This is a genomic window from Desulfovibrio simplex (assembly GCF_055387835.1).
Genome location: NZ_AP042377.1, coordinates 570,344 through 628,014 on the forward strand (window position 1 = coordinate 570,344; position 57,671 = coordinate 628,014).

Genomic DNA, 57,671 nt, shown 5'->3' on the forward strand with positions numbered 1-57,671 from the left:
GTCTGCCGAAATAGGGCCAGGTTGTCACCAGAACGTCCACGCCCGTGGCCGCATACTCCGCAGCGTTTTCACCCGTAATGCCTCCGGCGGCCAGAATGAGAATATCCGGCCGTGTGCCACGTAAAGCGCCCACCGTGGCGGCCAGATCCGCGCAGGAGAATTTTTCGCACTGAACGATGTCTATTCCGGCGGAGGCAATAAGCAGGGCGTCCTCAAGGCTGTCCACTTCGGCGGAGAGTTTTTTTTCGGGCATGCTGGCGCGCAGGTCCTGCACGCGGCGGGCAAAAAACTCCATCGGCGCTTGCCGCCCGTCATTGGCGAAAAACTGCAGATGCTGTGAAAAAACCAAAATGGAGTCTGAAAGATTCTGGCGGTGGATAACGGCTCCGCCGTTCATTGCCGCCTCAAGGCACAGGGCTTTGGCGGCGGGAAAACTTTTGCGCGTTACGGCCACCCGTACGCCAGGACGCACGGCGGCGGCGCGCTCCACCATAAAGGCGCAACGCCGCGCAATGCCCGACATGTATTCCATAAGCGCCTGGCTTGCCTTCCAGCCCCGGTGCAGGCCCGCGGCGCTTCCCCTGGCCTCAAGAAACACCTGATCCGCCTCGGCGACGTCGCCGTTGTTGATCAGTCGTGTCACAGAAAGGCCGCAGCGCAGCAGCATCTGTTCGGCTTCTTCCACGCCGCTGACAACGCCTTTCTGGCGGGGGCTGAAAAACATGGCTCCGGCATGCGCCCCGATGCCCAGCATTTCGACTGTCAGGTCCGGGCCGGGGCAATCATCGGCCAGCAGGCCGTCAAACCACGAAGAAGATTTGGGAATATGCATGAGGTCTGCCTTTTGTTGTGAGATCGTCGGGCCGTAGCGAGGGGGTAACGCGATTTTTTTGTGGAAATACTCGGCGGTTGCGTGATCTGGCCGTGCCGTGTAGGCGCGCGGTGCATCAGCACTGTCATGCGCCGCGCACTCGCGCTGTCACGTGCAATAACCTTGGCGAATATGTATTCGTAAAGGCAGGCTGCTTTACAGGAGCAATAAGCCCCGCTCGGTACGCGAATTCTTGCCACTGGTCATGACCACCATGCCGCAAAAGTTCGCGTTTTGCCAGTGGGCTGCACCCTGCGTCTGACGCGGTGGTGTTCAGATATGCTCTCTGCGATTCCGGCTGCCGCCGCACCCTGCGCGGACTCAGGGCCGGTCCATGCGGGGCTCAGGGTTGGCCTGGGCGGGGCCCAGGTCTTGCCCTGTGCCGGGGGCAGGCCTTACCCCTGTTTCATCTCCGCGATAAGCTGGTTGAGGGCCTGCGCCTGCCGCGCCAGTTCGGCCACAGCCTGCGCGGCTTCACTCATGGCCTGGGCCGTCTGGTTGGACATGTCGTTCACCTGCGTTATGGACTGGTTGATTTCTTCGCTGGCCGCGGACTGTTCTTCACTGGCCGTAGCGATCGCGCCCACCTGATCCGCCGTGGCTTCAACATTGGTGACAATCTGCCGCAAGGCGTCACCGGACTGGTTGGCAAAGAGGGTGGCCGTCTCCACCTCGTGCAGGGCCTTGTCCATGGCGGAAACGCTCTGGGAAACGCTTTGCTGGATGGCGGCAATGGCGCCGCCCACGTCGTTGGTTGAGGTCATGGTTTTTTCGGCCAGTTTGCGCACTTCATCGGCCACCACGGCAAAGCCCCGTCCGGCGTCACCGGCACGGGCCGCTTCGATGGCGGCGTTAAGCGCCAGCAGGTTGGTCTGGTCGGCTATGTCTGAAATGACATTCATGATGCGGTTGATGGCCTGCGCGTGTTCGTTGAGCTTTGCCATGTCTGCCTTAAGCTCAAGCGAAACCTTGTGTACCTGATCTATGCTTTGCAGGGCGCTTTGTACGATTTTTGCCCCGGCCTCGGCATTGGCCCTGGTTTCGGCAGAAACGGACGCGGCGGAGGAGGCGTTACGGGCAACCTCCTGTACTGTGGCGTTCATTTCATTCATGGCTGTGGCGGCTTCGCCCAGACGCTGGGCGGACCCCACCGCAGTGTGATCGGACTGCTCGATCTGGGCAGAAAGCTGACTGGATGCGGAGAAAATGATGGAAACCACCCCTTCCAGATGTTCGGCAGCGGCAAGCATTCCCTCGCGCCTGGCACGCTCGGCGCGTTGCGCCGCCTCTTCGGCCTGTGCGGTGGCTTGCTGCGCCGTGGCGGCGGCCTGTTCGGCGGCAAGCGTTTTTTGTTCGCTTTCTTCAAGCAGGCTTTTTATGTTGCCAACCATGTGCTCCATGCCCTGGCCAAGAACACTGAATTCGTCCTTGCGGCTTTGAGAACGCGTAAGAAGGAGGTTTTCTTCAGTATTCGTCTCCAGCCGTCCTCCTGCCACAGCCTCCGCCATGCGGGAAAAGCCGCGTGCCATGAGCGCTATGCCGCGCGCTGAAGTAATGATCATGAGCCCGACAATCAACACACAGCCCCCTGCCAGCAGCAGGGCATTGGTGAACAACTGCTGCACCGGCGCCAGAGCTTCGCTGCGGTCGAGTTCAAGGCCGATAATCCACTTTTCTTCAGGCAACTGCTGAAAATAGATGATTTTGGCCTCGCCATTGGCATCGGTGTAGGTGACACGGCCGTGTTTTGCGCCGATCATCTCCCGCACATGCGCCAGTGTGCCGTCTTCGCGGGTGCGCACCTTGGGGTCAGGGTGCATGATCATTTTGCCGTTCATGTCATAGATAAAGGCAAAACCCTTTTCTCCCACCTTGACGAGGTTGGTCGTTTCGTTCGCAAGATTGGCGTCGTCAATGCCCACGGTAACAACGCCCACGATCTTGCCTTCGCGCTTGACCGGAAGGGCAATAACCGTTGTGGCTTGTCCTGTGGTAAGGCTGACCACATCCGAGATGCTGGTGTTGCCCTTCAATGCTTCGGGAAAATAGGGGCGCTTGGAAAAATCCGTTCCGACGGACTTGCTGGGGCCGTTCTGCCCGCTGACATGGTGGGCGATCACCTTCCCGTCCGGAGCTATAAGCGCACTGTAGACGATATTACCGCTGACGCCGGTGAATTCGCTCAAGGCGGTATCCACCGCTGCGGCCTGCGGCGAGGAAAGGGCATCGGGTGCGCCAGTATTGTAGAGATTTATGTACTGCGTAATTCTGTTGTTCTGCGATACTATGGCAAGGGAGTCTCTCAATCCCATAATAACGGCGTGTATGCCTGACGCCTGTGTCTGCAACACCATTGTCATGTCAGTTTCAATCTGCGTACGCAGTATTTTTTCTGACATTTTGTAGCTCATGCCAGCAAGCAGCACCAGACCAAGAATCGCCGGAACAAGGATGAAAAGGATCATTTTGGCCATCAAACTGCGTCTCATGAGTCCTCTCCTTATAATAAGCGTCAATAACATCCTGCTGCGGGCAGTAGAGCATTTTAACTTTGAAAAAGTGTAAATGCTCTAACGCTGCACGAAAGTGCAGCGCGCCACAACGTGGCGTGGATTCAGCCGAGCTTTAGCCTTTGCGACGAAGGCTTCAGCCGTTGCGACGCAGGAAGCTACGGATAAAGACAGCCTGAGTAGCTACACAGTTCACTCCATACAATCGCTGTCGCCATTCGTAAGGCTCGCAGACTCGCCAACGACTGCCGCGAAGCTACGGATGCTTCAAGCGTTGTAACGCAGGCTTAAAGCGTTGTGACGCAGGCTTAAAGCGTTGTGACGCAGGAAACTACGCTTGAAGACAGCATGCGTAACGACACGGTTTGTCCCTTACAATCGCTGTCGCCATCCGTAAGCCCTGCGGGCAACGGCTGCCGCGAAACTACGCTTGAAGACAGCATGCGTAACGACACGGTTTGTCCCTTACAATCGCTGTCGCCATCCGTAAGCCCTGCGGGCAACGGCTGCCGCGAAACTACGCTTGAAGACAGCATGCGTAACGACACGGTTTGTCCCTTACAATCGCTGTCGCCATCCGTAAGCCCTGCGGGCAACGGCTGCCGCGAAACTACACTTGAAGACAGCATGCGTAACGACACGGCTTGTCCCTTACAATCGCTGTCGCCATCCGTAGCGATGCTGTCCTGCCCCGTAAGACGGTTCCGTCAACGGTTCAGGCAAGCACTGCGGGCGCGTTAGCCGTTGCAGCGTCAGCGGCTTACGGATAACGACAGCGACTCTTTGAGTAAGATTTTTGCGTAACTCATTGCCGTCTTTATCCGTAGCTTCCTGCGTCACAACGGCTAAAGCAACGGCTGCCGCAAAGACAGCATTGGTTAATTGAGCGGACAGCCTACTGATGGCTGTCGCTATCCGTAAGCGGTAAAGACCCGCTAACGGCTGAACACTTTGAAATGTGAAGCATTTCAAAGTTAATCTACTCTAGAACGCAGGCGACAAATGGCAGGCTCCACATATCTCATAAATATGCAAACAACTATTCGTCAGTCCATATACTTTGATTGCCTGAAGTTTTTTATTATGGCAAGCGCGGGAAAAAAATTATGCTTCTGCCAGAGTGTAGTGAGTATGGTATCTTACTTGTTTTTTTCAGTTTATGAAACGTGATGCTGATATTTTTCGTTGCCCGGTCCGGCATGTGTCCCGCTTGGCGGATGGCTGCATGCCGTGAATATGATCAGCGCGCGGGCCGTCACCTGCCCGCGATGAGGCGGCTTGGGGGCACGATAACAGATTACCTCACTGAGTGTAAGTATTTTCAATGTGAATGCACAGCGATTAGGGCATTTTAACTTTGAAAAAGTGTAAATGCTCTAACACTGCACGAAAGTGCAGCGCGCCACAACGTGGCGTGGATTCAGCCGAGCTTTAGCCGTTGCGACGAAGGCTTTATCCGTAGCTTCATGCATCGCAACGGCTGAAGCCTGCGTCACAACGGCTAAAGCAACGGCTGCCGCAAAGACAGCATTGATTAGCCGTAAGCGGTAAAGACCCGCTAACGGCTACCGCAAAGCGCATTTTTCGGCTGAATGAACACTTTGAAATGTGAAGCATTTCAAAGTTAATCTACTCTAGGGCATGCGGGAGGGGCCTGAAGCCGCGTGTGGCTTTTGGGCGGCCGGCACACGCGACAGCCCCTGGGCACGTTCAAACGTGCGGTACGGTCAGGCCCGCCCCGGAGGAAGAAAAACCAAATACTGGAAAGGGCCGTGCGGGAAGGGATGCCTTGTGGAACGTGGCGCTGTGAATGGCAAGCCGCCCGTTCACACTGCGGTGAAAGGGCGGCTTTTATACGCGTCAGTGGGGCGGTTGCGCTATTGCTCGTCGCGGTCGCCCAGAAAGCCGCGCGGCTTTTTGGCGTACCGGGCTGGCGGCTGGCGGCGTGAACCGGCAGCGCCGGGTTTGCGGGGGCGGGGCGTTCCCGGCCTGCCGCTGTCCATTTTTGCCGTCACGCGCGTTCCAGCGATGAACACGCCCTTGTTGAGTACGGTCATCACATCTTCCGCCAGATCCGAGGCGATTTCCACAAGGCTGAAGCCTTTCTGAATGCTGATGGCGCCAATGTTGCGGCTTGAAATGCCTGTTTCGCCAGTGATGGCGCCAACCAGTTCGCGGGGGCTGGCCTTGTGCATATGACCGACATTGATGTGGATCTTTGTCATGGGGCCGTCATTTTCGCGCCGTTGCGATCTTGTGTCGGGTCTGTCCCCATCACGCCTGCCGGACGGCTCGTTTGACGAACGCCGGGGGATCATGGCCAGGGGGTCCTGCTCAAGGGACTTGTCCTGATCGCCAAAATCCCTTTGCATCAGAAGTTTGAGCAGAGCCGCGGAGATGTCGCGGTTGGTGACTTCGCCATCGGGAAACTGCGAGGACAAAAATTCTTCCACCAGCACCAGCCAGCGTTCAAGCGTGCCGCTTTCAACAGTCTGCCGCACTTCATCCAGCAGCCGGGAGGTACGGATGCTGTCCACATCGCGCAGGCTCGGCAGGCGGCCCTCGGTGATGCGGGCCTTGGTGCAGCGTATGATGTCGCGCATCTTGTAGTGTTCGCGCATGGTCACAAAGGTGAAGGCGCTGCCCACACGGCCAGCACGGCCTGTGCGGCCGATGCGGTGTACGTATTTTTCCACATCGTGGGGGATGTCGTAGTTGACCACGGCATCCACATCGTCCACGTCAAGGCCGCGCGCCGCCACGTCCGTAGCCACAAGCACGTCCAGGCCGTCAGTGCGGAAGCGCTGCATCACCCGGTCACGCTGCGACTGGGCAAGGTTGCCGTGCAGGCCGTCTGCCTGATAGCCACGCTGCTGCAGATGCAGGGTGACCTCGTCAACGCTGCGCTTGGTGGAACAGAAGACAAGGGCCTTGCGAAAGCCCTGCGAGTCAAGCAGGCGGCAGAGCGCGTCCATTTTCTGGTGAGGCCGCACCTCGTAATAGACCTGCTCAATGGCGGGAACCGTAAGCATTTTCTGCGCGACGGTGAGCATTTCAGGGTCACGCAAAAAGCGCTTGCACAGCTCGCGGATGGGGGCGGGCACCGTGGCCGAAAACAGCACGCGCTGGCAGTCGGCCGGGGTCTGCTCAAGGATGGCCTCAATATCTTCACGAAAGCCCATGTCCAGCATTTCGTCGGCTTCGTCCAGCACGGCCACGCGGATGGATTCCAGATTCAGGGTGCCGCGCTTCATGTGGTCCATAACGCGGCCCGGCGTGCCCACCACGACCTGCACGCCCTTGGCCAGGGCGCGAAGTTGCCGTTCAATGGGCTGGCCGCCATAAATGGGCAGAATGGCGACGCCGCGCTTGCGGGCGGCGAGCTTGTTCAATTCTTCCGACACCTGGATGGCCAGTTCGCGCGTGGGGCAAAGCACCAGAGCCTGCACGTTTTTGCCGGACGTCAGTTTTTCGAGAATGGGCAGGCCAAAGGCCGCCGTTTTACCGGTGCCTGTCTGTGCCTGACCAAGCGCGTCCCGGCCTGCAAGCAGGGAGGGAATGGCCAGTATCTGTATGGGGGAGGGCTCTTCAAAGCCCAGATCTTCAACGGCTTTCAATAATTCGCGGGATAAACCCAGATCTTCAAACGATGCGGTCATGCTGTTCCTGAGATAAGATTTTAACGGAAGAAAATTTCGTGGGAAAAAAATATAGCCTCATCCGGGGCAATACACAATGAGTATCATACGGGCGAATATACGTTTTTCTGCCCCGGTGCGCATAAAAAAATCTGAAGTAGGCCATAATCAACGCTTTCTGGCTGTTTGCATTTGTTCCGTGAGAGAGTATAATCTTGAAAATGGCTGAATATAGGGGTCTGCTCCGGCAGCCGACTTACGGCCTTTAACAGGAAGGACGGTCTTTATGGGCGCATTGAGTATACAGCATTTGCTGGTCGTGCTGGTAGTGGTAATGTTATTGTTTGGTTCAAAAAAATTGCCAGAAATTGGCGGCGGGCTTGGCAGGGCTATCAAAAATTTCAAGAAGGCGACCACAGAGCCGGACGAAATTGACATAACCGCTCGCAATAACGGAAACGATCACAATAAATCGGCCTGACGGGCCGGATCAGAACGGTGTTTAACCGGTTTTATGCATGCCCCGGGCCAAGGCCCGGGGCTTTTGCGTACCCAATGCTGTATGCTCACGTAAAACCCCGGCCAACACCGGGGTTTTACGTGAGCATTTACACTTTTTCAAAGTTAAATTGCTCTAAAACGCGGGGATAAGCTTTGCGTCAGTGACCTTGAGATTCTTGAGCAGGGTTTGTCCTGCGCTCAGGTCAGGACCGACGATGGAGGTCACGGCAAAGGTCTTGCCGTTGGAGCCGAAGTACGAGACGCCCTTGGCCCCGTCCTGGTCAAAGGTCGACACGTAGAAGCCGTTTTCCTCCCTGGGGGCGCTGGCGGCGATGCCGCCGCTCTTCATGCCTTTGATGGTCTGTTCGGCCACATCCTTGGCGCTCATGGGGGCGTCGACCACCGTAATGGTCACGGCGGTGCCGTCTGTGGTGTTCTGGAACAAGGCCACGCTGGAACCCGGCTGGCTGATGATTTCACTGGGCTGCGTCCAGTCATCGGGGAGCGTGATGGAAAAATGGGGAGTTTTCACCTCGTTGGCCAGGGCCAGGGTGGCGCAGAGGGTAAGGGCAGCGGTGAGAACAAGGCCGAGAATGTTTTTCATATAAGAATTCTCCTGGGTCGTACAGGTGCTTTTACGCAACTGTGGGTTTTATTTGGTATGTTGTGGGATGCCAGGTGCGGAGTAGGGCATTTTACCTTTGAAAAAGGTTATAGGCTCCAATGCTGCACAGGAATGCAGCGCACCGCGACGTAGGGTGAACTCTGCCGAAGATCATGCTTTTCGGCAATAAAAATTGAAATATGAAGTATTTCACCGGTAATCTGGTCTGAAGCCCTTGCTCGACTGCAAAATTATTTGTCAGGGCTGTAATTCATGATGGCCTGCTATCCGCGTCCGCGGCACTGTATCTGCGGCACTGTCGGCAGGGAAATGTTCCGGGGCGTAGTATTGGGTGGGTTTGCGCGGGGCAGACGCCGTGTATCTTTTTGCCGTCTTCGGGTGGGCATGCCGTATGCGAAAGCTGATGCGTTGCGTCCAACCAAAAACGGGGGCATGCGCAAGCGTGCCCCCGTTTTTCAGATAGTCTCAAGAGGGTCAGCCTTTAAAGTTTTTGGCTGCAAATTGCCAGTTAACCAGTTTTTCCAAGAAAGCTTCAATAAACTTGGGGCGGGCGTTCCGATAGTCAATATAATAAGCATGCTCCCACACATCAATGGTCATAACAGGGGTGTCGCCGGTGCGCAGCGGGTTGCCCGCGGCCCCCAGGTTCTGGATTTCAAGCGCGCCGCTGGCTTTTTTAACAAGATAGGTCCAGCCCGAGCCAAAATTGCCGGCAGCTTTGACCGAAAACTCTTCCTTGAATTTTTCGAAGCTTCCCCATTGTGCGGCAATGGCATCAGCCAGGGCGCCTTCGGGCTTTCCGCCGCCATTGGGCTTCATACAGCTCCAGAAAAACGTGTGATTCCACACTTGCGCGGCATTGTTGTAAATGGGCGAATCTGGGGCTTTTTTGATAATCTCTTCCAGCGGCATGTCCTTATAGTCGGTGCCTTCCTGAAGATTATTCAGATTCGTTACATAGGCCCTGTGGTGTTTGCCATAGTGATATTCCAGTGTTTCCTGTGAGATGGCGGGCTCAAGGGCGTTCATGGCATAGGGAAGTTCGGGCAGAATTCTTTCCATAGTTCACTCCGTATGGGTGTTTTCATGTTGAAAAACAGACAGACCGATGCCTCCTCCCCAAAAAAGTGTTCATGCCAAGCATAGCAGTTGATAATAGATAGTTCAACATTGTTTGCCACAGGAGCAATAATTTGCTGAAAAAAATTATGAAAATCGTCAAGTTATTGGAGTGCTGTCACTATTGGCATCGCGGGAGGCACGGTCGTGCCCCTCGCAGTAACTCAAGCAGGGTCTTCTGTCACAAATGGATACCCTGTGGGTAGTAAAGGTCAATAAAACAGCCCTGTCTTCTGAGCCGGCATATGTCTTACGATGCCATATGAAGAGCCATCAAGAGTTTCAGGGGGTAGAGGGGCGTCTGCCCCGCATGCTTCGAGGAAGAATATGGGATGCAGTGTTTGTTTTATGGGTTCTGGGACGAACGCTGCATTTTTGTCCATCATGTCGCAAAAGCAATTGCCCTTTCCTGCTGAAAAGCAGGGCGGCCCCCTGAATGGCGCCAAAAATAATTTTGCGGCCCGTATGTTTTTATGCAGTATTTGCGGGGGCGTTGATGAAGAAACATGCGCCGTTCAACGTGACTGCGAGCAGGATTCTGTGGAGACGGTGTGATCAGCGCAACTGAAATACAAATTATGCTATGGTAAAATATCATATTTTTTATTGTATTTAAATACTGTTTCATGATATGGTACAGTATGATACACTCTTTGTAGAAAAAACAGTTTTAATAAATAAAGCACATTGCGTGTATTTATATATTGTCTAGTTTTTTGCGCCAGGATTACCACGCGAAAAACTCGTGCTGTAAACTTATGGCCTAATCCTTTAAAAGAATCGACCGATTTGAAAAGCAATACTTTCTTCAGGGTGCAGATATGAAAATTTCGCATAAGCTTTTGTGCATCAGTTGTGTTCCTTTGTTGGCCTTTCTGGTTTTAAGCGTCATGTACGCTCGCATCTGGAGTAATGAAAGGACCGCCATTGTTGAAATCAGGAACAACATTGACCTGTATATTCCAATTTCGCGTCTCATCCACGAATTGCAGAAAGAGCGCGGTCTGACCAGCGCCTTTAAAGCTGGCGCGAGCAGAAGCGACATGGACAGGCAGCGCAAGGAAGTGGACGCCATCCTGGGCAGGTTGCCCGCAGTCATCAGTGCCGCCCCCTTGAGTCCCGAGCAGGTGCAAAATTTCAACGCCACGCTCAAAGAGGTGGCGGCCGTACGCCAGAAAGTGGAGCAGGGCGGCAATCCTGCGGACCTGCTGGCGGCCTATACCGGACTCATCGCCCGTCTGCTGGAACATGAGAAAACCGTTGCCAATCTGCGCAATTTTCTCGGCATCGACAAAATATTCACCTCGGTGGAACTTCTGGAAAGCGCCAAAGAAAGCGCTGGCCGGTTGCGTGCCGCTCTTTCTGGCGTACTCACCGCAGACAAGGGCATAACGCTGGAAGCCTTCCAGCGGCTGGTGGCGCTCAAGGCCCAGATGGATGCCAATATTTTTTCCAAGACAATGGTTCTGGTGCCCGAAGGGCGGAAAATTCTGGACGCCATGCAAAACTCCCAACCCTGGCAGGACACCGACAAGGCCTTTTATGCCGTGCTGGCCCATTACGGAGAAGGCAATTTTGGCGTTTCCGGCGAGGTGTTCTTCAAGAACATGACGTCGATCATTGATGTCATGGCCGGCGTACGCGATATAGAATTCGCCGCCCTGGAAAAGAACATGAACCAGACCTATGCGCGGGCCTCCGCCACGCTCACCCGCCTGTACATTGTCATGGGCGGAGCGGTGCTGCTGATCCTGATTATGGTTGTTCTGGTCATACGTTCTATCAATGGGCCCATCAGGACCCTCATCAACTATGCCAACGAGGTTGCCTCCGGCAGGCTGGACGTTCCGCAGCTCACGGGCATGCGACACGAACTGGGGGCCTTGTGCACGGCCCTCAATATAATGATCGCCAATCTGGAAAAGATGCTGCGCCAGTCCGAGCAGGCCAGCCAGATCGCCCGTGAAGAATCGCAAAAAGCCCATGTGGCCATGGAGCAGGCCGAGGAGGCCAAACTCAGGGCCGAGCGGGCCAAGGCCGAAGGCATGCTGGCGGCGGCGGCCCAGCTTGAGGGCGTGGTGAAAGCCATGGGTGAAACAACGCGGACGCTTGAGGGACACGTGCTCCGGGCCGAACGCGGAGCGGGCCAGCAGGCCTCGCATATTACGGAAACCGCAACCGCCATGGAAGAAATGAACGCCACTGTACTGGAAGTGGCCAGAAACGCGGGACAGGCCTCCGACGCTTCCGGCGCCACCCGTGAAAAGGCGGGCAGTGGCGCCTCCGTTGTTCATGAGGCCATTAGCGGCATGGAAACCGTGCGCCGGCAATCGCTCAAACTGCGGCAGAACATGGCGCAACTGGATGATGACGCCAAGGGCATTACCCAGATTATGGGCGTCATTTCCGACATCGCGGACCAGACCAATCTGCTCGCCCTGAACGCCGCCATTGAAGCGGCCCGCGCTGGTGACGCCGGACGGGGTTTTGCCGTTGTGGCCGACGAGGTGCGCAAGCTGGCCGAAAAAACCATGGCCTCCACCACGGAAGTGGGCCGGACAATCGCGGCTATCCAGGCCTCGGCCAGAGAAAGCACCAGTCAGGTGGACGAGGCTGTCGTCTCTGTTGAAGAGGCGACCCGCCTGGTCAACCTGTCAGGCACAGCCTTGCAGGAAATCGTCAGCATGGCCGACGTCACGGCTGATCAGGTGCACGCCATTGCAACGGCCGCCGAGGAACAGTCGGCCACGTCCGAGGAAATTAACCGCTCGCTGACGAATATCAACGGCATCTCCGGCGAGGTGGTCAACATCATGCACGAATCTGCCAAGGCCGTGCAGGAGGTTTCCACCCAGGCCGATGTGCTCAATCGCCTGATGGAAGAAATGAAAAAGTCAAGTTCTGTATAATGCTGTAAAGTATGGGGAATAACCTGCACTGCGTCGTGTGGACGCACAGGAAGATTTGGCAGCTTGAGTCTGGCTGGCCGCACTGCAGCCGCCAGTGATCACCGCATCTCCGGGACTGGCTGAAGGCCCCAGGATTGCTGTTTTTCGCCGCCGCGCGGTGCCGTGTTGCCAGAGGCATGGCTGATGGGCTTTGCGCGGATCGCGGGCTTGTCGGCCAAGGGCTGAAGCCACGCCTTGCTGGTAAACGTTTTTGATTTTGGCCTATCTTCGGTCCCTGGCGGTTCTGGATCCGGCGGGCCCGGAAAAGGCCGCACGCTGGCGAAAGTACCTGTTGCATCAAAAGCGCATGGGCTTCAGCCTGGGAATATGGCCGGCCATTATCTGATCCGTTCAAATCCGCTGCAGGCAGAAAGGGCGCTTTAAAGCGCCCTTTCTTTGTCTATGGCCGAGGATGAAATAGACTCGTCTTGTTCTGATTTACTTTGAAAATCAAACTGTTGTCGTTTTGCTACCCCTGTTGGGACAAATAGTCCGTCACTTCCTTGAAGGCTGCCTTGCCGCCCAGCAGCACGCCTCCATATCCCCCACCCGGTGAGCCCCAGGCGCTGGCAAGATACACGCCCGGCACCTTTGTTTTGTTGGGCAAACGGGTCATGAAGGAGTTGTCGACACTCTGGTTGTAACCATAGAGCGCACCACCAGGATTGAGCGTGAAGCGGTAATTGGTCAATGGCGTGGAACTCTCACTCATGATAATCATGCTGGAAAGACCGGGAATGGCCAGTTTTTCGGCCTGCGCGATAAGCAGGTTGGTCAGTTCCTGTTTCTTTTTGTCATAGGCGGGGCTGTTGCCCGCAAGATAATCCGCTTCCATCTCTTTCCATACGTCGTGTGAGCAACTGGCCACTATGCTCAGGCTCGTGCAGCCCTCGGGGGAAAATCCCCGCTCAAGATTGTCGTACACCATGAGCGAAAAGCCCGACTTGTCAAAATGGGCCTGCATGGCTTCTTGGTAATTGGCGTCCAAATCCAGGCTGGCGTAGTAGGAAACTTCGGGATACGGGAACTGTTTGGTTATGTCCCGGTCAAGTCCAAGCCACACAATGACGCTGCCGGGACTGAAGGAATAGGTATTCAGCTTGTCGCTGTCTTCTTTGGCAACGCTTCCCTGCGGCAGAAGTTTGTCGAAAACCTGCGGCGCGCTGGCGTTGCAGACCACGGCCTTTGCCTTGAATTCCCGCCCGTCGCTGGTTTTGACTCCTGTCGCTTTGCCATTGGCAAGCACTATGGATTCCACCCTGGCTCCATAGCGCACCTCGCCGCCGGCAGCCGTGACAACTCCGGCCAGAGCGTTTGACAATGTTTGCGACGTGCCCTTGATATAGGAGCCACCACTTTCAATATAGTCGCCCGTGGGTTCCAGATAATAGAAAGCCGAGAGGCGCGACGGCGGCAGGCCGTAGTAGCTGCAGCTTTGCCCCAGAAGAGCCTTGAGCCGGGGGTCATGTATGTGGGCGTCCAGCAACTGCCCCACCGTTTTGTCCCTGATGTCCCACAAAGTGGGGAACAATTGCGGAAAGCGCGCCTCGTCCGACGCGGACAGCCCTTTGCCCAGTGCCGCGGATTCATCCATGACCCGCTGCCACATCCCAAAGTAGTCAGTCAGCCCTTGGCGCTCAGCCGGAAACATGTCCGCCATCTGCCGTTCAAACCCTTTGAGGCCGCATTTTGCGGGAATATCCACCGACAGACCAGGAAAACGTGAAGACCATGCGTGCGGATGGGCGATCAACTCCAGCTTATCCCATATGCCGAGGTCTTCCAGCAACGCCCTGGTATCTCCAGATGCGAGCACGGAAGAATGCAGAGAAACCTCGCACAAAAAATCACCTTTGTCCGAGCCGCGCAGAAAAGACGTGGCATAGCCCCCGGGCACATCATACTGTTCAAGCAACAGCACCTTGAATCCATTTTTCGCCAGGTAGCCGGCGCAGGCCAGTCCTCCCAATCCCGCTCCCACGACAATGACATCGTAGACTCCATCCTCCGTTTTTGGGGCTGCTCCGGCGAATTTCCATCCTACCAATGAGCTAGCAGCTGCAATGGCGGATAATTGAAGGAAAAATCTTCTGTCCATAAAAACTCCTAGCATAATATTGGTATGATTTTATGGTATAAGAAATGCGCAGCATGTCAACGATCAGAAATATGTAAATATATTATAAAAATAGCATGTTATGGGATGTATTCGCCCCAAATAAAGGCATCTGCTTCTGATATGGCGAGCTTTTGTGCCTCATATAAATATTATTCTATCATTATCGTCGGACACGTGCTGAAATTGCAGATATTATGGGTACTTATTGCTGTGGAATGGAAATTCAATACTAAAGTAAGCCATTGAAAAATTGGTGTTCATGACATCGGTGTACAAGAATACAACAAAGTATATTCATCTGGATTTTTTGGAGTAAACCGAAAATGAAAGACCCTGGATCTGTCACGGACTTGCAGAATGCGGTTACAAGAGAGCGATAAGCCAGGGGACGTTTGGGCACAAAGGAAGAGCGAGAAGCGGGCGGGGATCAGTGGTCTGGTGATGATATCCGGTAAAAAGCAAAAATAAATACCCCTTTGGAGCTGCGCTTTAAAGGGGTATTGGTTTTCTTGGGCGGATCGCGGGTTAAACGGGATAAAACCACGAGAACAGGCTGTCTTGCAGGCGTTGACCGGTCATCAGCCTCGGACTGCAGAATAGGTGTTTGGCGGAGACGTATAGGGGTCGAACCTACCACAGACCGTAAAGCCTGCCACCGGTTTTGAAGACCGGGCGCCACACCGGTGACGAAACGTCTCCGCGTAATTCCCTGTATGATAAGCGAAAATGATAAATCACGCAAGTGGACGGTGTGATCTTTTCAAAGTGCCTTTTTGCCATTGCCAAACCATAAGCAGGCATTATATGTGAAAAAAGGTAATGCCGGTGAGCGTGGAGTCCGTCCATTTGACAGCGGCTATGTGCAGGTAGTATTTCTCTGCTTGCGTGGGCCTATGTCCGGGTCCTGGCCGCGCGTTTCTGCGCGCGGAAAACGTAATGGAGGCAATGTTGAACCAGATGAGTCGCAACCTGATGCTATGGGCTATTATCGTCCTGGCGATGGTTATGCTTTTTAATATGTTCCAGCAGCCGCAGGGCGTAATGCAACGGGTGCCTTATTCAGACTTTCTGAATCAGGTCGAGGGCGGGCAAATATTGTCTGTTACGATGCAGGGTCATACGCTCACAGGTAAAACATCAGACGGCAAGACTGTTCAGACATACGCTCCGCAGGATCTGGGGCTCGTCAACCGCCTTATTGAAAAAAAGGTGGAGGTCAAGGCGGAACCGCCTGAAGAACAGCCATGGTATATGACCCTGCTGGTTTCGTGGTTCCCCATGCTGCTTCTTGTTGGCGTGTGGATTTTCTTTATGCGCCAGATGCAGGGCGGCGGCGGCAAGGCCATGAATTTTGGCCGTTCTCGCGCGCGCATGCTCAGTCAGGACAGCGCACGGGTCACTTTTGCCGATGTGGCCGGGGTGGATGAGGCCAAGGACGAACTGGCAGAAGTTGTGGAATTTCTGTCCAATCCCAAAAAATTTACCCGCCTTGGCGGGCGTATTCCCAAGGGTGTTTTGCTTGTGGGGCCTCCCGGTACGGGCAAGACCCTTCTTGCGCGTGCCGTGGCCGGTGAGGCGGGGGTTCCCTTCTTTTCCATTTCCGGCTCGGACTTTGTGGAAATGTTTGTGGGCGTGGGCGCTTCGCGCGTGCGCGATCTTTTTGTACAGGGCAAAAAAAATGCCCCTTGCCTTATCTTTATTGACGAAATTGACGCCGTGGGCCGTCAGCGCGGAGCCGGGCTCGGCGGCGGGCACGACGAACGCGAACAGACCCTGAACCAGATGCTGGTTGAAATGGACGGCTTTGAAAGCAATGAGGGCGTCATCCTCATTGCCGCCACCAACCGTCCCGACGTGCTGGATCCGGCCTTGTTGCGCCCTGGCCGTTTCGACCGCCAGGTGGTCGTGCCCACGCCCGATCTGCGGGGCAGGCGCCGTATCCTTGAAGTCCACACCAAGCGCACGCCCCTGGCTGGCGATGTGGATCTGGACGTTCTGGCGCGCGGCACGCCCGGTTTCTCCGGCGCGGATCTGGAAAATCTGGTCAACGAAGCGGCTTTGCAGGCCGCCAAGCTGAATCAGGACAGACTGGACATGCACGATTTTGAATATGCCAAGGATAAAGTGCTCATGGGCCGCGAGCGGCGCAGCCTTATCCTGTCAGATGATGAAAAGCGCATCACCGCCTATCATGAGGGTGGTCACGCTCTGGCAGCCCGCCTGCTGCCTGGGGCGGACCCGGTGCATAAGGTTACCATCATCCCGCGGGGCCGCGCTCTTGGCGTGACCATGCAACTGCCCGAAGAAGACCGCCACGGCTATTCGCGCTCGTACTTGCGCAATACCCTTGTGGTGCTGCTGGGCGGCCGGGTGGCTGAAGAGCTTATTTTTGATGATATCACCACCGGCGCTTCCAACGACATCGAACGCGTCACGCGCATGGCCCGCAAGATGGTGTGCGAGTGGGGCATGAGCGAAGCCGTCGGCACGCTGGCCATCGGTGAAACCGGTGAAGAGGTCTTCATCGGGCGCGAATGGGTGCAGAACAAGAACTTCAGCGAAAGCACCGCGCGTCTGGTTGACTCTGAAGTCAAGCGCATCGTCGATGAAGCTCACGAGCGCTGCACAGTGCTGCTCAGGGACAATGAGGAAGCACTGCACCGCATTGCGCAGGCCCTGCTTGACCGCGAGACCATCACGGGCGAAGAGCTTGATCTTCTGATGGAAGACAAGGAACTGCCGCCGCTGGACAGCAATGGCAAGCCCATGAAGTATTCCGAAGCGCCGAGCCGTCCCGGCAAGGGCAACGGAAAGGGCAAAAGCGACGCCGCCGACGCTTCCTCTGCTGCTTCCGCCGGCAAGCCTGCCGAGTTTACTCTTGAGCCTGACTCGGTGGATGGTTCCGTCGCGCCTCATGAAGCGCCCACATCGGCCGGAGGCGTTGAATCACGACCCGGCGAATCCGCAGACCAGAGCGAAAAAGACGACAACAAGCGACAGCAGTAATGAAAAATGCATTCCCGGAGGCGTCAAAGGACGCAGCCTGGTACGTTAAAGGGGGGCGGGCGTTAAAGACGCCCTCCCCCTTTGGCGTTATGGGCATTGTCAACCTTACGCCAGATTCATTTTACGACGGAGGCGTGCACCACATGCCGCCCGCCGGTCTTGAGCATGCCCTGACCCTGCTCGAACAGGGCGCGGACATTCTGGATCTTGGCGCAGAATCCTCACGGCCGGGCGCGGCCGAGTTGCCGCCGGATGAAGAAATACAGCGTCTTGCGCCTGTACTTATGGGATTACGCCGCCACGCCCCCTGGGCAACCGTTTCGGTCGATACTTACCACGCGGCCACAGCCGCGGCTGTGCTGGAGCAGGGCGCGGCCATAGTCAATGATATTTCAGCCTGCGCCTTTGATCCCGGCCTGCTGGACGTGCTTGTGCAGTACAAGCCGGGCTATGTGCTCATGCACAGCCAGGGACGCCCGGAAACCATGCAGCATAGTCCGCACTATGAGGATGTCCGGCGCGAGGTTCGGGAGTTTTTTGAGCGCAACCTTGCGCGGCTGGTCCGGGCAGGGCTGCCGGAAAACCGCATTGTGCTTGATCCCGGCATAGGGTTTGGCAAAACCCTGGCGCACAATCTCGAACTGCTGGCTCACCCTGAAGACTGGCTCGGCTTTGGAAGGCCCGTGCTTATGGCCCTGTCAATGAAGTCGGTCTTCGGCGGTCTGCTGTCGTTGCCCCCGGCGCGTCGCGGAGCCGCCACAGTGGCTGCCACGGCGCTTTTGCGTGCCAGGGGCATATTCTGGCACAGGGTGCACCATGTGGCTGAAGCCAGGCAGGCGCTTGCGGTGGCCACTGCCTTTGGTGGATTTCAATAACAATTCGTTATTGTTAAAAAAGGAAAAAGCATGGCATCTGACCGCCACTCGTCAAAAACAACATTCGATGCCGTGCGAAAATCCAGAACCTTTCTGGGCGTGTTCACAGTGAGCCTGTGCTGCTGTCTGGTGGCGGTTTTTTTTCTCGTGCAGCGCCGGGTGCAGGTGGAATTTTCCCGCCTGGAAAATATGATTCTGGCTCAGAGAGATGACCTGAGGGCAGAGCTTACCGGCCTGCTGTTCAAAACGCGGGCACTGGCCGCTCTTGTTGTTCAGAATGACGGGCATGTGGCCGGTTTTGACGAAGTTGCAAAGTTCCTTGCCAACAGTAAAAGCATCGACATTTTTGCACTGGCCCCAGGTGGGGTGATTTCGCATGTCTATCCACTCAAAGGGCACGAATCTCTGCTGGGAATGAACCTCTTTGATTCTCCGTTCGGCGGTGCATTTATTGCTTCCCAGGGCAATGACGGCATCAGTGTTTTCGGCCCCCTGCAATTGCCTGACGGCACAAACGCGCTGCTGGGCGGCCTGCCGGTGTTTTTGACGAATGCAAAGGGCCAGAACCGGTTATGGGGACTGGCGGTCATCGCGCTCAAGTTTCCTCAACTGCTGGATGTCGCTGATCTTGATCTGCTCGAAGAACAGGGTTTGAGCTATGAGATACTGCGCTACGATCCCCAAACCAAGCAGCGCGTGCCCATTTCTGCCAGTGACCGCCCTTTTGACGAGCACGCTCCGCACCTGAACATGGCCATACAGATATTCGACGCCAACTGGCAGTTTCGCATCTCGTCCAATGAAGCATGGCATGAATCTTTCGAAAACTGGCTGTATATCTTTTTCGCCGCAGTGCTCAGCCTGTTGCTTGCCTCCCTTGCCCAGAAAAACCGTGACCTGGCCGAGGCCCACCACCGCCTTGAAGAAATGGTGTATAAAGACACGCTTACCGGCGCCCTTAACAGGCGCGGACTTTTTTATACCATGACGGCCCGCGCGGCGGAAGCGCAAGATAAAAAATTTATCTTGTATTACCTTGACTTAGATCGTTTTAAAGATGTTAATGATACCTATGGACATAAAGCCGGCGACCGAGTATTGCAACATTTCGCATCTGTCATACAGTCCGTTGCGCCGCCAGACAGCGTTTTTGCCCGTATGGGCGGCGATGAATTCATTCTGGTGCTGTTCAGCGCGTATACAGAAGCGCAGATGACTGCCGCGCTGGACAAGGCCGCCGCAACACTGGCAAACGGCCTGCCCGATGAGGGGCTGGCCGTGCCTATCATTTTCAGCGTGGGCAGGGCAGGGTATCCTGAAAACGGGAAAACGCTTGACGAGCTGCTCTCACGGGCCGACAGGGCCATGTATCTGGACAAGGAACGCCGTCGGCAGCATACGCGGCAGGTCGCCCGGTAGGGCAGCACCGCTGGCTGTCATTCAGGCGAAAGTGTGAAAACGGAAGACCGAACCGCCCGGCGTCATGGCCTGGCGGACGCGGCCATATAAGTTCTGATATCTTCAGGTCAAGGATCATATACGGTGCTGGACAATATACCCATTGAATGGCGCGATCTTCTGGATATAGGCGTGGTCAGCGTGCTTTTGTACCAGCTTATCCAGCTGGTGCGCGGCTCACGCGCCCTGGCTGTACTGACCGGCCTTGGCGTGCTGACCCTCCTGTTCTTTTTTGCCAAGGCCATGGGGCTGTATACGCTGAGCTGGCTTTTGCAGCATATCTTCAGTTCCCTTTTCATTCTTATTGTGGTCATTTTTCAGTCCGACATCCGGCAGGCTCTGGGCGAAATGGGCACGCGACGTCTGTTCCACCGCAAACAGCTTCTGAAGGACGGCGTTGAAGAAGTGGTCATGGCCTGCGTGGAAATGGCCCGCCTGCGCGTGGGCGCGCTTATTGTCGTTGAGCGCAGCATGCGCCTTGGCGATATGATCAAGCGCGAAGGCGTGCGCGTTGACGCGCAGCTTTCGCGGCAGCTGCTCATGAACATTTTTTATCCCAAAGCCCCTCTGCACGACGGCGCAGTGGTCATCAGCAACGGAAGGCTCATGGCCGCCGCCTGTATCCTTCCCCTGGCCGAGGCCAAGGGGCAGAGCTTCGGCACCCGCCACAGGGCGGCGCTGGGAGTAACGTTGGAAACTGACGCCGTAACCATTGTCGTGTCAGAAGAGCGGGGCGAAATTTCTGTGGCCATGAAGGGCAAACTTATGCGCGCCCTGGATGCTGCCCGTTTGCGTGAGGTTCTCAATGAAGTTCTCTAGTTCCTCCCGGCGTTCGCTGCACCTTATGTCCATGCTGGTGGCCGTTCTGGCCGCCGTGAGCATGTGGTACGTGGTCAGCGTGCGTGAACGCGTTGAAGCCCAGCTTGAAGTCACTCTGGATTATTACGGCATACCGGCCAACCTCGTGATTACCGATGGCCTCGTAAACAAGGTTATGGTCCGCCTGCGCGGGCCCGAAACCCTGTTGCGGTCCGTGACGCAGGGCAAGCTGATACAGGCTGTTGACCTTTCCCATATCAAAAAAGGCGTTACTGTGGTGCCCCTGACCGCCGAACATCTGGGGCCGGGTTTTCGCGCTTTTGAGCTCATCGACGTGCAGCCGCCGCGTATTGTGGTCAAGGCTGACAATCTGATAGAACGCTCGGTTCCTGTTCGCGTTGCGGTGGGTTCGTCCCTGAGCAACGGCGCGCTGACGGTGGAAAACGTCAAAGTCAGCCCGTCCAATGTTATTTTACGCGGGCCAGAGGCCGTAGTGGAAGACATTGCCAGTGTGCCGGTGCCCATTCAGGCTGACCCCAAGGCCGCTGGCAGCACGGTGCAGCAGGTGGTTACCCTGGACACGCCAGGGCTCGTCACGCCCATACCGCCGACGGTCAAGGTGCAGTACAGCATCACAAGCGGCCGCACTGAAGTGACCCGTAGCTGCAAGATAGAAGTTCTGGCTGAAAACCGCCGTCAGTACACGGTGACGCCGGCGGAAATCAGCGTGCACGTTGAGGTGCCGGAGGCTCTGGCCAAAAATGCCCAGTACTTCAAGCAGCTGGAAGCTACGGTCAGCCCGCCCGATATGGTTGAAGGGGAGAGCCGAAAGGTTGAAATACGCTTTCGCCTGCCAGAAGGCATGACGCTCTTGAACCCCGGCACAGAAGAAGTTACGGTAAGCCGCAAGAAAAAATAGCCCGGCCTCCCGGTATGTTGCAGGGGGTTGGAGGCCGCTTTGCGGCCTGAAGGAGATGGCATGGCCGATCGTCTTTTCGGCACCGATGGTTTGCGCGGCACGGTCAACAATTATCCGATGACCGTGGATGTGGCCTTGCGCCTGGGGCTGGCCGCCGGGGTGCGCTTCCGCCGTGGGCAGCATCAGCACAAGGTGGTTATCGGCAAGGATACGCGGCTTTCGGGCTATATGTTCGAATCAGCCCTCACGGCCGGTCTGTGCGCCGCGGGTATGCAGGTCATCATGACCGGGCCGCTGCCGACGCCCGCCATATCGTTTCTGACGCGCAGCATGCGGGCGGACCTTGGCGTGGTTATTTCGGCTTCGCACAATCCTTTTCACGACAATGGCATCAAGTTTTTTGACGCTGACGGCTACAAGCTGCCCGACCTGGCCGAGGATGAAATATCCGCCATGGTGCTGGACGGGAACTTTTCCTGGCCCTATCCCGACTCCCGTGGCGTGGGCCGGGCCACCAAGATCGAGGATGCCGGCGGCCGGTATATCGTGTATACCAAGAGCTGTTTTCCGGCGCACCTGACGCTGTCCGGCCTCCGCATTGTGGTGGACTGCGCCAACGGCGCCAGCTACAAGGTCGCCCCCCTGGCTCTGGAAGAACTTGGGGCCGAGGTCTTCCGCATCGGCACAAACCCTGACGGCACCAATATCAACGAGCATTGCGGCTCGCTCCATCCCGAAGTGGTGGCCGCCAAGGTTCGCGAGGTGCGGGCGGACGTGGGCCTGGCTCTGGATGGCGATGCCGACCGTCTTATTGTTGTGGATGAGCGCGGCGTCATTCTGGACGGCGACCAGATCATGGCCCTGTGCGCCCAGGCCATGATGGCCAGGGGAGAGTTGCCGGGCAATTTGCTGGTGGCCACAGCCATGAGCAATATGGCCCTGGAAATCTTCATGGGTGAGCACGGCGGCCGACTTTTGCGCACCAAGGTTGGCGACAGATACGTCATGGAAGCCATGCGCCGTGATGGAGCCATGCTCGGCGGCGAACAGTCCGGGCATCTTATTTTCCACAAATACAGCACAACGGGTGACGGCCTGCTGGCCGCCTTGCAGATACTGCGCATCATGCGAGAGAAAGAGCGCCCCCTCTCCGAACTGGCCGGCCTGCTGACGCCTTTTCCGCAAAAGCTCATCAATGTGCGTGTTGAAAAGCGTCTGCCCTTTGAAGAACGCCCGGCCATTGGCGAAGCCGTGGCGCAGGTGGAGAAGGAACTGGGCGGGCGCGGCAGGGTACTCTTGCGCTACTCCGGCACTGAAGCCCTCTGCCGAGTGATGGTGGAAGGCGAAAATGCGGACAAGGTGCGGGAATATGCCGAAGACCTTGCGCAGGTGGTCGCGCGCGAGCTGCGCTAAGGCCCATGCGTGTCGAGACATCTTCTCGACACTTTTGGCGCGCCCGCTGCGCCGCGTAACAGTGCGGCCATGTGGCGCTTACGGCATGACGGCGAGCGTCTGCCCACGCGGTGTCAGAGCAACTCCAAAGTGAAACCGCGCCGGCGCGGGGCGGTATCCTGGTGATTTTAGAGCGGTTTACGAATGAAATGAGTTAACTGCTCTGCAAGGATTTTCAGGAAAATCCTTGCCACGAAATGCGAGCAGGCAGGCTTTTGCCTGCAGTACACGAGCATTTCAAGTGTTAAATGCTCTAGTTGTCCGGCCATTGTGCCTGCAACCAGGAACGGGACAGCGGATTTTTCGTGTATGCCGGAATTTTTGCGGCGGCTCCGCGCGTCGGTCGTGGTTGCCTGCAACGAAGTTTTCGCATCCCAGATCCGCGCCGCTGCACTTCGGTTGTTGCATCCGTTCCGGTTTTGATCGAATATATAGCAAGCTAAACAAACAGCGGAGGCGAGCATGAAGGATATTCGCAAGGTTATTATTCCCGTAGCCGGATGGGGTACGCGCTCATTGCCCGCGACCAAGAATATTCCCAAGGAAATGCTGCCCATCTATAACAAGCCTGTCATCCAGTATGTGGTTGAGGAGGCCCAGAAGGCCAATATCGAGGATGTGATCTTCGTAACCAACCGCGACAAGAGCGTTATTGAAGACCATTTTGACTACAACCTGCAGCTGGAGTCCGTGCTGGAGCGCGCCGGAAAGCTGGACAAGCTTGCCGAAGTTCGCAAAGTGGCTGAAATGGTCAACATCATGTCCGTGCGCCAGAAAAAGCAGCTCGGCCTTGGCCATGCGGTACTCTGTGCACGCGAACTTGTGCGTGATGACCCCTTTGCCGTCATGGTGGGCGATGACCTCATGTTTGGCGGGGTGCCCGGCATCGCACAGCTTATCGACGTGGCCATGGCGGAAAAAATGCCCGTCATTGGCGTGATGGAAGTGCCGTGGGAAAAGGTCAGCCGTTACGGCATCATCGAAGGTGATGAAGTGGCACCTGGCGTGTTCAGGGTCAAGAACATGGTGGAAAAGCCCGCCAGGGAAAAAGCGCCTTCCCGCATGGCCATTGTGGGACGCTATGTGCTTACGCCCGATATTTTTGACTATCTTGAAAAAGTCACCCCTGGGCATGGCGGTGAAATTCAGCTAACCGACGCCCTCCAGGCCCTGGCGCAGGACAAGGGCATGATGGCGGTACGCATGTCAGGCATGCGTTTTGACGCGGGCGACTGGGCTGAATTTTTGACGGCCAATATTTATTTTGCCCTTCAGGATGAAGAATTGCGCTACGATTTGCTGAACCTGCTCAAGAATTTTGTCCAGTTTCACTAGACAGCGTCATCACGAGCGCCTTTCCAGTTATCTCTGCGTCGAACTTCGCCTTTTATTCCGGTCGAGTACCGTCAGAGTACACTCCCTGCATAACAGGCTCGTTCTCCTGGATATAACTGGAAATTCATCTCGTGGCGACACTGTCTAGGCAACGTCATGTTGGGATGCTTTGTGGGGGAGGGACCCTTTTGCAAAAGGGTCTCCTCCCCCACGCCCCCACCCCCTAAAACCTTTATGTTTGGATAGTGCCAGAGCCGTTCAATTTTGAAATGCCCTGGAGGGTGCACGCCATCTGGCAGTGCGCAGCCCGCAGCCTGCAGCCCGCCCCGGTAAATGATAGTCTCTTTGGGAAGCACTGATTAAAGAGCCTCCTGGAAACGCGCAGTTGTTTCGTTTGGCAAGGCGCGATCTTTTTTTGAAGCAGGAGTGGACTCTTCCGTCCTCGACTGTTTCAAAAAAAGTGAAGCAACGCCGCCAAACGGAATAAATCAGCGTTTCCTTTGGTATTCTCCCCCGACCTTGCGGTTGGGGGAGGCTTGCTTTCCCCCCGGTATTGGTTAACTCTGCCCCACATGTACGCCAGCATCGCTCTTCTGAGTCCCCCTTATGCTACCCTGAGCTACGCTCTGCCGCCGGAATTTCCCCAGGATTTCTGGCGACCCGGCCTGCGTGTGGCCATACCCCTTGGGCGGGGCGAAAAGGCCGCCCTGCGCGCCGGGGTGGTGCTTGAAACCAGCGAAAGCCTTGATTTGCCCGAAGGCGTGGCCTGCAAGAGCGTCTGCTGGCCTCTTGAGGAACAGCCCCTGCTTACGGCTGATCTGCTGGCCCTTGCCCAGGACCTCGCCCTTCGGCAGGCGCTGAGCCCCGGGCATATCCTTGGCCATGCGCTGCCGCAGGGCCTGCGCCTCACGCGGGTACGGCTGCGGCTTCTGCATGAAAAGGGCGCTGCCTCATGGCCGCTGGCCCGCATCCGGGGAGCGGATGATGCCACGCGGCGCGAGCTTGCGCAGGCTTTGGCACAGGGCGCGGCAAGGCTGCTGCCCCCGGGATCAGACGCCGCCAGCGAAGAATTTTGTGTTTTACGCGTGGATCCGCCCTGGCCAGTGCGCCCTTCGGCGTCACGGCAGCTGGAGGTGCTGGAATATCTTCTCGAACACGGGGCCGTGAGCCGCCGAAACCTTACGCGCGCCCTGGGGCAGGGCGTCGGCACGCCCCTGCAGTCGCTGTTGTCCGCGGGTCACGTTGCGTTGACGCGGCAGGACGCCGAAGATGAAGTGGAGGCCGTGGAGCAGAGCCTTTTGCCGCCCCCGCCCGCCCCCTTTACCCTGAATGACGATCAGGCAGCTGCCCTGGGCGACATGAGGGCCGCGCTTGAGGCAGCCCAGAGGGGAAAAAAGGCGGCGTCACGCCTGCTCTATGGCGTGACCGGCAGTGGCAAAACCGCTGTGTATCTTGAACTGGCCCGCGCGTGCCTTGCGGCGGGCAAAAGCGTGCTCCTGCTCGCGCCGGAAGTGGCGCTGGCCTATAAGCTGCGGCGTGACGCCAGTTGCGCCTTGCCGGATGTTCCGCTTTTTTTCCATCACGGCTATCAGTCGCCGGCCCGGCGTGAGACGACGTACAGGCAACTGGCGGCCCGGCAGGAACCCTGCCTTGTGGTGGGCACGCGCTCGGCCCTGTTTTTGCCGGTGCCGCATCTGGCCTGCGTGGTGCTGGACGAGGAGCATGACGCCTCCTTCAAGCAGGATGAAAGTCTGGCTTATCAGGCCAAGGAAGTGGCCTGGTTTCGCATGGCCCAGACCCACGGCCTGCTGGTGCTGGGATCGGCCACGCCTGACCTTAAAACATTTCATGCAGCGGAAAGCGGCTTTCTGCCCGTGCTGCGTCTGCCCCGGCGCGTGGGCGGGCGCGATCTGCCCCCCGTTGAACTGGTGGACATCAGTTCGCTTTCTCCCGCCGCCACGACGGAAGACGGACTTCTGGCCCCGCAGAGCGAGCAGGCCCTGCAGGCGGTCATCAGCAGGGGAGAGCAGGCTGTGGTTCTGCTCAACCGCCGTGGCTATGCCCCGCTCATGTACTGCCTTGACTGCGGGCGCACACTGCGCTGCCCGCACTGCGAAATAGGGCTGACCTATCATAAGGGACGCGAAAAGCTGGTTTGCCATTATTGTGGCTACTCCCGGCCTTTTCCGTCTCCCTGCCCGGAGTGCAAGGGCATGAATTTTCTGCCCATGGGCGAGGGTACAGAGCGTCTGGCCGAACGCCTGAGCGTGCTGGCCGGCGGGCCTGTGCTGCGTCTGGACAGGGACAGCACTCGGCGTCCGGGGCGGATGGAAGAGATTCTGGCGGCCTTCGCCCGGCAGGAATCCCCCATTCTTGTGGGCACGCAGATGCTTTCCAAGGGGCATCACTTTCCCAACGTGACCCTGGCGGTGATTGCGGACGGCGACCTCGGGCTCAACCTGCCCGACTACCGCGCGGCAGAGCGCACGTTTCAGTTGCTGGTGCAGTCGTCCGGCAGGGCGGGGCGGGGCGACAAGGCCGGACAGGTGCTTATCCAGACGCGCGATGTGAACCACTATTGCTGGCAATATGTGCGCGAAGCCGATTATGAGGGCTTTTACGCCGCTGAGCTGGCCCGTCGCAAACTGCGGAAGTATCCGCCCTTTGTGCGGCTGGCGCTCATTCGCATTTCTCACGCTGTGGAGGACAGCGGCGGCGCGGCGGCCCTGAGCGACCTGGCCGCCGCCATGCGCGGACGGGCTGCGGAGCTTGGCCTGCAACTGCTGGGGCCCGCTCCTGCGCCGCTGGCCTTGCTGCGGGGCCGCCGCCGTTATTCCTGCCTTGTGAAAGGGCAGGATTGGCAGGCCATACGCGCCCTGTATTTTTTTGCCTCAACACAAAAATCTACCAAAAACCTACGACTTTTTCTTGACCTTGATCCTGTAAATATGTTGTGAATGGCAATTGCATTTTGCAGGCTGTTAGTGGGGCTGGCCGTCTTCCCGTACCGGAAACAGGACGGCTGTTTATCCAGTGCTGTCCGCCCGCCTGAGGGCAATTTCAAACCGTTCGTGAGAATGGCTTGTCTGGCGGCGTCTGGTGTTTTCTTGAGCACAGGCCGTTACGGCGTAAGGTCATGGGGGGGAGGATGAAGGTTTTTCGCGCATTGGCGCTGATGCTGGCGCTGGTTTTCTGCTGTTCGGGCACAGTGCGGGCCGAGGGTTTCGCGCTCAATGAATGGAGCGCGCGCGGCGTGTCCCTTGCCGGCGGCCTCATAGGGCGTGCCGACGATGTTTCCACCCTCGCCTATAACGCGGCGGGCATAACGCAGGTGCCCGGCACCCATGTTATGGGCGGCCTGGCCTTCATTGCGCCCATGGGCACCATTGTGGCCGATATGGACAATTCGGGCACAAAGTACGCATCCACCAAGCCCGACGTGTGGCTGGCCCCGCATGGTTTTGTCAGCCACCAGTTGAATGACAATGTCTGGCTGGGTTTTGCCTCCTTCAGCCGTTTTGGCCTGGGCAACTCCTTCGACAGCAATTGGGTCGGCAGATACAATATGTATGACATCGGCCTGAAAACCATGTCCTTTGTCCCCACCCTGGCCTATAAGGTCAATGATACGCTTTCCCTGTCCGTGGGTGCTGAAGTGATGAACGCCCATGTTTACAGGGGCAGCAAGATTCCCACTATGCCCACGCTTACCTCGAAACCCTTTGACAACGACCTGCAGCTTGAAGGCGACGGTTGGGGAGTTGGCGCGCACCTTGGCATGCACATGCGCTTCAATGACCAGTGGTCCATGGGGCTGTCGTACAAGAGCCAGGTCACGCTCAATCTTTATGGCGACGTGGATTTCAGCTATGAGGGCGACAGCATCCTTACCCGAGCAGGCACTCTGCCCGTGGCCCGGGACCGCAGCGCCAACGCCACCTTGCAGCTGCCCGACTCCATTGCCTGGGGGCTCGCGTATAAACCGCTTGAGAATCTGAGTTTTGAAGTGGGTACGGTCTTTACCCGCTGGTCCACCTATAATGCCCTGAACATCAACATGGGCAACGACTATTCCTCAGTCAACAACAAGGAATGGCGTGACGGCTGGAATTTCAACGGCAGCGTCGAGTACAAGCCTCTGGACTGGTGGAGCCTGCGTGCCGGCGTCGCCTATGAAACCCCGGTGGTCAACGAAAGTTACAGCGATTACATGATGCCCACCAATGGCCGTACCATCATGAGCCTTGGCACCGGCATCACCTGGAACAACTGGACAGTTGATCTGGCTTATGCCCATTTGTGGATCTACCCTGTGGACTATGACAATACCAGTTCCTCAGGCATCCGTGGCTCCACAAGCCATATCACGGGCGGGCACTCTGAAAATGTGCAGGCCAATATTTACATGTTCTCGGTGGGGTACACCTTCTAAACTTGCATCTTTTCCAAGATTTTTATGCGGCCCTGAAAGGCCGTATCAGGGTCATCATGAATGCCCCGGTCTGACATTGCCAGGCCGGGGCATTCTTTTTTGGGGCTTTACTCAATTGCCGTAATCGTGTGAAACTGGAGCAAACTGCCTTTGCGGATATACGCTCTCAAAGGTTGAAAACGCCCGCATCGGCGCATGTCAGTGCAAAAATGAAGTGCTCACGCCTATACGGGAGCGCCTGCCCATAGAGCCGCCAGGCAGTTTCAACGTAAACCTGCTCTGCCCCACCGACAGGTTGCTGGCGGAAACAGCAGGGCGCTTTCAGGAACCGTTGCCGCAGGGGTGTGTTTTTTTGCAATTTTTATGGTCGTTGGCTTTCTGGCGCAAACCCACGTTTCAGATGATGGGCGGCGCTGGCGGTCACGCGTAACCCGAAACCAAAAGGATGATGTTGCCATGAGAAAGCACGTAAAAGCCAATGTCAGCTGGGTTGGTTATATAGACTGGGAATTGAAGCACTTTCACGGAGACGAATACTCCATCATCAATGGCTCAAGCCAGAACGCCTATCTGGTTGAAGAAGAAAAAACCGTACTCATTGATACGGTATGGGCGCCGCATCGATTTGAGTTTATTGAAAATCTCAAATCAGAAATTGACCTTGCAAAACTGGATTGCGTGGTGGCCAATCACGGTGAAGTGGACCATTCCGGCGCGCTGACAGAGCTTATGAAAGAACGTCCGGATTTGCCCATTTACTGCACAGCCAATGCCGTTAAAAGCCTTGAGGGGCAATACGGAAAGCACGGCTGGAATTTCAACGTGGTAAAAACCGGTGACACCCTTGATGTAGGCAATGGCAAGAAGCTCGTATTCGTCGAAATGCGCATGCTGCACTGGCCTGACAGCATGGCGACCTATCTTACTGGCGACAACATCCTTTTTTCCAATGATGCCTTTGGCCAGCATTTTGCCGTTGAAGGTCTTTTTAACGACAAGGCCGATCAATGCCTGCTTGAAAAAGAGGCAATGAAATACTATGCCAATATTCTGAATCCCTTTTCTACCTTTGTAGCTAAAAAGCTTGAAGAAATTTCCAGCCTGAATATTCCCATAGACATGATAGCCCCAAGCCATGGCGTCATCTGGCGCGACAAGCCCATGCAGATTGTCGAAAAATACGCGCAGTGGGCGCAGGACTATCAGGAAGATCAGCTGACCATTGTTTACGACACCATGTGGGAGGGCACCACGCGGCTTGCGCATGCCATTGCGGAGCAGGCCGGAAAGCTCAGCCCCGATACAGAGGTCAAGGTATTCAACATCTCCAAAACAGACAAAAATGAAATCATGACCGAGGTGCTCAAGTCCCGTGCCATAGCCGTGGGCTCCCCAACGGTCAGCAGCACCATTTTGTCCAGCGTGGCTGGCTGGTTGCACTTCCTGGCATCATTGAAGTTCAAAAATAAAAAGGCCGCTGTGTTCGGCTGTTACGGCTGGAGCGGCGAGGGCAACAAGGTGCTGCGCGAAGAACTCGCCAAGGCGGGCTTTCAGGTTGTGGACGAAAACATACGTTCCCAATGGAATCCGGAAAAAGAGGATCTTGATAAAAGCGAAGCCATAGTACGGGCATTGCTGGCATAGAGTCTTTTACCTTTGAAAAATCGGACATGCTCCAAGGCTGCTTTTTCGTGCAGCGTTGGAGCATGTTTCATTTTTTAAAAGCAAAATACTTCAACGTGTTCAGGGGCGTACCAGAATCTTGATGTGCTGGTCCTTGTTGTTGATGAGTTCCAGAAAGCCTTTATCGAGAATGTCCTTGAGCTCAATCTTGCCGGTAATGAGATTTTCAGCCCTGATGATGCCCTTGGCCATGAGAGCGGCCAGGCCCTTGAAGTCGTCCAGCGTGTAGGCCAGGGTGCCCATGACGCGCTTGTCGGTGCCGCTGAGGCTGAAGAAGTTGAAGGAGCTGGGCTCTTCAAAAATGCCCACAATGATCGCCAGTCCCGTGTTGCGAAGAACGTCGATGGCCAGGGGGCCGGTCATCTTGTTGCCGATGCATTCAAAGGACACGTCCGCGCCTGAGCCGCCGGTGAGTTCCTTGATGGCGGCCACCGGTTCGCATTCCTTGGGATTGATAATGACGTCCGCCCCGCATTCCCTGGCTTTTTCAATGCGCGCCTTGGACATTTCCACCACAATGATCTTGCCCGCGCCCGCGGCTCTGACGGCCATAATGGTGCCAAGGCCGATGGTGCCCGCGCCGAGCACAACCACGTTAAGCCCCAGTATGCTGCCAGCCATGCGGACGGCCTTGAAGCCCGTGGCCAGCGGCTCCATGACGGCTCCGGCCTCGGCGCTGACGCCTTCGGGCAGAACGTAGCACAATTCGGCGGGCACGTTCACAAGGGAGGCAAAAGCCCCGTCATTGTGCAGGCCGGTAAAGGCCAGTTTTTCGCAGACGTTGTAGCGCCCTTCGCGGCAGGGTTGGCATTCGCCGCAATGCTGACAGGCATCGGGGGCCACCATGTCGCCTACCTTGACGTCGGTGACGCCCTCGCCAACGGCAACAACCTTGCCGGTAAATTCATGACCCAGAATGACGCTTCCCTGTTTGCCGGTGAGCGGGTGGGGAGCGTTCACAGGAATAAAGATGGGGCCAGCCAGGTATTCATGCAGGTCAGACCCGCAAATGCCGCACCACTCGACCTTCACCTGCACCCAGCCGGGGGCCGGAGGGGAAGGAAGAGGCACCGTTTCAACCCGCACATCTTTTTTGCCGTGCCACACCGCGGCTTGCATGCTCTCCGCCATAACGACCTCTCTCGTAAAAGGGTGTATGATGCCCTTCCAATTGCACAGGTCGTGCCTTAGAGCAGTTTCACTTTGAAATTGCTCTGGCGGATGCGTGAGCAGACGCCCGCCGCGGAGGCGCAAGCGCAATTTGTTTGCGCGGTTACGCGCCGAAGCGGGCGTCTTGGAAGCATTGAGGATGGATATTTTCAATGCGAAAATGCTATAAAGATGGCCGTTGGTGCGGATTTTTCGTAATAAGGCCGGGAAACGGCGTGTCTTCTCGATAGAGAAAAAATGCACATGTCGATTGTCATACCAGGTGCAGGATTGTTGTTCCATGCCCGAACACAATTCGCTCTGCGCTGTGCGGGTATGGAACAGCCTGAACGCCCCTCCGCCCGGAAGTCCGATAAGCGGATTACCGGGCGGAGCAGAGATCGGGAGGTTGCCAGCAAAAAAGACGGCGGATCGGCGGGATCAGTTGCAGTGATCTATTTTGCGCAGTTTCGCGTAAAGCGTGTTGCGCCCTATGCCCAAAGCCTTGGCCGCTTGCAGCATGTTTCCCTTGTAGTGGGCCAGGGCCGCCTTGATGGCGTGGGCCTCAATGCTGCCCAGGTTGAATTCCGTCATGCGGGGCAGGGCGGCAACGGTACAGTCGCCGCCAGCGGCCTGCGGCTCATGCCGGGCATGCAGGGTGGCGGGCAGGTGTTCGGGAAGGATACAGCCGCCCTGGGCCATATTGACGGCAAATTCCATGCTGTGCACAAGCTGGCGCACGTTGCCGGGCCAGGCGTAGTCCTCCATAATGCGCAGGGCCTCGGACGAAATGCCGCCAAAAGGCTGGCCGTAGTTGCGGCACAGTCGGCGGCAGTGGTGTTCCGCAATGAGGCCGATGTCGTCCTTGCGCTCGCGCAAGGGGGGAATCTCAAGCGCCAGCACGTGGATGCGGTAAAAAAGGTCCTGGCGAAAACTCCCTGAAGCCATAAGCTGGTCGAGATCCCGGTTGGTGGCCGTGATAAGCCTGAAGTCCACCTTGATGTTCTGTTTGCCGCCCACACGGGTCACACAGCGCTCTTCCAGCGGGCGCAGCAGGTTGACCTGCATTTCCAGGGGCATTTCCGATATTTCATCCAGAAAAAGCGTGCCTTTTTCGGCCAGTTCGAACTTGCCTGGACGGCCCTTTTCCGCCGCGCCGGTAAATGCGCCCTTTTCATAACCAAAAAGTTCGCTCTGGATAAGTTCGCGGGGCAGGGCGCCGCAGTTGACTGCCACAAAGGGGCCGTCAGCCTGTACGCTGGCCTGATGGATGGCTCTGGCGAAAAGTTCCTTGCCTGTGCCGGTTTCGCCATACAGCAGTATGGCTGCCGGGCTTTGGGCCATATGCCGGGCTCTGGCCACGACGCTGGCCATTTTTTCGCTGCGGTACAAGATGTCGCCAAAGGGGCGGGGCTCTTCGCGGCGGCTTTGGCGGACGGGCATCGGCAGAACGCGTGGGGCCTCGGCCTGCAGAGTGATTATGGAATGGCGGCTTTCAGTGCCATTGGCCATAAACGACACGATCCGGGCGCTGATATCCGGGTTGGCCGTGCAGTGCAGCGGCACGCTTTCGGCATTGTTCTGCCGCCATTGCGCGTGCGCGGGGTTGCTGAAAAACATGTCGGCACGGCAGTCGCGCAGGTCGCCCGCATAACGCAGCATGTGGGAGGCGAGGATATTGGCGTAGCTTATGCGGCCCTCGTCATCCACCATGAGTATGCCTATGGGCATGGAACTGAACAGGGTGTTCAAGAGGCTGCGCGACTTGTTTTCCATATTGGCCAGCGAGGCGTTGAGCAGAAGGCGCTCAATCTCGCGGGCAGCGCCCATGACCAGCCACAGGGCATGGCTGTGGTCGGCGCTGGTGGGGCCGGAAATGTCAAAGCAGCCCCACAGGTCGCCAAATGGCGTGAAAATGGGAGCCGCTGAACAGCCCCAGGACTGGTGGCTGTTGCAAAAGTGTTCCACTCCCATGACCTGGGCCGGCGTGCCGTCATTAATGGACAGACTGATGGCGTTGGTGCCCACGCTGAGCTCAGACCACACGGCCCCCGGCCCGAAATGCAGGCGGTCGGCTTCCAGCAGAACGTCCTTGCTGCCACAGGTGCGCAGGATGCGCCCCTCGGCGTCAGCCACCGTAATAAGCAGGCCCCTTGCCTTTATCTGGTCATATATCTGCCGCTCCACATCCGCCGCCAGGTCCGCATAAATATCGGCCAGCGGCTCAATCTGGGCCATGGGCGTGAACTCGCAACAACGGGGCGAAAGAGGGTCGACGCCCATGTCGCGGCAACGCTGCCAGGATGCGGCGATGGGCCGGGGCAGTGTCGGATCGTCGATATGGCCCGTTCTGATGAATGTTTCCCATACATCTCGCCTTTGCTTGCCGCTTGAGGAGCCGCCGCCGAGCAAAAGCCCCGGGCGTGGGGATTTGGATGTTCCTCTGGGTTCTTGCCGCATTTCAAAAACATCACCGTTGCGCTGCAATACGTACATACCCTTCTCCTCTTGCCGCGATCACGTGGCGTCCACCGCCTGCGGCTGGCCACACTGTGGCTTGTTCCGCGAGACCGTCACGCGCCCGGCCAGTATGATCTGACGTGCCCACCACATGTGACGGTTTTGTGTATGCAGGAACAAATCTGGTTGGTGTAAGTACTACCTTAGTATTTTGAAAAAATGAATAGGGTATTCGTGGTATTTCATTAGATAGCTGCAACTATCATGGCAGAATTATGTAATGTTTTTATGTTGAAGTGTTCTGTATTTGGTATGCTGTCATGTAAAAATGTTCCATTTTCGAACACTTTTACTGTGCATTGGTGCTAATAAGCAAAATTATATTTAATTTTAGCGTGTTATAAAATGGCATCAGAGTTGCACAAGTTAATTACGATCAGCAAATGGATGGGCCGGGTCGGGGCTTTTGCCTGTAAAAGAATGCATTACGGCTGGTGCGGGCCGCCCCGGAATACGAACGTACCGTCTGTCATAAAAAATCGCTCCATATGAGGAGGTTTGAGGATGGCCTACGAAGTGCAGATGCCCAAATGGGGCCTGACCATGAAAACCGGCAAGATAGCGCGCTGGCTTGTGTCAGAAGGCGGCGCGGTGGAAACGGGGCAGCCGCTTTTGGAGGTGGAGACCGACAAGATTACCAATGTGGTGGAATCTCCCGCCAGTGGCGTGCTTTTACAGATAGTTTCCCCTCAGGGCGAAGTGGTGCCGGTCATGCAGGTCATCGGCGTCATTGGCGCAGCCGGTGAAGCCGTGGCGGCGCAGCCCTCAGCCAATGCCGCCGCCTCCTCCGCAGCTCCCGCCAAGGTGGAAAAAGCTCCTGCTTCCGGAGCGGCCGTCAAAGCCTCCGGCGAGTCCGTACGGGCCATGCCCGCCGCGCGCAGACTGGCTGCGGAACTGGGCGTGGACCTTGCCTCGGTGCAAGGGTCCGGGCGTGACGGGGCTGTGACCGAAAAAGACGTGCGGGCAGCCCACGAAGCCGCCCAGAAGGCTCCTGCCGCTGGGGGGTCCGCCCCGGCGGCCTCCGGTTCCTGCGCGGGTTCCGCGTCTTCCGTGTCTTCCGGCCCCGGCTGCGAAGACGAAATTGTGCCCATGGACGGCCTGCGCAAGCTCATAGCCGACAATATGATGGCCAGCCTTCAGGGTGCTGCCCAGCTTACGGTTTTTGTGGAAGCCGACGTGACCGAAATGGTGGCCCTGCGTGAGAGCATGCTGGCCCGCAACAAAAAGAACCCAGATTATCGGCTTTCCTACAACGACATCATCGCTTTTGCCGTGTGCCGCGCCCTGCTGCGCCACCCCATCATGAACAGTACCCTGCGGGAAGACGGCATCCACCTGCACAAACACGTCAATCTGGGCATCGCCGTGTCTCTGGATACCGGCCTCATTGTGCCCAATGTGAAAAGCGCCGACACCTTCAGCCTTGAGCAGCTCAAGGAAAAGGTGCGTGACGCGGCTTCGCGCGCCCGCAAGGGCGGACTTTCCATGGACGAGATATCCGGCGGCACCTTCACCATCTCCAACGTGAGCATGCTTGGTGTCGACGGCTTTACGCCCATTCTGAATCCGCCGGAAACGGGCATCCTTGGTGTTGGCCGCGTGGTGGAAAAACCGGGCGTGTTCGAGGGTGAAGTGTGCGCGCGCAATATGATGACGCTTTCGCTCACCTTCAACCATATGGTCACCGACGGCGGCCCGGCCATGAGCTTTTTGCGCACTCTGGCGGACATGCTGGAAAAACCGGTGCGCATGCTGGGCTAAGCCCGAGCGGACAAAGCGAGGAAACCATGCTGCAACGCTACATTGTTGAACTCGGCACCGGAGCGGACCTGCACGGCGCGGACATGACCAAGGCCGCCAGGCGCGCCGTGAAGGACGCCATTTCGCGGTCCTGTCTCTGCGGTCTGGTTGAAGTGCTCGGCCGCTCGTCTTTTCAGGGGGTACACGTGCACGCTGAAATCGCCGTGCCCGACCCTGCGGGCGTGGACGTGGAGGCCGTAAAAACCGCCATACCCATTGGCGATAAAAGCGTGACCATTGTTTCCGGCGGATTGCGCGTTCCTGGTCTGGAAGTGCCGATTTTCGGACCGGGATGCAGCGATATTGTGATGGCCTGCGCGGCTCTTACCGTGTCGGTCTATGTGGATTGAACAGGCACTGATCAAGTAAAGGAGGAGAGCATCATGAAACATCCCGACAAGAAGGTCTTGCTGGAAATGTTCAGCACCATGACCAAAATCCGCCTTTTTGAAACCGAACTGCAAAAGTTCTTCGCGGCGGGCAAGATTCCCGGGTTCGTTCACCTGTATCTCGGCGAAGAAGCCGTGGCCACGGGAGCCTGCGCGGCTCTTAAAAAGACGGACATGATCACCAGCACCCACCGTGGGCACGGTCACTGTCTGGCCAAGGGCGGCGACCTCAAGCTCATGATGGCCGAAATCTACGGCCGCTCCACGGGCTACTGCAAGGGCAAGGGCGGATCCATGCACATCGCCGACTTCAACATCGGCATTCTTGGCGCCAACGGCATCGTGGGCGGCGGCGGCCCCCTGGCCGTGGGCGCGGCCCTGAGCTGCCAGTACAAGAACAACAAGGGCGTGTGCGCCTGCTTCTTTGGCGACGGCGCGTCCAACCAGGGCACCACCCAGGAAGCGCTCAACATGGCCAGCGCCTGGAAGCTTCCCGTGGTCTTCATCAATGAAAACAATGGATACGGCATCTCCTGCGCCCAGCACAGGGCCATGGCCATCACCGATATCGCCGACCGCGCGGCAGGGTATGACATGCCCGGCGTTGTGGTTGACGGCAACGATGTTCTGGCTGTCTACGAGGCCGTGACCGAAGCCGTGGAACGGGCGCGCAAGGGCCATGGCCCCTCGCTTGTTGAATGCAAGACCTACCGCTGGCGCGGTCACTTTGAAGGTGATGCCTGCGTCTATCGTTCCGAACAGGAGCTGGAAGAATGGAAGGCCAAGGATCCCCTGCCGCGTTTCGCGGCCAAGCTGATTGACTCTGGTCTGGCCACCCAGGCGGAACTGGACGCCATCACCGCCTCGGTGACAGCCGATGTGGAAGCAGCCGTGAAGTTCGCCGAAGACAGCCCCTTCCCCACTGAGGCCGACCTGCTGGAAGACGTATACGCCTGACGCTCCGGAGCATCATCCGGAACGGCGGAGTAATTTAGGGAACCACCTTCATATTTTCATAATGGAGAAAGATATGGCCATCAAAACCTACCTGCAGGCGATCAACGATGCCATGCGCCAGGAGATGGAGCGGGACGAAAATGTGTTCATCATCGGTGAAGATGTGGGCAAGTTCGGCGGTTGTTTCGGCGTGACCCAGGGCCTTTTCGACACGTTCGGCGAGCGCCGCGTTCGTGACACCCCCATTACCGAAAGCGCCATTGTGGGCGCCGCGGCGGGCGCCGCGGCGGCCGGTCTGCGGCCCATTGCCGAACTCATGTTCGTGGACTTCATCGGCGTAGCCATGGACCAGCTTTTCAACCAGGCAGCCAAGATGCACTACATGTTCGGCGGCAAGGCCAAGGTGCCCATGGTGCTGCGCATGCCCCAGGGCGCGGGCGTCAGCGCCGCGGCCCAGCACTCCCAGTGCCTGGAAGCCTGGTTCATGCATATGCCAGGAATCAAGGTCTGCATCCCCTCCACCCCTGCGGACGCCAAGGGCATGCTCATCAGCGCCATCCGCGACGACAACCCCGTGGTCTTCCTTGAGCACAAGCTGCTCTACGGCGTGGAAGGCGAAGTGGACGACGCTGTTTATGAAATCCCCCTGGGCAAGGGCGAAATCAAGCGCGAAGGCAGTGACGTGACCGTGGTGGCCACGTCCCTCATGGTGCACAAGGCTCTGGAAGCCGCCGAAAAGTTGGCCGCCGAAGGCATCAGCGTCGAAGTGGTCGACCCCCGCTGCCTCGTGCCGCTGGACAAGGACATCATCCTTGATTCCGTCAAAAAGACCCATGCGCTGGTGATTGCCCAGGAAGCGGTGAAAACCGCCGGGGCTGGCGCTGAAATCGCCGCCATGGTGGCCGAGGAGGCTCTGGACTATCTGGACGCCCCCATCGCGCGCGTGGGCGCTCCCTACTGCCCCGTGCCCTTCAGCCCTCCGCTGGAAGCGGCCTACATTCCTTCTGCGGAACAGATTGTGGCCGCGGTCAAAGGCCTTCGCTAAGAGCGGAGCAACCGTTGCTCCAGGGAAACGCTGATTTATTCCGTTTGGCGGCGTTGCTTCACTTTTTTTGAAACAGTCGAGGACGGAAGAGTCCACTCCTGCTTCAAAAAAAGCTCGCGCCTTGCCAAACGAAACAACTGCGCGTTTCCAGGAGGCTCTTTAATCAGCGCTTCCTTAAATGCTCCAGCAGATATGGCCGCAGGTACGGCCTGCGGCCGAAATTTCCACCGGAGTTCACGTGAAAGCAGCCATTATCGCCAATCCGGCTTCAGGCAAGGACATTCGCCGCATAGTCGCGCACGGCAGCGTCTTCGACAATCAGGAAAAGGTGCGCATGGTGCGCCGCATCCTGGTTGGTCTGGCCGCTGCCGGAGTGCGGGATGTTCTTTACATGCCCGAGGGGTACGGCATCGTGCCCCGCGCCCTCAGCGATCTGGAAACCCTTGAGATGCCTGTAAACGTGACTCCGGTGGATATTTACCTGCACAACACACAGCAGGATACGGTCAATGCCGCCGCCCTCATGCAGGGAGCGGGCGTGGCCGTCATCATCGTGCTTGGCGGCGACGGCACCAGCCGCGCCGCCTGCAAGGGCGCGCGCAACACGCCGCTGCTTCCCCTTTCAACAGGCACAAACAATGTTTTTCCCATCATGACCGAAGCCACGGTGGCGGGTCTGGCCGCGGGCGTTCTGGCCTGTGGCGGCGTTTCTGTGGGCGAGGGCTGTACCGAGGTGAGCCTTCTGGAAGTTCTGGTGGACGATGCGCCGGTGGACATCGCCCTGGTGGACGTAGCCGTGTCGGACAATCTTTTTGTGGGGTCGCGCGCCCTGTGGGACATGAGCGACGTGAGCCAGCTCTTTTTTTCGCGCTGCAACCCCGCGTGCATAGGATTTTCCGCCATTGGCGGCCAGCTGGACAGCATCCGGCCGGAAGAGCCGCGCGGGTTGGCCCTGGATATTGATCCCGATTTCGCCTGTCGCGTGCGTGCGGCCATCGGCCCCGGCCTTTTTGCCGATGTGGGCGTGTCCGGCATGCACAGGATGCTGCCCGGCGACGTCATCCCCGTGCGTCAGTCGCCCTGCACCCTGGCGCTGGACGGCGAGCGCGAGGTTGAGGTGCGCAAGGGCCAGCGGGCCGGGGTCAGGCTGTCGGACGACTGGCTGCGCGTGGTGGATGTGCAACGCACGCTCGAATACGCGCGCCAGCGTGGACTGTTCATGCGTGGGGCGCAGGTCTGCTACTCCCGCTAGGGTTTGCGGCACGCGCGGCAACACGGCAACAACGCCAGGAGCGCAAAAGCGTCATGGATCAACGCAAAACTGAAGGGGAGCATATGAAACTCAAGGCGGCATTCATTTTTCTTACCAAGATGGAATCCGGAGCGGATTCTCCCGCCGAATACAGGAACTGGACGCGCACTCCCGCCGTGGACCTCTTGTCCATCGGCGTGGCCACCTACGCTCAGGCGGTGGCGGCGGCGCAAAAGGCCGTCAATGAAGAAGGCTGCGCCTGCATTGAGCTGTGCGGCGGGTTCGGCGTGCAGGGGACGGCCCTTGTGTCCCGCGCGGTGCAGGTTCCTGTGGGCGTTGTGCGCTTTGACCTGCATCCCGGCCTCGGCAACGTGAGCGGCGACGGCGTTTTTGCCTGATCCGGAACTTTTTTGGCCTTACGGTTACGCCCTTCACGTCATGCCCGGCAATTTCCCGGTCATGCCCTAGCATACAGGAGGACAGATACATGGCTATCAACGGCAAGGTTGTGCTGGTCACCGGAGCCGCCCGTGGCATCGGGCGGGGCATTGCGCTGCGTCTGGCAAAAGACGGAGCGGATATCGCCCTGGTGGACATGCGTAAGGACAAGCTGGAGGACGTGGCCAAAGAAGTGCGCGAACTGGGACGCAACGCCAGCGTTTTTGTGGCTGACGTCACCGACAGGGCACAGGTTTTTGCTGCGGTGGATCATGCGGAAAAGGAACTCGACGGTTTTGACGTCATGATCAACAACGCTGGCATAGCCCAGGTCAAGGCTCTGGAAGACGTGACTCCAGAAGAAGTGGAACAGATTTTCAAGGTCAATGTAAACGGCGTTATCTGGGGCATTCAGGCTGCTGCGGCCAAATTCCGCGCTCGCAAGCAGAAGGGTAAGATCATCAGCGCCTCGTCCATTGCCGGGCACGACGGCTTTGCCCTCATAGGGGCCTACAGCGCCACAAAGTTTGCCGTACGCGGGCTGACCCAGGCCGCCGCGCGCGAGCTCGCGCCCTATGGCATCACCGTCAACGCCTACTGCCCCGGCGTGGTGGGCACGGACATGTGGCTGCAGATAGACGAGGGCTTTTCCAAGATCACGGGTGCGCCCAAGGGTGAAACCTTCAAGAAATTCTGTGAGGGCATCGCCCTCGGCAGATCGCAAACCCCGGAAGATGTGGCCGCGCTCGTGTCCTATCTGGCCGGGCCGGATTCGGACTACATGACCGGCCAGGCCGTGCTCATCGACGGCGGCATGGTCTACCGTTGATGCAGTCACGCTGCTGAAAAAAAGCCGTCGGAACAGCCTTTTGCCATAACATTTATAAAATCAGCAGGAGTATAGCAGTGAGTATTGAACTTGCCATGCCGAAACTGGGTCTCACCATGAAGACCGGCAAGGTTTCCAAATGGTTCGTGGCCGAAGGCGCCATGGTCAAGCAGGGGGACGACCTTTTTGAGGTGGAAACGGACAAAATCACCAACAAGGTCGAAAGCCCGGCCGACGGCGTGCTTTTTCAGATCCTCGTGCAGCCCAAGCAGGAAGTGGCCGTAGGCGCGGTGCTTGGCGTTATTGCAGAACCTGGGGAAAATCCCGCCCGAGTGGAGGGCGGCGCCGCCTCTTCCCCTGCTGGTGATGCTGATGCCGTAAGCCCTGCCGCTGCCCAAAAGAGCGCGCCAGCCGCCGCCCAGCCCCCACGCTCAGGCGGGCGGGCCTTCTCCTCTCCCGCCGCACGGCGGCTGGCGTGCGAACTTGATGTGGATATTGCCTGTGTGGTCGGCAGCGGCCCCGAAGGGCGCATTCTCGAACGTGACGTGCGTGCCCGCTTTGATGCTGTGGGCAAGATCAAGATTACGCCTCTGGCCGCTGTTGTGGCCGCCCGCGCCGGGCTGGACATTGCAACGCTCACCGGCACCGGCGAGGGCGGCAAGATCGTGCGCGAAGATGTGGAGCGCGCGCTGCACCCCGAAAAGTTCGCGGCTACGGAGGCCAAGGTCCCGGCCAGCTCCGCTCCTTGTGCTGATGGTCCCGGTACAGTGCCTATGGAAGGCATGCGCAAGATCATTGCCGACAACATGCAGGCCAGCCTGCAGAATTCCGCGCAGCTCACCCTGGTCAGCGAGGCCGACGTGACCGCCTGCGTGGACACCATTGCCGACCTCAGGGCCAGGCACAAGAAGGACAAGGACTTCCGCCTGTCCATGAACGATGTGCTCATCCTGGCCGTGTCCCGTGCGCTGAAAAAGCACCCGCGCATGAATTCCACCCTTGAGGGCGACACCATCACACGCCATGCGGAAGTGCATATGGGCGTGGCCGTGGCCCTGTCCGAAGGGCTTGTGGTTCCCGTGCTGCACAATGCGGACGAAATGGGCCTGCTCCGCATCGCCAGCGAGGCCCGCCTGCTGGCCGGGCGCGCGCGCGAGGGCGGGCTCACCCCCGACGACATGAGCGGCGGCACGTTTACCATTACCAATATGGCGCATTCCGTGGTGGACTTTTTTACCCCAATCCTGAAACCCGGCGAAACGGGCATTCTGGGCGTGGGCCGCGTGACGGAAAAGCCCGTGGTGCGCAACGGGGCCATTGTGGTGCGCTCCATGATAGGCCTGAGCCTCACCTTTGACCACAAGGTTGAAGACGGCGCTCCGGCGGCGGAATTTTTGAAGACGCTGACCGAGTTTCTGGCGGAACCGGCCCTGCTGTTGTTCTGAGGCGTTCCGGGCCTGAAAGGCTCTTGCGCCGGGTATGGTGAGGCATGTCGCGTTTATCGCGCGCGTGCGACAGCAAACCGCGCTGGCAGCGTAATGCAGGCTTGAATTGTGTACGGTTTTACGGGCGGGTTGCGCCAGGATCACAGAGGCATTGGCCGGAAGGCAAAAATGCCCCGGGTCCGGGAAAGCCGGGTGGATATTCCGGCTGCGGGCATATCCCGCGCAGAGAAATACAAACAGCGTTCAGGAGAACAAAATGTACGACGTGCTTGTTATTGGTGGTGGCCCCGGCGGATACGCCGCCGCCATCCGCGCTTCACAGCTCAAGGGTAAGGTGGCTCTGGTCGAAGGCGGCAATATGGGCGGCACCTGCGTCATGCGCGGCTGCATTCCCAGCAAGATATGGCTGCGCGCCGCCACCCTGCTTGAACAGTCGCGCAACGCCGGAGAATTCGGCCTTGAGCTGACCGTGGGCAAGCTGGACTTCAACGCGGTGCTGGCCCGCAAACAGGGCGTGTCCAACGACATCCGCATGGGCATGGAAGCCCTGCTGGCCAACAACGGCGCGGAAGTCATCACGGGCATGGCGAAAATAACCGGCCCCAACAGCGTGGACGTGGACGGCAAAAAATTTGAGGCCAAAAACATCATCGTGGCCACGGGCAGCATGCTCGACATGCCCGATGTGCCCGGCCTTTCCGGCGCGGCCTTCACCACGGACGATCTGCTGGACATGAAGGAAGCCCCGGCTTCGGTTCTTGTCACCGATCCCACCTATATCGGCGTTGAAATGGCCGTGCTGTTGAGCATCCTCGGCAGCAAGGTGGTCTACGCCGTGCCCGGCCCCCGCATCCTGCCCGATGAGGATCAGGATTCCAGCCAGCGCCTGGCCCAGTCCCTGCGCGAGCGCGGCGTGCAGATTCTGGCACGCCATACCCTCGTCAAGGTGGCGGGCAGGACCTGCACCCTCAAGAGCGGCGACAAGGAACAGACCGTTGACGTGGACAAGGTGCTGGTTTCCGGCCGCAAGCCCGTCAGCGCCGGGCTTGGCCTTGAGGCCCTTGGCGTGGGCTTTGGCGACGACGGCGGCATCGTGGTTGACGGCCAGTGCCGCACCGCCTGCCCCTCCATCTTCGCCATCGGCGACTGCACGGGCGGCTGGATGCTGAGTCATGTGGCGTCGGCCATGGCCATCTGCGCGGCGGAAAACTGCATGGGCATGACTTCGAAGTTCCCGGCCCACCTGGTTTCCCGCGCCATCTGGGGCAGCCCGGAAATGGGCTCCGTGGGCCTTTCTGAAGAACAGGCCGAGCGCAAGGGCCATGAGGTTGAAGTGGGCGGCTTCCCGTACTCCATCAACGGCTACGCCATGCTGCGCGGCGAGGTGGACGGCGCGGTGAAGATGGTTTCCGACGCTGAAACCGGAGAAATCCTGGGCGTGCACATCGTGGGCAGTTGCGCTTCGGAACTTATAGGCGAAGCGGTGCTGGCCATGCAGCTCGAATGCACGGTGCGCGAATTCGCCAAGGGTTTCCGCGTGCATCCGGCCTTCTGCGAAACAGTGGTGGACGCCGCGCGCGACGCCGCTGGCTGGGCCCTGTACCTGCCCAAAAGAGGATAATACCGCGTAACATAAGCTCCGGCCGTCCCTCCGCAAACCGTGCCGATTCAGCCGCCAGACGGCCGGAGCATGCAATTTTCAAGGAAGAAGCGCCATGTCCAGAGTTCAAGCCTTGCCGCACAACACGCCGTCCCGGACAGGATGCGCGACGCCTCTGGAAATCCTTGACCTTGGCCGTATCGAATACGGCGAGGCTCTGGACTTCCAGAAAAGCCGCGTGAGTTCCCGCATCAACGGCGTCACCGGCGACACCCTGCTGTTGCTGGAGCACGAGCCGGTCATCACCATGGGGCGCGGCGGTCTGGCCGAGCACCTGCACGTGAGCGAGGAACACCTCAGGCGGCAGGGCGTTGGGCTCTTCTGGGTGGAGCGGGGCGGCATGGCCACGTTTCACGGGTCAGGGCAGCTTGTGGCCTATCCCATCATTCTTCTGCACGAAAAAGACCTGCACCTGTATATGGAAAAACTGCTGGCCGCCATTGCCGCCGTATTGCGCGGCTACGGGTTTGAGCCGCAGTTGGGCGTCCACGGCCCGGGAGTGTGGGTCAACGGCGGCAAGATCGCCAGCGTGGGCATGGCCGTGCGCAAATGGGTGACCTTTCACGGCATGGCCCTCAACGTCAATACGGACATCGGCTGGTTCGGCCTCATCACGCCCTGCGGCAATCCCACCGAGCGCATAACCTCCATGCGGCAGGAACTGGGGCATGACGTGGACTTTGCCGAAGTTTCGCGCCGCTTTGTGCGCGCGTTCGCCGACGAGTTCGGTTTTTCGTCGCGCCCCGAACCGCAGGAGCGGCGGCCTGACTGGCTCACGGTGCGTCTGCAGCCCGAGGAAAACGTCAGCCCCGTGGAGGACATGCTGTCCGGCCTGCATCTGCACACGGTCTGTCAGGAGGCCATGTGCCCCAACAAGGGCGAATGTTTTGCGCGCGGCACCTCCACATTCATCATTCTGGGCGACGTCTGCACCAGAGGCTGCCGCTACTGCGCGGTGGGCAAGGGCAAGCCCGAACCCCCGGACGCGGCTGAACCGGACCATGTGGCGCAGGCCGTGCAGCGCATGAAGCTGCGGCACGCCGTCATAACTTCCGTGACCCGCGATGATCTGCCCGACGGCGGCGCGGGGCACTTTGTGGCCGTCATGAAGGCCGTTCGCGCCGCCAGCCCGCACACCAGCGTTGAAGTGCTTGTGCCGGATTTTCAGGGCAACCGTGATGCCATCGACGCCGTCTGCGACGTGCGGCCCGACGTCTTCAATCACAACCTTGAGGCCGTGCGGCGCGTTTTCGCCCAGGTGCGCCCCCGCGCCAGCTACGACCTTTCGCTGAAGGTTCTGGCCCATGCCGCGGAGAGGGGACTGCGCGTGAAGTCCGGCATCATGCTGGGGCTTGGCGAAACGTGGGACGAAATACGGCAGACCCTTGCGGATCTGCACGCCCACGGCTGCCGTTTTCTGACCCTGGGGCAGTATCTCGCGCCGTCAACGGCCCATGTGCCCGTGGCGCGCTATCTGGCCCCGGACGAATTTGATCACTGGAAGCGCGTAGCCCTGAACATGGGCTTTACCGGCGTGGCCTCAGCGCCTCTGGTGCGCAGTTCCTACAGGGCGGAAGCCATGCTGGAAGAGCAGGCCGCCGCGTCCCGGCTGCAGTCCTGCCATGCCCACGAGGCCTCCACGGACGCGACCGTGGCCAGTCCGGGGCTGCAGGGTCATCAGGGCTGTCAGGGAATGTCATGCGCCAATGCGCCGCAGGGGATTGTGTAACATCCGCGTAATAAAGAGATTTGGGCAAGTGTTGCCTGTGGCGAAATGATTGATTCAGTGCCGTTTTATAGAGCCTGTTAATGACGCACTGTTCGGGCGCTGCACAGGCAGACGCTCGCTGTAGTGTCGAAAAAGCTTGTTATTTGTGTGGGTAAACGCCGTAAGTGACGTGCGTAAACTTTAAGAATGGACATTCTCAAAGGTAATCCGCTCTAGGAGAAGAACATGAAGTTGTGGTTTAACACGCGCCATACAGCCGCCTCTCTGCCCATTTTTCTGGTGGCCTCGCTACTGGTGCTGGCGGTTTGCTGGCTTCGGCCCGCCGCCGCCCATGCAGGCAGTTCATGGCTCATTGACGAGATGCGTTTTCACGCCTCGGCCCACAGCGCTCTGTCCTGTACCGATTGCCACACAGACATTGCCGAAGCCGCCGAACACCCCACGGCCAAGGGGCTGAATCAGCCCGGCAGCACGGCTTTTTCCGCCGAGGGCTGCTACAACTGCCACAGTGAGGTGGAAGCCGAGCTTGCCAAGGGCAAACACGCGGGCAAGGCCCTTGTGAAGGGGCAGGATTATGCCCAATGCATCACCTGCCATAATCCGCACTACGTTCTTGGGGCCGAGGCCCGGGCCAAGGGACTGAAAAAGGGCGGAAATATTTCGCAATCCTGCAATGTCTGCCATGAGATGAAAAAGGCTTTGCCCGTACCCGCCGCTGACGTGGCCGCCTGCCTGACCTGCCACGGTCTGCAGACCGGAGTGACGCAAGCGGCCTCTGGCGCGGCGGCTGTTTCGGGTTCCAGCGGCAATGCTGTCCCGCAGGGCCAAATTTCGCAGGCCCATACATCGCAGGGTCAGGCTCCGCACGCGCAAATTCCGCAGAGACAAACACTGCCGGGTCAATTCCAGCAAGCACAGGCCCTGCAACCTCGCGCCCTGTGCATGACCTGCCACGGCCCTGAAGGCAGGGATATGCCCGGAGCCGTCCGCATGGACGCGCAGGCCCTGGCCGCCATGACCCACAAGAATATGGACTGCCTGTCCTGCCACAAGGACGCGGCGCGCTATCCGCACAACAAGCAGGAGCGCGTGGCCTGCCTGACCTGCCACACGCGCCATACGGAATCGGTCATTCATGACGCCCACAGCCGGGTAAGCTGCGAAAGCTGCCATCTGCAAGGCGTGACCCCCGTGCTCAACAACGGCATGGTGGTGGCGCGCGTGGACGCCGGCCCCCTCATGGCGCACGACATGGGCCTGCCTTCGGGCACGGCTTCCTGCGTACGCTGCCATTCCCCGGCTATTTCCGCCGCCAGCCCGGCGGGTGCGGGAAGCGTGGGCGCGGCGGACGCCGTGCTGCCAGCCAAAAGCGTGCTGTGCATGGGCTGCCACGCGGGCACCTTTACCGTACAGGATACGCCCAGCCGCCTGGGATTCGGCATCTTTGTGCTGGGTTTTGCGGCGCTGATGCTGTTCTGGTTCTCCACCAGCAATCTCGGCAAGGGAAGTCTCACTCCGGCATCGGATACGCAAAGCAGCGCCGACGGCACAGGCCAGACCCACGGCTGCCCGCGTCCCGAACACCGTGGCGGCGGCGAAAACCGCTGGCTGTCACTCCTTTTCGACGTGCTTGTGCAACGCCGTCTGTACCGCGAATCGCGCACGCGCTGGGCCATCCACGCCCTGATCTTCTTCCCCTTCCTCATCCGTTTCAGCTGGGGCATGCTGGCCCTGCTGGGCTCGCATCAGGCTGCCGCGACGGAATGGCCCTGGCTTATGCTGGCCAAAGACTGGGCCCCCACGGCCTTCATCTATGACGTCAGTGGTCTGGCCTTGCTGGCTGGCCTTGTCTGGGCCGCCCTGTTCTGGCGCAAGGAAAAGCTGGCTGCAGCCAATGCGCCGCGGCACGACTGGCCCGCCCTGTGTCTGCTCTTGGCCATCACCGTCACCGGCTTTGTGCTGGAAGGCATGCGCATCGCCCTTACCGGCATGCCTGACGGCAGCCAGTGGGCCTTTGCGGGCCACGCGCTGGCCAGTCTGTTCGGCCTTGTGAGTCCTGCGGAACTGGCCCGTGTGTACGGCTGGGGCTGGTATGCGCACGCCATCGTTACGGCGGCCACCGTGGCTTACATGCCCTTCAGCCAGTTGCGCCACATTGTCACCACTCCTGTTTTTCTGCTTGTTCAAACCCTGAGGGGCCGTCACTAGAGGAGACTAATTTTGAGAATGTGCATTCTCAAAGTGAAATTGCCCTGGCCCCGGAACCACATAAGGAGACTGTTATGGAAATTGCCGGCTACAATATGCCCGAGGAACTGTATTACGACCAACACCACTTCTGGACCCGTGTTGACGGCGACGAACTGGTCATAGGTATGGACGACTTTGCTGAAAAGCTGGCCGGGCAGATAGTGTTTGTGCAGTTGCCCTTTGTGGGCAAGGTCGTTACGGCGGGCAAGAAGTTCGCCAAGGTGGAATCCGGCAAATGGCTGGGCACGGTCTACAGCCCGGCGGACGGTGAAATAAGCGCCGTCAATGAAGAACTGGAGGCCAACCCCTCCCTCATCAACGGCGACTGCTATGGCAAGGGCTGGATGTACAAGATCAGGCCTGTGGACATGAGCCAGATCAACACCCTCATCCACGGCGGCAAGGACGTTATCGAGGCCTGGCTGCTGGAGGATATCAAGAAATTCAAGAAGGACTAAATCATGCGCCAGTCAGCATTCAGCATCAGGCAGCGTATGGCCCTGGACGCCTGCACCGAGTGCGGCCAGTGCCTCACCGTGTGCCCGGCCGTGGCGGCCTCGGGCGATGCGGACCTCTCGGCCCAGGTGCGCATGCACAACCTGAAAAAACTGCTGCGCGACCGCAATTTCTTCTGGAAGGCGCTCAACGAAATGTTTGGCCGGGAACCTCTGGCCACGCCGCAGGTGCTCAAGGACTATGGCCTCTCCGTTTTTCGCTGTTCACTCTGCGGCGATTGCGAAGAGGTCTGCCCGGCCGGTCTGCCCCTCAAGGACATGTGGCTGTCCCTGCGTGAGGAACTCTCGCGCACTGGCGATGCGCCCGACAAGATACGCATGATCCGCGCCAACCTCGACGGCAGCCACAACGTCTTTGACGAGGATAACGACGAGCGCGGCGACTGGGTGGACGACATGCGCAAGCCCCCCAAGGGCGGTTGTGTGAAGGACTCCGCCGAGGTGGTGTATTTCACGGGTTGCGTGGGCGCCTACTTTCCGCTGGCCCAGAAGATCCCCATGGCCTTTGTGGAAATATTGGATGCTGGCGGCGTTGATTTCACCATCATGGCAGGGGACGAGTGGTGCTGCGGGTTTCCTTTGCAGGGCTCGGGCCAGAGCGAAGGGCTGCCCGCCATCATCGCCCACAACGTGGCTGCGGCCAAGGCTCGCGGCGCGCGCAAGGTGGTGTTCACCTGCCCGTCCTGCTACCAGATCTGGCGCGAAGCCTATCCTCCGGAATTCGAACTGGTCCACGCCTCTGAAATGGTGGCCCAGCTCGTTCTTGAAAACAGGCTGCCCCTTGGTGAACTGCCGATGACCGTCACCTATCACGATCCCTGCGACCTTGGACGCGGCGGGCGTGTTTTTGACGAACCGCGCGCGATTATGGCCCGCATCCCCGGCCTCACTCTGGTGGAGATGGAGCATAACCGCGAGCATTGCCTGTGCTGCGGGGGCGGTGGCAACCTTGAGATGATCGACCCTGATCTTTCCGCCGCCATGGCCAAGCGCAAGGTCGAGGAGGCCGTGGCCACAGGTGCGGAGGCCATTATAACCAACTGCCAGCAGTGTGTCCGCACCATGATGACCTACGCCAAGCGTAACAAGGTCAACATAGATGTCATGGACATGAGTCAGCTTGTGGCCAAGTCCATAGAGGCTGGCCGCAAGGCTCTGGCTGCGGCCGAAGCCGTCAGGACGGCGCAGCCCGAGAGCGCTACGGGAACACAGGGATAATGATCGGGGGCTGGGGGAGTTTCAGGTGTTCCCCCGGCTCCCGTGTTCAGCGTAGTTGTTTTTCACGCGACAGCCAGGGGCGTGCCGCAAACGGGGCCGCCACAGGCACTAGAGCATTTTACCTTTGAAAAAGTGTAAATGCTCTAACGCTGCACGAACGTGCAGCGCGCCACGACGTGGCGTGGATTCAGCCGAGAATCGTATTTTTCGGCTGAATGAAAACTTTGGAATGTGAAGCATTTCAAAATTAATCTGCTCTATATCTCAAAAAGCCGGGGAGAAGGCCCCCGGGCCGCCGGGGACGGTTCTTCCCCGCCAGACTTCAAGGGGTAGTTTCATGAAATCGCAGTGGCGACTGCTGGACTTGCCGCCCATGACAGCGGCTGAAAACATGGCTCTGGATGAAGTGCTGGTGGAGGTGCGCGGAAGCGGACACTCCAGGGATACCCTGCGTTTTCTGCAATTCCGCCCGGCAACGGTGCTGGTGGGTTTTCATCAGTCCCTGCAGGAAGAAGTGCGCCTGTCCTACTGCCGTGAGCACGGCATTGACGTGAACCGGCGCATCACGGGCGGCGGCGGCCTGCTTTTTGACGAAAACCAGATTGGCTGGGAAATCATTTGCGCCAAGTCTTTTTTCGGCGTGGGCATCCCCAATGCCAATTTGTTCCGCCGCCTGTGCGAGCCCACCATCACGGCCCTGCGCGGCATGGGCATTGACGCGGCCTTCAGGCCCCGCAACGACATTGAGGTGGCGGGCCGCAAAATATCGGGCACGGGCGGCACGGACTGCGAGTCGGCCTTTTTGTTCCAGGGCACGCTGCTGGTGGATTTCGACATTGAAACCATGCTCAAATGCCTGCGCGTGCCTGTGGAAAAGCTCAAGGCCAAGGAAATAGATTCCATCAAAAAAAGGGTGACCTGCCTTGCCTGGGAACTGGGCCGCGTGCCCGAAACCAGGGAAGTGAAGCGCAACCTTGTGGAGGCTTTTGAGCAGCATATGGGCATCACGCTCAGGCCTGGCGGCCTCACGGCGGAAGAAGAGGATCTGCTGGCCGAAAAGCTGCCGCATTTCCGCTCGCAGGAATGGATAGACATGGTGCGCCCCACCTATGAAAAAACAGAGGTGGTGCAGGGCGCGCGCAAGTCTCCTTTCGGCCTTGTGCGCGTGACCATGCAGTTGAACATGCCGCGAAAAACGCTCAAGAATATGTATATCACCGGTGACTTTCTGTCCTTTCCGTCGCGGGCGCTTTTTGACCTTGAGGCCGCCCTGCGCGGTCAGCCCTTGGACGGCGACCATTTGTGCGGCATCATAAAAGATTTCTTCAAGGATGGCAGAATCGTCATACCGGACATGGGGGCGGAAGATATCTGCATTCCCCTGCGCATGGCTATGGAAAAGGCCGCCATTGCCCGCCACGGCATCCCCCTTGAGCACTGCAACCGCATCTTTACCACCAACGGCAGTTTTGACGAAGTGCTGGCGGCAGGGCCGCAGGCGCTGCTCTTGCCGTACTGCGCCAAACTCAAGGACTGCGACCTGCGCTTCACCCGGTCGTGCCGCGCCTGCGGTGAATGTGTTGTGGGCGACGCCTGGACCTTGGGGCACGAGCGTAAATGGCGCACTGTCTGCATCACCAGCTTCGAGCATCTCATGCGGGAGCTGGAGAAAATGAAGGGGCAGGGTGTTTCGGCCTTTATCGGCTGCTGCTGCCAGCCTTTCTACATCAAGCATGTGGAGGATTTCGCCCGCCTTGGTTTGCCGGGCATTCTTATAGATATCGAAAATACCACCTGCTATGACCTTGACCAGAGCGAAGCCGCCCACAGGGGGGAATTCTCCAGCCAGACCATGCTGAACATGGCCTTGCTGCATGATATTCTTCGGGTTGCCGGACAGACCGAGTTGTCTGGGCAGGCCGGACAGGCCGAACGGGCCGGGCACCAGGGCATAAAGGAAGGCGCGCCAGGCGTCACATCCGGTGTCACGCCCGGCGCAGAAAAGGCTGGGAGGACCCATGCTGCACTATGACGTGCTGGTTGTGGGCGCTGGCCCCGCCGGTTCCAGCGCCGCCAGGGCTGCCGCGCAGGCCGGAGCTTCCGTGGCTCTTGTGGAGCGCCGCGCCGCGGTGGGTGTACCCGTGCGCTGCGCTGAATACATACCTGCCATGCTGGTGGGCCAGGCTGACGTGGGCAGGGACTATATCGCCCAGGCCACGCTTGGCATGCGCAGTTACCTGCACGGCCACCGCATACAGGACATGGCGGCTCCGGGCTATGTCATCCACCGTGACAAATTCGATCAGGCGCTGGCCAGCGCCGCTGCGGATGCCGGGGCGCATGTGCTGCTGGGGCACAGCGTTCTTGGCCGTGAAGGCGGGCAGGGCAGTTGTATTATGTTGTCCACGCCCACTGGCGGGGTTGTCAGCATAAGGGCCAAGGTCATCATCGGGGCAGACGGCCCGCATTCGCGTGTGGCCCAATGGGTCGGGCTGCCCAATACCCATTGTTTGCCGTCCATACAGGTGCGCCTGCCCCTGCGCAAAACCCTGGAACATACCTGCATATATTTTGATGAGAGCATCACTGCCGGCTATGCCTGGCTTTTCCCCAAGGGCGACGTCGCCAATGTGGGGCTCGGCATGCTGCGGCAAAGGCACACGCCCGGCCTGCGCCGTGTGCTGCGCCGTTTTGTGCGCGGTCTGTCGGCCCTTGGGCTGGTGTACGACGAACCCCTGTCGTTCACGGGCGGCTGGATACCCGCCGGGCCGCCCAGGCCCTGCGTGGCGGGCGACATCCTGCTGGCCGGAGACGCTGCGGGGCATACCCATCCCATAACAGGGGCGGGCATTTTTCAGGCCGTCATGGGCGGGCAGATGGCTGGCCGCTGGGCCGCCCGCGCCGTCCGGGAGAACCGCCTGGATGTCTTGCAGGGCTACGCTGACGAATGGAACGACTTTTACGGCGACGTTCTGTCCCACGCCCACAAGCGCAGGCTGGACTGGGAAGGGTACAGCGGCGTGCTGGACCAGTCCATAAACAGATTCTGGATAGGATTCAGGGAATATTATGCGGCCTCTTGACCACTGGGACGACGTGCAGCTGGAGCAGGCCCGTGAGCTTTCCTGGGCGCGGCACGGCAAAAAAATACTGTTCTACCTGCCAGGCATGTTTGTGCGCGACGGCGTGCAGGGGCAATACCCCGCGCTTTCCGTCACTGGCCGTGACTGCGCGCAGCGCTGCGCCCATTGCGGCGGCGCGCTGTTGCAGAGCATGCCCGATGTGAGCATGCCCGGCAGCCTGCTGGAAAAATGCAGGGCGCTTGAGGCGCAGGGCGTGCAGGGAGTGCTGCTTTCCGGCGGCTGCGACGGTCGGGGGAGGGTTCCGTGGAAGAATTTCATCCACGCCATTGCCGAAGTGAAGCGGCAGACCGGGCTTTTTGTGTCCGTCCACTGCGGCATGCTGGACGCGGCCACCGCACGGGATCTGAAAAGCGCCGGGGCGGATCAGGCCCTCATTGACATCATCGGCAGCGCTGAAACGTATTACAAGGTCTATCATCTTGAAGACGGCGCGGAGCTGCTGGACAGCAGCCTTGAAGCGCTGGCCCGGGCAGGGCTGCCGGTGGTGCCGCACATTGTGGCCGGACTGCACTTCGGCAGGCTGCTCGGTGAAAGCCGGGCTCTGGAAATAGTTGCCCGGCGTCCGCCGGCCCTGCTGGTTATTGTGGCCTGCATGAACCTGCCCGGCACGGACATGGCGGGCATGGCCCCGCCAGGAGCGCGCGAGGTCTGCGGCGTCATTTTGCGGGCGCGGGAACTCATGCCGGATACGGAAATAAGCCTGGGCTGCGCCCGCCCCCGCAAGGGAGCCGCCGATCTGGAAGAGCTGGCCCTGCTGGCCGGGGTCAACCGCATGGCCCTGCCCTCGCAGGAGGCAGTCGCCTTGGCGGCCAGCATGGGGCTTGAGACGCAGTTTCGCAAGACCTGCTGCTCGGTGCGTATGGGCGAGGGCACGGTCGGCTGGTGAAAGGCCGGTACGGAAAGGATATCCGCTCACGGACGCTACGTGACGGGCATATGGAAAAAACGTCTGCTCAAGGGCAGTCAGCGAGGATACTATGAGCCAAGCCACTGAGTTGAAAAGTCAATGTTCCCCCGACCAGGGCGTTTGCGGTCAGGAACCCGCGCCAGAAAGCCCTGATGTCGTGCGCATGAGCCTTGCGGCCGCCATGACGCTGGACTTTGCGCCGGGCAGCTTTTACCGCAACGCCTGCCTTTCGTGCGTCAATCTTCTTTTGACCTACCGCTCGGGATGCGCGGCCCGCTGTTCCTACTGCGGCCTTTCAGGCGCCAAGGAAAAGCGGCCCATCAAGAGCTTCATCCGCGTAAGCTGGCCCTCCTTTACCGTGGATGAAATCATTGCGGGCATTTTGCGGCGTCAGGAGCGCGTCAAGCGCATCTGCATATCCATGCTTACCAACAGCCGTGCCCCGCGCGACGCGGCGGACATCTGCCGCCGTTTGCGCGCGGCCGTGGACATTCCGGTTTCTCTGCTCATCTCGCCGACCATTCTGACGCGCCGCCATCTGGAAGAATTCCGTGACGCCGGAGCGGACAAGATAGGCGTGGCCATCGACCTCGCCACGCCGGAGCTCTTCGCCCGGTACCGTGGGGCCGGGGTAGGGGGGCCGCACTCCTGGGAACGCTACTGGCAATGCCTGGAAGAAAGCCTGGACGTTTTCGGCAAGGGCATGGCCGGTTCACACTTTATGGTCGGCATGGGTGAAACGGAAGAAGAGATGAGCCGCGCCATGCAGCGTGTGCATGATATGGGCGGCAATACGCATCTGTTCTCGTTTTTCCCCGAAGGGGGGTCGCCCCTGGCCGAGCATCTGCCGCCTCCCATTGACCAGTACCGCCGCATCCAGCTGGCGCGCTGGCTCATTGATCACGATCATGCCCGCGCCGAGGGCTTCACTTACAATCAGCGCCGGGCCATCACCGGGTACGGGCTGCCAAAGGACGCGCTGGAAGGATGCATCAACACTGGCGAGCCCTTCCGCACCTGCGGCTGCACGGGCCGCGACGGCGAGGTGGCCTGCAACCGCCCCTATGCCAATTCGCGCCCAGGGCCTGGCATACGCAACTATCCCTTCAAGCCTGAAGAGGCGGACGTACGCCATATCCGCCTGCAAATGGGTTTGCCTTTGTAATTTGCGGCAAAGGCCGCAAGGGCCTTTTCGCACCCTGCGAATCCGGAACAGGATCGGGCAGGCATCCTGTTCCGGTTCGCAGATAGAGCATGTAACTTTTTTCAAAGTTACATGCTCTATCGCTGCACGAGAGTGCGGCGCGCCACAACGTGGCGTGGAGTCTGCCTAACGATGCGACTTTCGGCAGAATGACACATTGAGATGAAAAGCATTTCAAAGGTAATCTGCTCCAGTGGTGCTGGCAATCCCTGATCTCCGATGCGTTGCTTACGCGTTCCGACGCACTGCCCGTTCCTGAGTTGCGCGTCACCCTTGGAGGCTTGAGCCGCTCCTCAACCTTGCAGACTGCGGAGCAGTCAGGCTGCCATCAGGTGTTTGCACACAACCATCCTGTATTCGTGAATTATGAGCCATTTGGGCTTGGTAGCGCGGACGGGGCCGCGTGCCCTGTTCGCCTCTTCCGAACCATAGTGCTATAATTTTGTTCAATAAATTAACTTTGTTGAATGTTATTCGAGAGTAAAGTGCCCTCGTTTTGCTTTTTTGTGCCTGCGAACCTGCCGACCCACAGTCATCTGACATAATTCAATTTCATCAGTAGGTTACTACAAGTCGCCACCGTGCGGATCCTGTCAAAAAGGCGCTACGCAGCCGCTCATTTGCAAACCTCAGTGGTATTATGGTATGACAACATGATAAAATATGTAACATGGTTATATAATTAAATTTGTGCTATTGTATTTTATATATGATTTAATCGTACTCTGTATTGATAGTGTTTAAAAATTCAATGATTAATGAGGGTGTATTACAACTGATTTTATATAAATTAAAACCATCACGGATGGCAAATGTACGTGAAAAAAATAATTTAATTGCATTGATTATTCTTTCTGTGTTTTATTTAATCCATAAGTGAAAATTCTATGAGAGGGTGACGATGTTCAGAGGGATGGTTTTTTCCACGGCAATTATTGCTGTTATTTTTTGCCTTCATTTGGCAATAAATACGAGTATATTGCAATCACGTGGAAGTGTGCCATCCTGTGAATCTGTCGATCTGCAAAATACCTGTCTTTCTTTGTTCGCTATAGTTGATATGAATGCGCATTGGCCTCCAGGCATCAGTACTGGCAGCGCAAAAGAGTCTTCAAACTGTTCGGAAAGTCAAAAAAACACCATGTCCGGATGGGCAAAGTATGATGTTGAAGACCTGCCTCAGATTAAACATGCTTTTTTAAAGATATTTCATAACGACCCCTTAGAAAGTTTTGGATTATCCCCCCTGTCCGACACTCCCACGTGGCCGGATAAAAGCAAGCTTCGCACTCTGCGTCCTCCCGTGCGGGCAGCACCGCACGCCTGATAACAATTCTGCCTGACTTACCACAAGCACACGCAAAACTGAGACAGCGCATGTCCCGGTCCGGTTCCGTGGCAAAAGCTTCCGGCTGCAAAGCCGCGAGGCCTCTGGACGCTGTTTCTACATAATACGCCTTCAACCGCATTTACTTTAAAGGTGGAACGTATGCTTAAGTATTTGAGAGTGCTGTATGTACAAGTGTTGATTGCAATTATGATCGGTATCTTGCTGGGGCATTTCTATCCGCAGATGGCGGTAAAAATGCAGCCTCTGGGCAAAATGTTCATCAACCTGATCAAAATGATCATCGCTCCGCTCATTTTTTCCACAGTTGTTACAGGCATCGCGGGTATGAATGACATCAAGGCCGTGGGTAAAACGGGCGGTCTTGCAATCGTATACTTTACCGGCATAACCCTGCTGGCCCTGGTTATCGGCCTGGTGGTCGTAAACCTGGTTCAGCCCGGCGCGGGCATGAATGTTGACGTGAGCACCTTTGACGCCGCCGACAAAAGCATTGCCGCCCAATACGCCGGCAAGGCCAAAGACAATAACCTTATAAACTTTTTCATGAATATCATTCCGCATACCTTTGTTTCCGCATTTACCAGCGGCGAGATATTGCAGGTCCTTCTTGTGGCCATCATCTTCGCCTTTGCCCTGAATTTCAGCGGCAGCAAGGGCCAGCTGTGCTTTGACCTTATCAAGAGCCTTTCTGAAGTGCTTTTCAAGGTCATCAATATCATCATGCGCGTCGCGCCTATTGGCGCTTTCGGCGCAATGGCCTTTACCATCGGCAAGGAAGGGATAGGTTCCGTACTGGCGCTGGGTGAACTGATACTGTGTTTTTACGCCACCAGTATCATGTTTGTGGTGCTGGTTCTCGGTGTTGTGGGCCTGTTCAGCGGGTTTAACATCTTTAAGTTCGTCCGGTACATCAAGGAAGAACTGTTTATCGTTCTTGGCACGTCTTCCTCCGAATCCGTGCTGCCCAACATGCTGCGCAAGATGGAGAAGGTGGGCTGCAACAAGAGCGTCGTGGACCTGGTTATTCCGGCAGGCTACTCCTTTAACCTGGACGGCACGGCAATTTACCTGACGATGGCAGCGGTATTTTTGGCCCAGGCCACCAATACGCCCATGACCATAGGCGAAGAACTCGTGCTTCTTGGCATCCTGCTGATTTCCTCCAAGGGAGCGGCGGCAGTTACTGGCGGCGGATTTATCGTGCTGGCGGGTACGTTGAGCTCTGTTGGCAAAATTCCCCCGGAAAGCATCGCCGTCATTTTCGGTATTGACCGCTTTATGTCTGAAGCCCGTGCGCTGACCAACCTTGTGGGCAACGGCGTGGCCACCATTTTTATTTCCAAGATGACCGGCAATCTTGATTCCGAAAAGTTGCGCCGCGAACTTAACGGGTATACGGAGGAAATCGAAATGGATGACGATGCCGAAGTCGAGATATCCGCAAGCAAGGCGGACATCTGATCCACTTCCGGACTGATGGCGCGCTGGGCGTCAACTGAAGAGGCACAAGCGAACAGACTGGGAGAGTCATGAAAGAAATTCATTATAACGACATAGCGC

41 protein-coding genes and 1 tRNA gene (2 of these 42 running past the window's edge) are annotated in these 57,671 nt (G+C 58.1%); 33 read left to right on the forward strand and 9 right to left on the reverse strand.

Annotated features, from left to right (window positions below):
• Both modD and ACZ5DH_RS02320 read right to left on the reverse strand, forming a co-directional pair.
• Window positions 1-832, reverse strand: the 5' portion of a protein-coding gene (modD, locus tag ACZ5DH_RS02315; protein WP_464255548.1) for a ModD protein. 44 nt of this gene lie to the left of the window's left edge; the window shows 832 of its 876 coding nt (coding positions 1-832); it begins with the start codon at window positions 830-832; its stop codon lies beyond the left edge, outside the window.
• Window positions 833-1,266: 434 nt separating this feature from the next.
• On the reverse strand, window positions 1,267-3,360 hold the full coding sequence (locus ACZ5DH_RS02320; protein ID WP_464255549.1) for a methyl-accepting chemotaxis protein: 2,094 nt from the start codon (window positions 3,358-3,360) through the stop codon (window positions 1,267-1,269).
• A 339-nt stretch (window positions 3,361-3,699) separates the two neighbouring features.
• Between ACZ5DH_RS02320 and ACZ5DH_RS02325 the strand changes: the two genes are divergently transcribed.
• On the forward strand, window positions 3,700-4,122 hold the full coding sequence (locus ACZ5DH_RS02325; protein WP_464255550.1) for a hypothetical protein: 423 nt from the start codon (window positions 3,700-3,702) through the stop codon (window positions 4,120-4,122).
• 1,136 nt (window positions 4,123-5,258) lie between these two features.
• Here ACZ5DH_RS02325 and ACZ5DH_RS02330 read toward each other — a convergent pair.
• Complete coding sequence (locus tag ACZ5DH_RS02330) at window positions 5,259-7,040, reverse strand: DEAD/DEAH box helicase (protein WP_464255551.1); 1,782 nt, start codon at window positions 7,038-7,040, stop codon at window positions 5,259-5,261.
• Between the two features lie 265 nt (window positions 7,041-7,305).
• Between ACZ5DH_RS02330 and ACZ5DH_RS02335 the strand changes: the two genes are divergently transcribed.
• Complete coding sequence (locus ACZ5DH_RS02335) at window positions 7,306-7,500, forward strand: twin-arginine translocase TatA/TatE family subunit (protein ID WP_291302907.1); 195 nt, start codon at window positions 7,306-7,308, stop codon at window positions 7,498-7,500.
• Between the two features lie 153 nt (window positions 7,501-7,653).
• On the opposite strand, the gene ACZ5DH_RS02340 is transcribed toward ACZ5DH_RS02335, so the two are convergent.
• Both ACZ5DH_RS02340 and ACZ5DH_RS02345 read right to left on the reverse strand, forming a co-directional pair.
• Window positions 7,654-8,124, reverse strand: a complete 471-nt coding sequence (locus tag ACZ5DH_RS02340) for a hypothetical protein (RefSeq protein ID WP_464255552.1) — start codon at window positions 8,122-8,124, stop codon at window positions 7,654-7,656.
• A 495-nt stretch (window positions 8,125-8,619) separates the two neighbouring features.
• Complete coding sequence (locus ACZ5DH_RS02345; RefSeq protein WP_464255553.1) at window positions 8,620-9,207, reverse strand: superoxide dismutase; 588 nt, start codon at window positions 9,205-9,207, stop codon at window positions 8,620-8,622.
• 947 nt (window positions 9,208-10,154) lie between these two features.
• On the opposite strand from ACZ5DH_RS02345, the gene ACZ5DH_RS02350 reads away from it, so the two are divergent.
• Window positions 10,155-12,173, forward strand: a complete 2,019-nt coding sequence (locus tag ACZ5DH_RS02350; protein WP_464256491.1) for a methyl-accepting chemotaxis protein — start codon at window positions 10,155-10,157, stop codon at window positions 12,171-12,173.
• 508 nt (window positions 12,174-12,681) lie between these two features.
• Here the strand turns inward: ACZ5DH_RS02350 and ACZ5DH_RS02355 are convergent.
• Window positions 12,682-14,310, reverse strand: coding sequence for a phytoene desaturase family protein (locus ACZ5DH_RS02355; protein ID WP_464255554.1), 1,629 nt, complete (start codon window positions 14,308-14,310; stop codon window positions 12,682-12,684).
• Between the two features lie 626 nt (window positions 14,311-14,936).
• A tRNA-Sec gene (locus tag ACZ5DH_RS02360) sits at window positions 14,937-15,030 on the reverse strand.
• Window positions 15,031-15,279: 249 nt separating this feature from the next.
• On the opposite strand from ACZ5DH_RS02360, the gene ftsH reads away from it, so the two are divergent.
• From ftsH to ACZ5DH_RS02415, 11 genes are all read left to right on the forward strand, one after another.
• Complete coding sequence (gene ftsH / locus ACZ5DH_RS02365) at window positions 15,280-17,337, forward strand: ATP-dependent zinc metalloprotease FtsH (RefSeq protein WP_464256492.1); 2,058 nt, start codon at window positions 15,280-15,282, stop codon at window positions 17,335-17,337.
• Window positions 17,337-18,212 carry a dihydropteroate synthase gene (folP, locus tag ACZ5DH_RS02370; protein WP_464255555.1) on the forward strand — a complete coding sequence of 292 codons (876 nt, stop codon included), beginning with the start codon at window positions 17,337-17,339 and terminating at the stop codon, window positions 18,210-18,212. The genes ftsH and folP overlap by 1 nt, the downstream gene beginning before the upstream one ends.
• Before the next feature lie 30 nt (window positions 18,213-18,242).
• Window positions 18,243-19,631 (forward strand): sensor domain-containing diguanylate cyclase, encoded by a 1,389-nt coding sequence (locus ACZ5DH_RS02375; RefSeq protein ID WP_464255556.1) that lies wholly within the window; start codon window positions 18,243-18,245, stop codon window positions 19,629-19,631.
• A 126-nt stretch (window positions 19,632-19,757) separates the two neighbouring features.
• The gene (gene cdaA, locus ACZ5DH_RS02380; protein ID WP_464256493.1) at window positions 19,758-20,489 is read left to right on the forward strand and encodes a diadenylate cyclase CdaA; all 732 of its coding nucleotides are present in this window, start codon (window positions 19,758-19,760) and stop codon (window positions 20,487-20,489) included.
• Window positions 20,476-21,408, forward strand: a complete 933-nt coding sequence (locus ACZ5DH_RS02385; RefSeq protein WP_464255557.1) for a CdaR family protein — start codon at window positions 20,476-20,478, stop codon at window positions 21,406-21,408. Before cdaA ends, ACZ5DH_RS02385 begins: the two co-directional genes overlap by 14 nt.
• A 60-nt stretch (window positions 21,409-21,468) precedes the next feature.
• The gene (gene glmM / locus ACZ5DH_RS02390) at window positions 21,469-22,821 is read left to right on the forward strand and encodes a phosphoglucosamine mutase (protein ID WP_464255558.1); all 1,353 of its coding nucleotides are present in this window, start codon (window positions 21,469-21,471) and stop codon (window positions 22,819-22,821) included.
• A gap of 501 nt (window positions 22,822-23,322) precedes the next feature.
• The gene (galU, locus tag ACZ5DH_RS02395) at window positions 23,323-24,195 is read left to right on the forward strand and encodes a UTP--glucose-1-phosphate uridylyltransferase GalU (RefSeq protein WP_464255559.1); all 873 of its coding nucleotides are present in this window, start codon (window positions 23,323-23,325) and stop codon (window positions 24,193-24,195) included.
• 572 nt (window positions 24,196-24,767) lie between these two features.
• Window positions 24,768-27,152: a replication restart helicase PriA gene (gene priA, locus ACZ5DH_RS02400; protein WP_464255560.1), complete on the forward strand. Its 2,385-nt coding sequence runs from the start codon at window positions 24,768-24,770 to the stop codon at window positions 27,150-27,152.
• Between the two features lie 191 nt (window positions 27,153-27,343).
• Window positions 27,344-28,627: an OmpP1/FadL family transporter gene (locus ACZ5DH_RS02405; RefSeq protein WP_464255561.1), complete on the forward strand. Its 1,284-nt coding sequence runs from the start codon at window positions 27,344-27,346 to the stop codon at window positions 28,625-28,627.
• Window positions 28,628-28,841: 214 nt separating this feature from the next.
• Complete coding sequence (locus ACZ5DH_RS02410; protein WP_464255562.1) at window positions 28,842-29,057, forward strand: hypothetical protein; 216 nt, start codon at window positions 28,842-28,844, stop codon at window positions 29,055-29,057.
• A 26-nt stretch (window positions 29,058-29,083) separates the two neighbouring features.
• Window positions 29,084-30,271, forward strand: a complete 1,188-nt coding sequence (locus ACZ5DH_RS02415; protein WP_464255563.1) for an oxygen-binding di-iron domain-containing protein — start codon at window positions 29,084-29,086, stop codon at window positions 30,269-30,271.
• Window positions 30,272-30,370: 99 nt separating this feature from the next.
• On the opposite strand, the gene ACZ5DH_RS02420 is transcribed toward ACZ5DH_RS02415, so the two are convergent.
• Together ACZ5DH_RS02420 and ACZ5DH_RS02425 are read right to left on the reverse strand one after the other, a co-directional pair.
• Window positions 30,371-31,441 carry a 2,3-butanediol dehydrogenase gene (locus ACZ5DH_RS02420; RefSeq protein WP_464255564.1) on the reverse strand — a complete coding sequence of 357 codons (1,071 nt, stop codon included), beginning with the start codon at window positions 31,439-31,441 and terminating at the stop codon, window positions 30,371-30,373.
• 459 nt (window positions 31,442-31,900) lie between these two features.
• Window positions 31,901-33,955 carry a sigma-54-dependent Fis family transcriptional regulator gene (locus ACZ5DH_RS02425; RefSeq protein WP_464255565.1) on the reverse strand — a complete coding sequence of 685 codons (2,055 nt, stop codon included), beginning with the start codon at window positions 33,953-33,955 and terminating at the stop codon, window positions 31,901-31,903.
• A 528-nt stretch (window positions 33,956-34,483) separates the two neighbouring features.
• Here ACZ5DH_RS02425 and ACZ5DH_RS02430 point away from each other — a divergent pair.
• The 19 genes from ACZ5DH_RS02430 to ACZ5DH_RS02520 all read left to right on the forward strand — a co-directional run.
• Window positions 34,484-35,740 (forward strand): dihydrolipoamide acetyltransferase family protein, encoded by a 1,257-nt coding sequence (locus ACZ5DH_RS02430; RefSeq protein WP_464255566.1) that lies wholly within the window; start codon window positions 34,484-34,486, stop codon window positions 35,738-35,740.
• A 26-nt stretch (window positions 35,741-35,766) separates the two neighbouring features.
• Window positions 35,767-36,129, forward strand: coding sequence for a Lin0512 family protein (locus ACZ5DH_RS02435; protein WP_291302889.1), 363 nt, complete (start codon window positions 35,767-35,769; stop codon window positions 36,127-36,129).
• A 33-nt stretch (window positions 36,130-36,162) separates the two neighbouring features.
• Window positions 36,163-37,125: a thiamine pyrophosphate-dependent dehydrogenase E1 component subunit alpha gene (locus ACZ5DH_RS02440; RefSeq protein ID WP_464255567.1), complete on the forward strand. Its 963-nt coding sequence runs from the start codon at window positions 36,163-36,165 to the stop codon at window positions 37,123-37,125.
• A gap of 73 nt (window positions 37,126-37,198) precedes the next feature.
• A complete protein-coding gene (locus tag ACZ5DH_RS02445) occupies window positions 37,199-38,170 on the forward strand; it encodes an alpha-ketoacid dehydrogenase subunit beta (protein ID WP_464255568.1) in 972 nt (323 codons plus the stop codon).
• Between the two features lie 238 nt (window positions 38,171-38,408).
• On the forward strand, window positions 38,409-39,422 hold the full coding sequence (locus tag ACZ5DH_RS02450) for an ATP-NAD kinase family protein (protein ID WP_464255569.1): 1,014 nt from the start codon (window positions 38,409-38,411) through the stop codon (window positions 39,420-39,422).
• Window positions 39,423-39,475: 53 nt separating this feature from the next.
• Window positions 39,476-39,820, forward strand: coding sequence for a DUF6506 family protein (locus ACZ5DH_RS02455; RefSeq protein WP_464255570.1), 345 nt, complete (start codon window positions 39,476-39,478; stop codon window positions 39,818-39,820).
• Between the two features lie 89 nt (window positions 39,821-39,909).
• On the forward strand, window positions 39,910-40,689 hold the full coding sequence (locus ACZ5DH_RS02460) for an acetoin reductase (protein WP_464255571.1): 780 nt from the start codon (window positions 39,910-39,912) through the stop codon (window positions 40,687-40,689).
• 77 nt (window positions 40,690-40,766) lie between these two features.
• Window positions 40,767-42,134 (forward strand): 2-oxo acid dehydrogenase subunit E2, encoded by a 1,368-nt coding sequence (locus tag ACZ5DH_RS02465; RefSeq protein ID WP_464255572.1) that lies wholly within the window; start codon window positions 40,767-40,769, stop codon window positions 42,132-42,134.
• A 256-nt stretch (window positions 42,135-42,390) separates the two neighbouring features.
• Window positions 42,391-43,755 carry a dihydrolipoyl dehydrogenase family protein gene (locus ACZ5DH_RS02470; RefSeq protein ID WP_464255573.1) on the forward strand — a complete coding sequence of 455 codons (1,365 nt, stop codon included), beginning with the start codon at window positions 42,391-42,393 and terminating at the stop codon, window positions 43,753-43,755.
• Between the two features lie 94 nt (window positions 43,756-43,849).
• A complete protein-coding gene (gene lipA / locus ACZ5DH_RS02475) occupies window positions 43,850-45,523 on the forward strand; it encodes a lipoyl synthase (RefSeq protein ID WP_464255574.1) in 1,674 nt (557 codons plus the stop codon).
• A gap of 225 nt (window positions 45,524-45,748) precedes the next feature.
• Window positions 45,749-47,731 (forward strand): hypothetical protein, encoded by a 1,983-nt coding sequence (locus ACZ5DH_RS02480; RefSeq protein ID WP_464255575.1) that lies wholly within the window; start codon window positions 45,749-45,751, stop codon window positions 47,729-47,731.
• Between the two features lie 74 nt (window positions 47,732-47,805).
• Window positions 47,806-48,231, forward strand: coding sequence for a glycine cleavage system protein H (locus tag ACZ5DH_RS02485; protein WP_464255576.1), 426 nt, complete (start codon window positions 47,806-47,808; stop codon window positions 48,229-48,231).
• 3 nt (window positions 48,232-48,234) lie between these two features.
• Window positions 48,235-49,506 (forward strand): (Fe-S)-binding protein, encoded by a 1,272-nt coding sequence (locus tag ACZ5DH_RS02490; protein ID WP_464255577.1) that lies wholly within the window; start codon window positions 48,235-48,237, stop codon window positions 49,504-49,506.
• A gap of 337 nt (window positions 49,507-49,843) precedes the next feature.
• Complete coding sequence (locus tag ACZ5DH_RS02495; protein ID WP_464255578.1) at window positions 49,844-51,538, forward strand: lipoyl protein ligase domain-containing protein; 1,695 nt, start codon at window positions 49,844-49,846, stop codon at window positions 51,536-51,538.
• Window positions 51,525-52,589, forward strand: coding sequence for a geranylgeranyl reductase family protein (locus tag ACZ5DH_RS02500; RefSeq protein WP_464255579.1), 1,065 nt, complete (start codon window positions 51,525-51,527; stop codon window positions 52,587-52,589). Before ACZ5DH_RS02495 ends, ACZ5DH_RS02500 begins: the two co-directional genes overlap by 14 nt.
• On the forward strand, window positions 52,576-53,535 hold the full coding sequence (locus ACZ5DH_RS02505; protein WP_464255580.1) for a hypothetical protein: 960 nt from the start codon (window positions 52,576-52,578) through the stop codon (window positions 53,533-53,535). The genes ACZ5DH_RS02500 and ACZ5DH_RS02505 overlap by 14 nt, the downstream gene beginning before the upstream one ends.
• A 91-nt stretch (window positions 53,536-53,626) precedes the next feature.
• Window positions 53,627-54,721 carry a radical SAM protein gene (locus ACZ5DH_RS02510; protein WP_464255581.1) on the forward strand — a complete coding sequence of 365 codons (1,095 nt, stop codon included), beginning with the start codon at window positions 53,627-53,629 and terminating at the stop codon, window positions 54,719-54,721.
• Between the two features lie 1,528 nt (window positions 54,722-56,249).
• On the forward strand, window positions 56,250-57,572 hold the full coding sequence (locus ACZ5DH_RS02515) for a dicarboxylate/amino acid:cation symporter (RefSeq protein ID WP_464255582.1): 1,323 nt from the start codon (window positions 56,250-56,252) through the stop codon (window positions 57,570-57,572).
• A gap of 68 nt (window positions 57,573-57,640) precedes the next feature.
• Window positions 57,641-57,671, forward strand: the beginning of a protein-coding gene (locus ACZ5DH_RS02520) for a fumarate hydratase (RefSeq protein WP_464255583.1). The gene runs 815 nt beyond the window's last position; the window shows 31 of its 846 coding nt (coding positions 1-31); it begins with the start codon at window positions 57,641-57,643; its stop codon lies beyond the right edge, outside the window.

Excerpts from the sequence above, each read along its gene's own strand:
- ACZ5DH_RS02455 (WP_464255570.1), top strand. The coding sequence starts at position 39,476 with ATGGATCAACGCAAAACTGAAGGGGAGCATATGAAACTCAAGGCGGCA.
- priA (WP_464255560.1), top strand. The coding sequence starts at position 24,768 with ATGTACGCCAGCATCGCTCTTCTGAGTCCCCCTTATGCTACCCTGAGC.
- ACZ5DH_RS02485 (WP_464255576.1), top strand. The coding sequence starts at position 47,806 with ATGGAAATTGCCGGCTACAATATGCCCGAGGAACTGTATTACGACCAA.
- ACZ5DH_RS02330 (WP_464255551.1), bottom strand. The coding sequence starts at position 7,040 with ATGACCGCATCGTTTGAAGATCTGGGTTTATCCCGCGAATTATTGAAA.
- ACZ5DH_RS02515 (WP_464255582.1), top strand. The coding sequence starts at position 56,250 with ATGCTTAAGTATTTGAGAGTGCTGTATGTACAAGTGTTGATTGCAATT.
- ACZ5DH_RS02385 (WP_464255557.1), top strand. The coding sequence starts at position 20,476 with ATGAAGTTCTCTAGTTCCTCCCGGCGTTCGCTGCACCTTATGTCCATG.
- ACZ5DH_RS02445 (WP_464255568.1), top strand. The coding sequence starts at position 37,199 with ATGGCCATCAAAACCTACCTGCAGGCGATCAACGATGCCATGCGCCAG.
- galU (WP_464255559.1), top strand. The coding sequence starts at position 23,323 with ATGAAGGATATTCGCAAGGTTATTATTCCCGTAGCCGGATGGGGTACG.
- ACZ5DH_RS02425 (WP_464255565.1), bottom strand. The coding sequence starts at position 33,955 with ATGTACGTATTGCAGCGCAACGGTGATGTTTTTGAAATGCGGCAAGAA.
- ACZ5DH_RS02490 (WP_464255577.1), top strand. The coding sequence starts at position 48,235 with ATGCGCCAGTCAGCATTCAGCATCAGGCAGCGTATGGCCCTGGACGCC.
- ACZ5DH_RS02480 (WP_464255575.1), top strand. The coding sequence starts at position 45,749 with ATGAAGTTGTGGTTTAACACGCGCCATACAGCCGCCTCTCTGCCCATT.
- ACZ5DH_RS02335 (WP_291302907.1), top strand. The coding sequence starts at position 7,306 with ATGGGCGCATTGAGTATACAGCATTTGCTGGTCGTGCTGGTAGTGGTA.
- ACZ5DH_RS02415 (WP_464255563.1), top strand. The coding sequence starts at position 29,084 with ATGAGAAAGCACGTAAAAGCCAATGTCAGCTGGGTTGGTTATATAGAC.
- ACZ5DH_RS02470 (WP_464255573.1), top strand. The coding sequence starts at position 42,391 with ATGTACGACGTGCTTGTTATTGGTGGTGGCCCCGGCGGATACGCCGCC.
- ACZ5DH_RS02460 (WP_464255571.1), top strand. The coding sequence starts at position 39,910 with ATGGCTATCAACGGCAAGGTTGTGCTGGTCACCGGAGCCGCCCGTGGC.
- ACZ5DH_RS02350 (WP_464256491.1), top strand. The coding sequence starts at position 10,155 with ATGTACGCTCGCATCTGGAGTAATGAAAGGACCGCCATTGTTGAAATC.
- glmM (WP_464255558.1), top strand. The coding sequence starts at position 21,469 with ATGGCCGATCGTCTTTTCGGCACCGATGGTTTGCGCGGCACGGTCAAC.
- ACZ5DH_RS02435 (WP_291302889.1), top strand. The coding sequence starts at position 35,767 with ATGCTGCAACGCTACATTGTTGAACTCGGCACCGGAGCGGACCTGCAC.
- ACZ5DH_RS02495 (WP_464255578.1), top strand. The coding sequence starts at position 49,844 with ATGAAATCGCAGTGGCGACTGCTGGACTTGCCGCCCATGACAGCGGCT.
- ACZ5DH_RS02420 (WP_464255564.1), bottom strand. The coding sequence starts at position 31,441 with ATGGCGGAGAGCATGCAAGCCGCGGTGTGGCACGGCAAAAAAGATGTG.
- ACZ5DH_RS02320 (WP_464255549.1), bottom strand. The coding sequence starts at position 3,360 with ATGAGACGCAGTTTGATGGCCAAAATGATCCTTTTCATCCTTGTTCCG.
- ACZ5DH_RS02505 (WP_464255580.1), top strand. The coding sequence starts at position 52,576 with ATGCGGCCTCTTGACCACTGGGACGACGTGCAGCTGGAGCAGGCCCGT.
- ACZ5DH_RS02375 (WP_464255556.1), top strand. The coding sequence starts at position 18,243 with ATGGCATCTGACCGCCACTCGTCAAAAACAACATTCGATGCCGTGCGA.
- ACZ5DH_RS02340 (WP_464255552.1), bottom strand. The coding sequence starts at position 8,124 with ATGAAAAACATTCTCGGCCTTGTTCTCACCGCTGCCCTTACCCTCTGC.
- ACZ5DH_RS02345 (WP_464255553.1), bottom strand. The coding sequence starts at position 9,207 with ATGGAAAGAATTCTGCCCGAACTTCCCTATGCCATGAACGCCCTTGAG.
- ACZ5DH_RS02510 (WP_464255581.1), top strand. The coding sequence starts at position 53,627 with ATGAGCCAAGCCACTGAGTTGAAAAGTCAATGTTCCCCCGACCAGGGC.
- ACZ5DH_RS02500 (WP_464255579.1), top strand. The coding sequence starts at position 51,525 with ATGCTGCACTATGACGTGCTGGTTGTGGGCGCTGGCCCCGCCGGTTCC.
- ACZ5DH_RS02430 (WP_464255566.1), top strand. The coding sequence starts at position 34,484 with ATGGCCTACGAAGTGCAGATGCCCAAATGGGGCCTGACCATGAAAACC.
- ACZ5DH_RS02405 (WP_464255561.1), top strand. The coding sequence starts at position 27,344 with ATGAAGGTTTTTCGCGCATTGGCGCTGATGCTGGCGCTGGTTTTCTGC.
- ACZ5DH_RS02355 (WP_464255554.1), bottom strand. The coding sequence starts at position 14,310 with ATGGACAGAAGATTTTTCCTTCAATTATCCGCCATTGCAGCTGCTAGC.
- lipA (WP_464255574.1), top strand. The coding sequence starts at position 43,850 with ATGTCCAGAGTTCAAGCCTTGCCGCACAACACGCCGTCCCGGACAGGA.
- ACZ5DH_RS02440 (WP_464255567.1), top strand. The coding sequence starts at position 36,163 with ATGAAACATCCCGACAAGAAGGTCTTGCTGGAAATGTTCAGCACCATG.
- folP (WP_464255555.1), top strand. The coding sequence starts at position 17,337 with ATGAAAAATGCATTCCCGGAGGCGTCAAAGGACGCAGCCTGGTACGTT.